We start from the raw sequence: 42,958 nt of genomic DNA, 5'->3' as shown, positions 1-42,958 counted from the left end.
ATACCTTCACCGAAGGCGCCCGCATCGCCGGCCTCGACCGCTCGGGTGTCTCGGCTACGCCGGCTCGCGGATTCGATGCCTACTCCGATGGCGCACGTGCCGGCAAGTTTGACCCGTACACGGATGGCGCGCTGGTTGCCGGCCTGGATAGCACCGGCGTATCGGCTACGCCGGCCCGCAGCTTCGATGCCTACACCGACGGCGCTCGCAGCGGCAAGGTCGACGTCTTCACCGAAGGTGCCAACGCCTGATGCATCCGACAGTAAGAAACGTTACCGCGCGCGGTGCCGGCTGACAGCCGCGCCGCGCGCTTTGCCTTGAAGCGAGAGGGAACAAGTGAGCTAACCGCTAACCGCTAATCGCTAACAGCTAGATTGCATTTCGCCGTCCACCCGCACCGCGAGGCCCAGCGGATTGCCGGCCCGCAGCGCTTGTGGCAGCAAAGCCGCAGGCATGTCCTGGTAGCAGACCGGACGCAGGAAGCGCGCGATTGCCAGCGAGCCAACGGAAGTCGAGCGCCCGTCCGACGTGGACGGATATGGGCCACCGTGCACCATCGCGTGGCTGACTTCCACGCCCGTACCGAAACCGTTCACCAAGATCCGGCCCACGCGCCGCTCCAAGGCAGGCAGGAGGCCGCGTGCAGCGTCGTGATCGGCTTCATCGATGTGGATGGCGGCGGTCAATTGCCCTTCGAGGGATTCCACCACGCGCTGCATGCTGGCCAGGTCCGGGCAACGCACCACCAGCGACGCCGCGCCGAAGATCTCCGCGCGCAGGGCCTCGTGCTCAAGGAACGCTTGCGCGGTAGTGGAAAACAATGCGGCCTGCCCCTGGTATTGCGCGCCCGCCTGCCCACGCGCCACGGTGCTCACCTGCGGATGGCAGCCGATGGCATCCACCCCCGCGCCGTAAGCGCGGTGAATGCCGGGCGTGAGCATGGTTGCAGCCGGGATCTGCGCGATCGCCGCTTCGGCCGCTGCCAGGAAGCGCTCCAGATCCGGGCCGTCCACGGCAAGGATCAAGCCGGGATTGGTGCAGAACTGGCCCGCGCCGAGCGTCAGCGAGGCTGCGAATGCCTTGCCGATGGCATCGGCGCGGTTGCCCAGCGCGTGCGGGAACAGCAGGACCGGGTTGATGCTGCTCATTTCCGCGTAGACGGGAATCGGCTCGCTGCGGGCCGCGGCGATCTGCATCAGCGCGGTGCCGCCGGCGCGCGAGCCGGTGAAGCCGACCGCCTTGATGCGGTGATCGCTGACCAGCCCCTGCGCGATCTCCAGGCCGGCATCGAACAACAGCGAGAACGTGCCCTCGGGCAAGCCCAGCGCCTCCACCGCCTTCTGGATCGCACGGCCGACCAGCTCCGAGGTGCCAGGATGCGCCGGATGCGCCTTGACGATGACCGGGCAGCCGGCGGCGAGCGCCGACGCCGTGTCGCCACCCGCCACCGAGAACGCCAGCGGGAAATTGCTGGCGCCGAACACGGCCACCGGGCCCAGCGCGATGTGGCGCAGGCGCAGGTCCACGCGCGGCAGCGGCCTGCGTTCCGGCTGCGCGGGATCGATGCGCAGGCCGAGGAAGTCGCCCCGCCGCACCACGCCGGCAAACAGCCGCAACTGGCCCACGGTGCGCCCCAGTTCGCCTTCGATGCGGGCGCGCGGCAGGCCGCTCTCGCTGACGCAGCGCGCGATCAGCGCGTCGCCGATCTCCAGGAGATTGGCGGCGATCTTCTCGAGGAACGCGGCGCGTTGCTCGAGCGGCGTTTCGCGATACACATCGAACGCCCGCGCAGCCAGCGCGCAAGCCTGGTCCAGTTGCGCCCGCGTGGCGCCGCCAAAAGCCGGCGCCAGGGTTTCGCCGGATGCGGGATCGACGGCCCGGAGCTCGCCATGGGTGCCGCGCACGGACTGGCGGCCAATGAGCAGTTCGCCTGTGAGGTTCATCTTGGGTCCTTGAAATGAAAAGGCGGCGCGTCAGCGGCGCCGCCAGTCGTTCGATATGGGTTAGGGGTTAGGGGTTAGCGGCTCGCGTCAGCCGTGGCGCGCCTCACTTGCCCCAGCGCAGCACCATCGGATCCAGCCGGCGCGCGATCTGCAGCAAGCCGGCACGCGTGGCCGGGTGCATGGGCTGCAAGGGATGGCGCAGCGCGTCGCAGGCAATCACGCCGCCCTCCTTCATCAGCGCCTTGGCGGTTGCCAGCCAGCCTTGCCGGTTCTCATAGTTGATCAGCGGCAGCCATTGCTGGTAATGCTGCGCGGCCAGCTCCGTGTCGCCGGCCTGGTAGGCATCGACGATCTTGCGGATGCCATCGGGGAAGCCCGCGCCGGTCATCGCGCCGGTGGCGCCGGCATCGAGGTCGGCCATCAGCGTGATGGCTTCCTCGCCATCCCACGGGCCGACGATGGCGTCGCCGCCAAGCGCGATCAGCTCGCGCAGCTTTACCGCGGCTTGCGGCACCTCGATCTTGAAGTACGAGACGTTGGCAATCTCCTTGGCCAAGCGCGCCAGGAACGGCGCCGGCAGCGTGGTGCCGCTGACAGGCGCGTCCTGGATCATGATGGGGATATCGATCGCCGCTGAGATGGTCGCGAAGAAGTCGTAGATGGCGCGCTCGGGCACGCGGATGGTGGCGCCGTGGTACGGCGGCATCACCATCACCATGGCGGCGCCGGCATCCTGCGCGGCACGGCTGCGCTCGGCGCAGATGCGCGAGCTGAAATGCGTGGTGGTGACGATCACCGGAACGCGGCCGGCCACGTGCTCTAGCACCGTGGTCATCAGCAGGTTGCGCTCATCGTCGGTGAGGACGAACTGCTCGGAGAAGTTCGCCAGGATGCAGATGCCGTTGGAGCCGGCGTCGATCATGAAATCGATGCAGCGGCGCTGGCCGTCGAGGTCGAGGCCACCCTGCTCGTCAAAGATGGTGGGCGCCACCGGGAATACGCCACGGTAGGCGGGATGGGTATCTGGCATGGTGTCTCTCTCCTTGTTATGGCTCGGCGACTTGCGGCAGGGAATGAATATACGGCGCGCCATGCCACGCTGTATATTGAATCCTTTCCATCTCGTGATCGCTTTTACGACTCACGACTCACGACACACATGGCCGCTCACATGGCCGTCATCCTTCCGGAACCCGAACGCACATGAAAGCCACGCTGGACGTGCTGATGTCCCGCCTGCGCATGAAGCAGCTGCAATTGCTGATCGCGCTGGACGACCACAAATCGCTGCACCAGGCCGCGTCGGCCATGGCCATGACGCAGTCCGCGGCCAGCAAGGCCTTGCAGGAACTGGAAGGCATGCTCGATGCGCCGCTGTTCGAGCGCTCCAAGACCGGCATGCGGCCGAACCAGTTCGGCCACTGCGTGATCCGCTATGCCCGCCTGCTGGCAACGGACCTGACGTCGCTGTGCCAGGACATGGCCGAGATCCGCTCGGGCCGTGGCGGGCACCTGGCCGTGGGCACCATCATGGGCGCGGTGCCGCAGGTGCTGGTGCCGGCGCTCGATGCCATGCAGGCCGACCAGCCGAACCTGTCCATCGAGATCGTCGAGGACACCAGCCTGCGCATGCTGACGCTGCTCGACGATGGCCGGCTGGACCTTGTCATCGGTCGTGCGCTGGTGAGCGAGCAGCCCGCCAGCTATCACTACGAGCCGCTGGGCGACGAGCCGATCTCCGTGGTGGTTGGCTATGCCCACGCGGCGCCGCGCGGCCGGGAGCTGGGCTTTGCCGACCTTGCCGGCTACCGCTGGATCGTTTATCCCGGCCAGATGCCCATGCATGCTCTGCTGCAGCGGGAGCTGGACATGGCGGGACTGGGCATGCCGCCCAATGCGATTTCCACCTCGTCCACCTTTGTCACGGTGACCATGCTGCAGCGCAGTGCCAGGCTGGTATCGCTGTTGCCGACCAGCGTGGCGGAGCTGTTTGCCCGGCAAAAGCTGCTGCGGATCCTGCCGGTGCGGATGCAATCCCGCCAACAGACCTTCGGCATCGTGACCCGGCGCGGGGGCACGCTGTCCGCCGCGGCCGGACAACTGATCAAGCTGCTGCGTGCCGGGTGCTCGCCAGCCTGAAAGCGCGTTTCAGGCTGGCCGCTGGCCATGCAAGACGCCCCAGGGGGTTCCTCCACGTATTCCCACAGGTAATCACCCATTCAATAAACATCATTAGTCAGATATCACTCCCATCCTTATAGTCTGGCTATCCGCGCATCAGCACATCAGCGCAGGCCCATAACAATGATGGAGACAATGATGAAACGATGGATGTCCGGCGCCCTCGCCGGCTTGCTGGGAATTGGAATTGCCGCCGCCATGACCGGCGCCTGCGCGCAAGACACCCGCCCGGTACGGTTGATGGTGGGTGCCGCGCCCGGCGGCGGCACCGACGTCATGGCCCGCATCGTCTCCGACAAGCTCGCCGCCATCCTCAAGCAACCCGTGGTGGTGGACAACCGGCCCGGCGCGTCCAACACCATCGCCGCCGACATTACCGCCAAGTCCGCGCCCGATGGCAACACGCTGTTGATGGGTGTGGTCACCTCGCAAGCCATCGCGCCGCACCTGCTCAAGCTGCAATTCAATCCGCTCAAGGACCTGGTGCCGGTGGCGCTGGTGTCGTCGGTGCCCAATGTGCTGGTGGTCAACAACCAGGTGACGGCGCGCGACGTCAAGTCGCTGGTGGCGCAGATCCAGGCCAATCCCGACAAGTTCCGCTATAGCTCCTCCGGCGTCGGTAGCACCCAGCACCTGGCCGGCGCGGCGTTTGCGCACCAGATCCATGGCAAGTTGCTGCACGTGCCCTACAAGAGCAGCAGCAGCGCGCTGGTGGACCTGATGGGCGGGCAGGTCGACATGAGCTTCGAGACCATGCCGTCCGTCATCAACCATATCAAGGCCGGCAAGCTGCGCGCGCTGGCGGTCACCGCCGATCAGCGCTCGGCGCTGTTGCCCAACGTGCCCACGCTGGCCGAAGCCGGCGTGCCGGGCATCCAGACCAATGCCTGGTACGGCGTCTACGCCCCTGCCGGCACGCCGCCCGCCACGCTGCAAAAGCTGGGCGCCGCGCTGGCCACCCTGCTCAAGGATCCCGACACCGTGCGCCGCCTGAACGACGTGGGCGCACTGCCAGGCACGCTCAATGCCGCCCAGTTCGATGCCTTCTCGCGCGCCGAATATGCGCGCTACGGCAAGATGATCGCCGAGCTCGGCGTCAAGCTGGACTGAACCAACATCCCCCGATCATTCTGAGACCCCCATGACCCAACGACCCAGAATCGCCATGGTGCTCGGCGACCCCGCCGGCATCGGCCCCGAACTGATCGCCAAGCTGCTCGCGGACCCCGATACCGCGGCGCGCGCCGATATCCTGCTGATTGCCGACCGCGACGAATGGCGTCACGGCATGCAGGTGGCCGGTGTTGACATCGCACTGCGCGAAACCGACTCGCTGGTGTTCGCCGGCAATGACAGCAACAACGCGGCGCGCCTGTTCCACTGGCAGCTCGACGGCAAGCCCGCCTACCAGCGCGGCGTGGCCAGCGCCGAAGGCGGCCGCTACAGCCTCGGCACGCTGGCACTGGCGCTGGAACTGGCCGACGCCGGCAAGGCCGATGCCATCCTGTTCGGCCCGCTCAACAAGAGTTCGCTGCATGCCGCGGGCATGGGGCATAACGACGAGCTGCACTGGTTCGCCGAGAAGCTCGGCTACCACGGCGCCTTCTGCGAGTTCAATGTGCTCGATGGCCTGTGGACCTCCCGCGTGACATCGCACGTGGCGCTCAAGGACGTGCCCGCCATGATCAACCGCGCCAGCGTGGGCGACGCCATCGACCTGATCGACCAGGCCCTGCGCGGCGCCGGCATGGCCCGCCCGCGCATTGCCGTGTGTGGCCTGAACCCGCACAACGGCGACAACGGCGCCTTCGGATGCGAGGAGATCGACATCATCGCGCCGGCCGTGGCCGACGCACAGGCGCGCGGCGTGGCGGCCGATGGCCCCTTCCCCGCCGACACCATCTTCCTCAAGGTGCAGGGCGGCCCGGACGAGCGGCAGTTCGACGCCATCGTCACGATGTATCACGACCAGGGCCAGATCGGCATCAAGCTGATGGGCTTCTCGCGCGGGGTCACCGTGCAGGGCGGCCTGCCCGTGCCGATCACCACGCCGGCCCACGGCACCGCCTTCGATATCACGCAGCAAGGCCGCGCCGACCTCGGCGCCACGCTGCAGGCTTTCCGCATTGCCTGCCAGATGGGCAGCAGCCGCGCAGCCCACAAAGCCCGCTAAGCCCAGTAAGCCCAATAAGCCCGCCACCATTCGCCACTGGCACCCAAACCCACGGAGACTCTCTTGAAAATCACCAACATCCGCACCCGCGTCTTTGAATGGAAGGGCAAGACCGTGCCCCCGCAGGCCCACTTCTGCACCAACGCCACCGACATCCTGTTCGAGCGCGGCGACGCCATGGGCTCCTTCCGCTTCCACGGCTGGCTGGTGGTGGAAGTCGAGACCGACACGGGCCTCGTCGGCATCGGCAACTGCGCGCTGGCGCCGCGCGTGGCCAAGGAAATCATCGACCAGTACCTGGCCCCGATCGTGATCGGCCAGGACCCCTTCGACAATGAATACCTGTGGCAGAAGATGTATCGCCGCACCCACGCCTGGGGCCGCAAGGGTATCGGCATGGCCGCGATCTCGGCGGTGGACATCGCGCTGTGGGACCTGATGGGCAAGGCCGTGGGCAAGCCGGTGTTCAAGCTGCTGGGCGGGCGCACCAAGGAAAAGATCTGGTGCTACGCTTCCAAGCTCTACAACAACGATGACCGCGACGCCTTCCTGGCCGAAGCCCGGAGCTATCTCGACCAAGGCTTCACCGCCATGAAGATGCGCTTTGGCTATGGCCCGAAGGATGGCCCCGCCGGCATGCAGAAGAACATCGAGCAAGTGCGACTGTTGCGCGAGCTGGTGGGCGACAGCGTCGACATCATGCTGGAGTGCTATATGGGCTGGACGCTGGAGTACGCCCGCCGCATGATTCCGCGCCTGGCCGAATTCAACCCGCGCTGGCTGGAAGAACCGGTGATTGCCGACGACATCGAAGGCTACGCCGAACTCAAGAAGATGAGCCCCTTCCCCATCTCCGGCGGCGAGCACGAGTTCACCTCCTAYGGCTTCAAGGACCTGTTGGAGCGCCGCGCGGTGGACGTGATCCAGTACGACACCAACCGGGTTGGCGGCATCACCGCCGCGCAGAAGATCAACGCCATGGCCGAGGCCTGGTCCGTGCCGGTCATCCCGCACGCGGGCCAGATGCACAACTACCACCTCACCATGGCCTCGACCGCATCGCCGATGTCCGAGTTCTTCCCGGTGCACGACGTGGAAGTGGGCAATGAGCTGTTCTACTACATCTTCAAGGGAGAGCCGACGCCGGACAGGGGCTACCTGCAGCTCGACGACAACTTGCCAGGGCTGGGGCTGACGATCAACGAGGAGTATTTCGGGGAGTTCGAGATCATCGGATAAAAGGGGCCGCAACAGCCTGCAATCCTCCTGGCTGTGCCGGCTGCGCTCTCTGAAGGGCGCAGCCGGCCACTTGCGTTTCAGGTCCGGCCTCGGTCCTTCCCCCCTCACCCCTTCACCGCCACCGCCCCCAGCAACGCCCGCACCAGCGCCTGCAGCGGCTCGCTATGCTCCGTGCGCCGCAACCACATCGCGCCCACCGCAGGCAGGTCCCACGTCAGCGTATGCGGCAACACAGCCGCGCTGCCGGTGGCCGCGAGCTCGGCCGCCACCGCGCGCGGCACGATGGTGATGGCGCGTGGCTGGTTGCGCATCAGCGTGGCGATGGTCTTGATCGAATAGGTTTCCACCATTGGCGTGGGCGGCACCGCGCCGGCGGTGGCGAACAGTGTGTTGATGGTGCGCCGGATCGGCGTGTGCGCGGGCGGCAGGATCCAGTCCAGCGCCGCCAGGCGCTGCCAGTCCAGCTTGCCGCGCGCGAGCCGCGCAGCGGCGTCCACAGGCACCACCAGCGCCGGTTCCTCGCGGTAGAGCGGCGTCTGCGCGATGTCGTCGCCCGGCGCGTAGAAGGACCGGGCAATCACGCAATCGAGCTCGTGCGCGCGCAGCGCCGCCACCAGTTCATCCGTGGTGCCCTCGCGCACCAGCACCGCCACGCGCGGCTGCTGCTGCAGGCCGTGCGAGCAGGCCGCGTCCAGCACCACCGGCGCCACATAGGGAATCACGCCGATGCGCAGCCGCCCGTGCAGTCCGGCGCCGATCACCGCCAGCTCCCGCCCCAGCGCCTCCGTATCCGCCATGGCCAGCCGCGCATGCGCCAATACCGCCGCGCCGGTGCCGGTCGGCTCCAGCCCCCGGCGCGAACGCACGAACAGCGGCACCATGAAGATCTCCTCGATCTCCCGCAGCGCCTTGGTCACGGCGGGCTGGGTCAGGTCCATCTCGGCCGCCACGCGCGAGACCGAGCGCTGGCGGTCCAGCGCCAGGAGCAGCGCGAGGTGCTTCAGGCGCAGGCGCGAGACGAGGTTGTGCTGGAGTTTGTCGACTGGTGAGGGCAATGAAAGTCCTGGGCCTGAGCACGTTGCAAGCCTGTGATTTTACTAGGGCACGTTTGAACCACCGGCACCGGCAGCATACGTGCGGTAACGCGCGGACCGCGGTCGTGACGTTGTAGCACAATGCCTGGCGGATCCCGGCTGGATCTCAGCGCCGAAATCGTCACTTCTATGAGAAGACACGATGAACAGGGTCACAGGCCACCTGGCCGTCCTCTTCGCATTGAGCCTGTTTGTCATTCCTGGTGCGCAGGCGTCCGACATCGTCTGTAAAACAGCGCCCCGTGCGGCCCCTGCCGGCTGCCAAGGCCCGGCCGCAAGCCGCCAGGCGTGTGCGCGGCAAACAGACAATCGCCCGCGCGCGGCGCGGCTCATCTGCGATTACGCCCTTCTGTCGATTGGCTATGAGCGCATCTATGCCGAACAGCAGCGGCTGCTCCACACAGGCGCAATTCGCAAAGCGGATATCGTAGCCTGGCGCAAGAAGCGGGACGCTTGCGACTCCGTGCGCTGTCTTGACGGTGTCTTCGCGCAATGGCCGCAGCACGATGCCAGGCCGAAGCCGGCCCGGGACGCCAATCGCGCCAGCAAGCAGCACGAGAAGCTGGAAGCGCATCACAGTCCACGACGCGGCGGAGCGGCAAGGCCAATGCCGCTCAGACAGAATCCGCAGGCACCAGCGCAGCCGGTGGCCACGCCGCACAACGCGCCGCCGGCCACGATCGCTACCACCACGGACACATCGTTCCGCGCTTCGCCGACGGTCGCCGCTGCGCCCCCTCTCGCTAACAAGGCGGTTTCCGGCCCCAAGGGCACTCTTGGCAACCTGGCCTGGTTTGGCGCGTTCGGCATGAGCCTGGCCTACCTGCTCAAGCGTGGACAGGACGGGCGCTTGCGCAAAGTGGTTGCGCAGTGCCGGCGCACGCCGGCACCCATGCTGGTGTTGTACGCATTAATCGTCGTGAATGTCCTGCTTCTGTTCTTCGCGTTGGCGAAGGGCTAGTCCAAGTGTGGCCATGGCCCGCGCAAAGCATAACCAATCTGTTATGCAACGATAATTTATTGGCCAAAAGCGGTTATCCGGTGACCTTATACTCCCAGGCACCAACCCCATTCGGCTTGCGTTGCGCGCTTGGGCGCCAGCGTGTTTCTCCACCTTGCCCGATCCGCCACGGAGTCTCCATGTTCACCACCCGCCCGGAAATCGTCGGTACCTTTGGCGTGGCCTCGTCCACCCACTGGCTGGCCTCGCAAACCGCCATGAGCGTGCTGGAGCGCGGCGGCAATGCATTCGACGCGGCCGTTGCCGGCGGTTTTGTGCTGCAGGTGGTGGAGCCGCACCTGAACGGACCGGGCGGGGAGGTGCCCATCCTGCTGTGGAGCGAGCGCGAACGCGGGGTGCGCTCCATCTGCGGGCAAGGCCCCGCGCCCGCGCTGGCTGACCCTGCCGCGATGCGCGCCATGGGACTGGACCTGGTGCCCGGCATCGGCCTGCTGCCCGCCACGGTGCCCGGCGCCTTCGGCGCGTGGCTGACCATGCTGCGCGACTACGGCACCTGGATGCTGGCCGATGTGCTGGCCCCCGCCATTGGCTATGCGCGCGACGGCTTCCCGCTGGTGCCGCGCATCTCGCAAGCCATCCTGGCGGTGCGCGAACTGTTCCAGAACGAATGGCACAGTTCGGCGGCCGTCTGGCTGCCTGATGGCCGCGTGCCCCGCCCGGGCAGCCTGCATACGGTGCCTGGCGTGGCACGCACCTATACGCGCATCGTCGAGATGGCCGAAGCCGCCGGCGGCACGCGCGAGCAGCAGATCGACGCCGCGCTGGATTGCTGGTACCGAGGCTTCGTCGCCAGGGAAATCGACAGCTTCTGCCGTACCCAGGCGGTGCGCGACACCACCGGCGAGCGGCACAAAGGACTGCTGCGCCATGAAGACATGGCGCACTGGGCGCCCACCGTGGAAGCGCCCGCCACGCTGGAATTTGGCCGCTATACGGTGGCCAAGTGCGGCATCTGGAGCCAGGGCCCGGCATTCCTGCAGCAGCTCGGCATGCTGCGCCACGCTGATCTCGCGGCCCACGCGCCGACCTCGCCCGAGTTCGTGCACCGCATTGCCGAGGCGGCCAAGCTGGCCATGGCCGACCGCCTGGCATGGTACGGCGACCCCGGCTTTGGCGATACGCCGCTGGCTGGCCTGCTCGATCCCGGCTACCTCGCCGCACGCGCTCGCCAGATCGGCGAACGCGCCTCGCTCGACATCCTGCCGGGCACGGTCGGTGGCCGCGCGCCCCGCCTGCCCGACCTCGGCGCGGCGGAGCGCACGCTGCGCCACGCCGACGTGCGCTTCGGCGTGGGCGAGCCCACCTTTGCGGCCATGCCGCCGGTAGCGGAATGGGCCGAGCGCGAGATCTTCGTCGGCGACACCTGCCACATCGACGTGATCGACCGCGACGGCAACATGGTCGCGGCCACGCCATCGGGCGGCTGGCTGTCGTCCAGCCCGGTGATTCCCGCGCTGGGCTTCGCGCTCAATACCCGCCTGCAAATGACCTGGCTGGAGCCGGGCCTGCCCAACACGCTAGCGCCGGGCAAGCGCCCGTGCACCACGCTGTCGCCCTCGCTCGCGCTGCGCGACGGCGAGCCCTATATGGTCTTCGGCACCCCCGGCGGCGACCAGCAGGACCAATGGTCCGTCGCCTTCTTCCTGCGCCACGCCGTGCACGGCATGAACCTGCAGGAAGCCATCGATGCGCCTGCCTGGCATGTCGATCATTTCCCCGGCTCGTTCTGGCCGCGCAAGGTGGTGCTCAACCGGCTCAGCGTGGAGTCCCGGCTGCCCGAGGACACCATCGCGGCGCTGCGCGCGCGCGGCCATGAGGTCAAGGTGGGCGAGCCGTGGTCGGAGGGGCGGATGTCCGCCTGCACGCGGGAGCGCGATGCGCAGGGGCGGCTGGTGCTGCGCGCCGGCGCCAATGCGCGTGGCATGCAGGGATATGCGGTGGGCCGCTGACGGAGCATTGGCTCACGGGTCCACAGGCTCACTGGTCCCGACTCGCAGGATCGAATCAAACCGGATCGCACCGTGCGGTTCGCATAGCCATCGGAGAAGGAAAGAGATGAAAGCCGTTTTGAAGCGCTGCTTGCTGGGCCTTGCCACGTTCTCGCTGTTTGCCGCCGCCTCGGGCGCCGGCGCCGCCGATCCCTTCCCGCAAAAACCGATCACGCTGATCGTGCCGTGGGCCGCCGGCGGCTCCACCGACATCCTTGCCCGCGTGCTGTCCGAGCACCTGACCCGCTCTCTTGGCCAGCCGGTGATCGTCGACAACAAGCCCGGCGCATCCGGCAATATCGGCTCTGCCATGGTGGCGCGCGCCAAGCCCGACGGCTACACGCTGCTGGTCGGCTCCATGAGCACGCACGCGATGAACCCTGCGCTGATGCCCAACATGCCCTTTCGCGGCGTGGAAGACTTCACCCCGCTGGGCCTGCTGGCCTACGTGACCAACACCATGGTGGTCAACCCGTCGGTGCCCGCGCACAACGTCAAGGAGCTGATCGCCTACGCGCGCGCCAACCCCGGCAAGCTGGCCTATGCCAGCGCCGGCCCTGGGTCCACCAACCACCTGAGTGCGGTGCTGTTCGAAAAGATGGCCGGCGTGCAGATGCTGCATGTGCCCTACAAGGGGGGGGCGCCCGCCGTGGTCGACACCGTGGCCGGACAAACGCAATTGCTGTTCTCCGCCGGCACGCAAACCCTGCCTCACGTCAAGGCCAACAAGCTGCGCCTGCTCGCCGTGACCGAAGCCAAGCGCTCGCCGCTGCTGCCCAACGTGCCCACCGTGGCCGAGACCGTGCCCGGCTATGAGCTGTCCGTGTGGTACGGCGCCTTCGGCCCGGCCGGCATGCCGCCGGCGCTGGTGGCACGCCTGAACCAGGAGATCAATCGCATCATGTCGCTGCCGGACGTGAAAGAAAAGATGAACGCCATCGGCGTGGAAACCGCCACCTCCACGCCCCAGCAATTCGGCACCATCCTGCGCCGCGACGCGGACCGCTATGGCAAGTTGATTCGGGACCTGGGCATCAAGGGGGAGTGAAGCCGTGACCGATATCGTGACCTTGCCTGTGGCGTTGCTAGCCTCGCTATGCGACACCCTGGCGCGCGCAGCCGAGCCCGCCACCGCCTTCGATGCGATCGGCAGCACCACCGCCGCGCTGCTGGGCCCGGGGCTGCTCACCATCAACGCCTACCGGCGTGCCAGCTCCGAAGTGGTGCGGCTATGGTCCTCCGACACCACCGCTTACCCCGTGGGCGGCCGCAAGTACAAGGCTGATACGGCGTGGACACGCTGGGTGCTGCACCAGGGCGAGGTCTTCGTGGGCGAGGGGGACGCGGCCCTTGAGGCCGTGTTCGACGATATTTCGACGATTCGCGAGCTTGCGCTTTCGGCAGTGGTCAATGTACCGGTGTGCGAGCGCGGACTCTGCGTGGGGACGTTCAACTTTCTTGCGGCGCGCAGCGCGTGGACGCAGAGCGAGGTGGCCGTGTTGCGCTTGCTCGCGCAGATGGTGGCGCCGGCGGTGATGGCGGCTAGCGCTGCGGGGGAAGCAGAGCGCTGAGACGGGACGCCCGGCATCCGCCGTGCCGGCCGGCGAAGCGTCTACTGTCGGCATTGCGGATGCTTTGCACTTTGCAAGGACCTGGCGGAGATCCCTGCAGAGCCCCAGAAGCCGGATCATGCTCCATTCAGTTAGCTGCGACCAGCTTCTGATAGGCAAGGAACAACTCGTCCGCGGTAGCAAAGCCATCGATCCGCAGCCATGGGTTGCCCGGCGCCGCACGCAGGAATACCACGGGACTGTGGTTCATCTTGTCCTCGTGATAGACGTTGAACGCGCGCTGCGTGGCAACGCTCGCGGCAACAGCGCCGGTGTAGTGCTGCCATTCGGGACCCGCGCCGAACTTCGTCGCATATTCACGCAGGCGCGACGGCGTGTCCTGCTCCGGGTCGATCGAGATCGACACCATGTGCACCTTGTCCCTGTTCGGGCCAAGCTCGCCCTGCAATTGCGAAAGCGTCTGGCTGATCACCGGGCAGACGGATGTGCAGGTGGTGTAGATGAACGTGAGGACTACCGGGCGGCCATCGTCCAGTTCGCTCTTCAGGGAAACGGTCCGCCCATCGTCGCGCACCAGGTTCACGGAGGGCAGCGCGTAGGTCACCGTCGAAGTGCGCGTATCCCGCATCATGTGGTGATGCGCGTGCGGATCGGCGTCATCGTGCGCGATGGCGCAAGGCACCATCGCTGCAAGCATGCCGCCAGCTGCGATCGCCGACATCAATACCCTGGCCCATCGTGCCTTGACCGTTCTCCTTCTACTCGCTCTCATGACAATCTCCTTGAGCAGTGATCGGCACACCTCGGCAACGGATCGCCCGGCGTCGGCTTTATCTCCGGCGGCACACGCCTGCCCGCCCCTGAATTATGGGGACCGGCCGCGCAGCGCGGTATGGGGCGGGCCCCTACTGCGGCGGTAGGGCAATCCATCCGGCCCACCCGGCACAGCGCGCAGCCGAACCTGGCAGCGCCCGCCTTCTGCGCGCATGAAAGGCCGCGGGATGCCCGCCTACGGCACGGTCCACTCTCCATCGGCGGCCAGCCGCATGCGCTCGGGCTCCGCAAACCGGACGATGTAACCCCCTTTGGAGGCAAAACGCTGACCAGGCCCGAGGGTCAGGCGTGGGTAGTAGCCGGTGATGATCCGGCGCTCGATCATGTCGTCGAGGCGCTCCACCAGGTAGTCGGGTGTGAAGGTATCGGCCATGTGGCTCAGCGTCTCCGCCAACAAGCCACAGGCAAGAAAGGTGTCCGCCTGCGTCTGCTCGGCAACGACCGGGATACGCCGGATCGCGAACCAGCCGAGCGCGTAGTCGACCCTCACGCGCCGCCGCTCCGGCAGATCGACGGGATAGGCAAGGCGCGTAACGCCGCGCCAGCCCGCGGGCAAGGGCGTGCGATCGAGCCCGCCCATCAGGCCCGACATGAACACATCGGCATGCGGCGGCGGTACGCTCCCGAGCGCGGCGACATCGTCCGGGCGCAGCCACAGCATCAGCGCGTCCGCGCCCGCTGCACCGCGCAGCGCTGCGGCCACGCTCTCGCTACTGGCGAGAGCGTGGCTTGACACGGGGACGCCGTGCCGCTTCAGTGCCGCGGCAAGGGCCCTGGCGCCCGCCTCCCCGCTGTCACCGGCACGATAGAACTGCCGCACCGGCTTTGTCGCCTTGCCACCTCCCCCATCCAGGATCCGCTTCGCGATCAATTCCGCTTCCAGCAACACGCCGCTGGAGAAGTACAGGGAATAGAAGTCGGCATCGCCATTGACCGGCACCTCCACATTCGGGAACAGGCATGGCACCGCCTCCTGCTCGCAGAATGCGTGTACCGGCGCCCAGTTCCTGCCACCGAGCCCTGACACCACGGCGAAGACCGGTTGCGCCGCCATATGCCGCCTGAGCTGATCCTGCCAGGTCGCTTCCGGGCCGGTCAGTTCCCAGACATGCAGTTGCCAGCGGCGATTGACCATGAACATCATCTTGCGCGATGCACGCAGCGCGGGAGTCGGCCCGAGCGGAAAGGTATTCTTGTCGGCGAAGTAGTGCTCGAGCACATCCAGCATGCCGCGTCGTTTCACGGGATCGGCGTCCGGCGTGACGATGGTGGCAAAGTGGAGCACGGTATCCGTGACCCCGGACGGCCTGCGCTGGTCCAGCCGCTTCAGGTACGCGATCAGTACGGCCATGTCGGCGTCGTTCAGCGCGAACTGCGGCATCAGGTAGTTCAGCGGCCGGCCTTCGGAGTCGAGGCCTTCGCGGATGGCCCTGGCGATGGTCTCGTCGGTGTACGGATCGCGATCGGCCCGCATGCCTTCGACGAAAGGCAGGTAGAGGTCGTCGAGGCTCTTGGCGCGCGGGTGGAAGAGATACCGCCCGGTGATCGGCGGTACGGTGCCAAAGCCTTCCTTGGCGCCAAGGCCGCTACGCCGGTGGCAATTGACGCAAGCCGCGGCGGCCCCCTGCATGCGCATGCCGCCGTCGCGGACCGCCTCGAGCGGCGCGCCAGAAGGCAGCACACCGCGCAGGAAGATCGGTGCGCCAGCATCCGCCGCCGGAGCGCCGCCTGCCTGCCCGCCGAACGCCGTCGCCGCGGCGGCCAGGGCGCACGCAACGAGCGTCCGCAGGGCGGATCTCCGCCCTCGTACGCTGGCGAGCAGCCCCCGGACCATGACTATGGCGCCCGCCGGACCATGCTGTCCGATCCAGGCTGCGCCTCGGCATCAATCGAAAGCGGCTTGTCCTGCCTCGGTGTGCCTGGCTTGGCGAACATCCAGTCTCCCAGCGCCGGGTTGAACGAGACTTCGTCGATCACGAGCCTGTCCTTTGCCTGGGCCGTCGCCACCCCGCTTTCGATGGTGCAGGGTATCTGCAATCCGTCGATCGTCCTGTAGTCGCGGTAGAAGACCGTCACCGTGTGCGACTGGCCGAGCACGTTGCGGGACTCCCGGTCGTACCGGATTTCCAGGAACGTCTTCGCGTCGATCCACAGCAGGCGGCTGCCGCCCGAGGGCAGCCGGATGCGAAGGCGGTATGCCTTGCGCCCTTCGACCTCATCGACACCCTCGCTCTTCACGGCAATGCCCTTGGCCTCGTAGTCCATCAGCGGTCCATCGATGACCTGCTCGTCCTGAGCGAACTTCAGCTCCTCCGTCGTGTAGGGCTGCAGATTCGGCTTGCCGGCCTGGGTCGGGTGGACTTTCCAGCCATGACTGCCATCGAAGACGCGCACGGCCATCTGATTGAGCGCCGTGATCTCGAAGCGCGTCTTGTTCGGACGCTTCATCGCCAGCATGAAGCGCGCAGGCGCGCTCGCGCTCTCCACATGCCCGACCCAGACCATGGTCTGGATCTTGCGCCAGGCATCCAGCCCTCCCTTGGCGGCGGCGTTCTTCTCCACAATCTGGGCTACGCTCAGATCCGGCGCCGTCAATGGCTCCGCCGCCGTCACCAGCGCCGAGGCAAGAACGGCGAGCACCCCAAGGGCGATCCGTCTTATCATCATGGCCCCTCCCCCTTACTTGCCGGGTAGCCTGGCCGACGCCAGCGGCGGCTTCGCAAACATGGCATCGTCCACCGGCTGATTCAGCGCCACACGCTCGATGGTCATCTTGCGGGTTTTCTGGACGCCTTCAACGGCGGTTTCCATGACATGCGGAATCTTCAGCCCGCCCTCCGCCTTGTAATCCCGGTAGTAGATGGCGACGTTATGCATTCTGCCGTCCAGCTTCCGTGGCTCGCCTTCCATCTTCAGTTCAAGGAAACTCGTTGCATCCACCCACAGGCGCCGTTCCACGTGGTCTTTCATGGTCAGCTTGAGCCTGTAGGCCTGGTGCCCCTCCACGGACTCCATGCCCTGCACTTCGACCTTGGTGCCTTTCCTGGCATAGTCGACCAGCGGGCCGTCCAGCTCCGCCGACGTCGCGGCCACCTTGGCTTCAGCGGCCGTGTACGGCTCGACCTCGTCGCGCCCCAGGAAGGGCCTGACCTTCCACCCCTGCACCCCGTCGTAGACCTGCAGGGCCGTCTGGTCCTGGAAGCGGATCTCGAACCGGCTCTTGTGCGGCCGCTTCATGGTCGCCACGTACGGCAGCTTCACGTCCTTCTTCCCGCCAACATCGAGCTGGCCCGACAGGGTCAGGCTGTTGACCGCCCGCCAGGCTTCAAGCCCGCCACGGGCAGCCACATTCCGGTCGGCGATCTGGGCGGCCGTCAGCCGGCTCCCTGGCGCGCTTTCCGTCGCCGCGCCGGCGGATCCCGCCAGCRACACCAGGCCCAATGCCAGGAAGAGAATTCGGTTCATGAGCACACCCCCCAATCCATGCCTAAAAGATCGCGCCCGCGCGCGTTCATTCAACCACCAGGCCGTCGATATGAAAGGAACCGATCATCACGTTGACGCGGTCCCCGGTTTTAATCAGGTTGCCTTTGTTGGAAAACACCATCCAGTATTCCTGGCCAACCGTCAGCGGGCCCGACTGACGAAGCTGGCCGATCTTGTCCATGACCRGTATCTGGAGAAGCGCCTGGCTCCTTCTCCCGAACAGGTAGGGCGTTGCATTCTTGTCGCTCAGGATCTTGGCGATCCACGGGTCGGTAACGCGGTAGCTGAAGCGAATCAGGTTGCCCGACGCGGTCCGGCGCACGTGCAGATCCTCGACACCGCCGTAGAGATCGTAGTAGGCCTTCGCATGCTTTGGCAGCTTCACCGGCGTATAGGGCGAGGTCCTGGCGGACGGCGAAGGCGCATGTGTCAGCGCCGCCGAAGGCGCCTCCAGCGGGAAGGCCGAGTCCGCCAAGGCCCTACCCGCCCAGACGCCACCGGCGAGCAACATCGCGATCGTCATCAAGTTTCTGGCATGGCTGGACATCTTCTTATGTCACCCCTGGCGCTCACCTGTTGCTCACCTGTTGCTCACCTGTTGCTCACCTGTTGCTCGCCTGTTCCTGGCTCCTCGATGCCGGAGGGGGCGCCCAGAGCCGCTCCCCTCCCCGCTTTCCACCTCGCGCTCCTCCCCCTTCTCCTAACGTATTGCCACGCCAGTCAAGGCCGAGCTCTGCGTACCAGCGCTATCGGTAATGCTGAGCGTCCCCTTCTGAGCCGAGTTCACCGCGTCGCGGAAGCTAGGCCTGAACCGCACGGCGATGGCGCAGGTGCCGTTCGGAGCCAGGCTGGTGATCCTGCTACCCGCGTTCGGGTTGACGGTGCCGCAGGTCGTCTGCTGTGCAACGATGACGAAGTTCGCGCTATCCACCGTGATCGCCGGGTTCGCAATGCCTGTCAACGGTACGCCTCCCGTATTCTTCAGCGTAAAGACATGAACCGGCCCTGCCTCGCCCCGCTCGACGCTGCCGAAGTCCTGGGTCGGCGGCGTCAGGCTCGCGCCGGAAGCGGCGCTTGCCACGAACTCGACCGCGCCGATATCGAACTTCGTGCCGTGCGGCCGGGCGGTACCGAAGAAGTCGTGATTCGGGGCACCCGCGTCGGTGGCGGCGTCGATTGCCGGCGAACCCGACGCGATCGCGTAGTTGCCAAGCGGCACGTTGTAGCCCGGGCTGCCAGACGAGATGCTGGCGTTGAACAGGGAGAGCGGTCCGTAGGACATATTGATCCACTGGTTGCCTTCATCCGGGGTCGCCGTCGGCATCAGGCCGAAGAGCGGGTTGGGCAAGACTGTATCCGAGATGCCCGGCGGCACGGCGAATCCGACCCCTCCACCTTCCGGCGGCACCCGCGAGCCATTGCAGTACTGGCTGACAACAGCGGGGTTGGAACCCAGGTTGCTTGCCCCCTGGTAGTCGGCGGCGTCAGTCAGGATCGAGAATTGCGGACTGAGCGTCAGGCCCGACTCATGCTTGCTCGGTCCGGAGTCGCCAAAGGCGCCGATGTCCCAGTAGATAGCCTTGGGATCGCAATAGCCCGTCGTCTTCCCGGCCTGGTTTAGCGTCGGATTCAGCGTCACCACGTTCTGCAAGCCAGGGATCGACGGATTGAGGCCGCCCACCGTGATATAGAACGAACGGTTCTGCCAGAACAAATTGTTGGCCATCACCGGGTTCGAGAACGTCGTGCAGGCAGAGGTTCCAACCGGGCAGGTTACCCCTGCATTGCTGAACGCTGCGATGAAGTTCGGCGTGTGCCGCGCCGTCTCGAGACCAGCCGGCTGGTAGGTCGACGTGGTGATCGGATCGCAAGTTGTTTCCGCGCCCACCGTGGTGCACTTCGTCGGCGGAGGTACATTGGACTGAGCGGCTGCGGGCGTGTTGAAGAGTACGCCTGCCGACGCCGTCGCGTCGTTGGAAACGATGGTGTTGTTGATGAAGTTGACGCCCACCGCATCCTGGATCGACACGCCGCCCCCTGCCCACCCCGCGACGTTGTTCGCGATGATGTTGTTGGTGACGGAAACCCGGTACCACTTCGACGCATCATTGGGACTGCGCTGTACATCGGTGCCGTTGATGCCCTGCAGCCGCAGACCACCGCCTTTACCGCTCTCCGCCGTGTTGCCGATCAGGAGATTGCCGTCGATCGTGAGGCCCGGGCCTGCGCCGTCGGACAGCTGCGGTGCGCAATCGACGTCGACGGTCTGGTTCTCGCAGAAGGTGCCATCCGGCGGTACGCCCTGGGCGATGATGCCGCCCCCGTAGGTAGGTAGCGTCGGGTTGTTGCTCTGGTTGAAGAGCACAAGATTGTGCGAGATGTCGCCGTTATAGCTGAAGCCGAAGTGGGCCACGCCGCCGCCGTCACCACTACTCATGTTGCCGCACACCCAGTTGTAGTTGAAGTGGTAGTTGTCGGCTCCCGAGCAGAAGGTCACGCCGCCGGCCGCCGATGGCGTGGTCGAATTGATTTCATCACCGTAGGAAGCGTTGGAGGTGACCGCGTTGTGATGCACATTCACGTTCATGTTGAAGCCGAACGGAATCTGCGTCACGCCGTCCGCACCGATGGTTCCGTCCGGTACCTCGACCTGGCCGATCGTGATGCCGCCCGTGAGCGTGCCGGCATTGCCGAAGACGCGGTTATTGGAGATCTCCATATTGTGGTTCCAGCCGTGCAGGAAGATGCCACCGCCGCCTTGCGAGCTGTTGGTGAAGGTGATGCCATCGATGCGCGACGGGTTGCAGAGGAAATTGCCGGGATTATTAGCGCAATCCCCGGCGCTGGCCGTCAGCGGCGTGCAGATGCCGTTGGCGATGCAGTTGGCGTCGGGCTGCCCGTTGACGTCCTGCACGCCCTTGGCCAGCACCGTAATCGCCGCACCTTCGTACGCCCCCATCAGCGTGGGCTCGATCAGCAGCTCTCCCAGGTTGCCGTTGAGCGTGTTGTCCCACCCGACGGTCGGCTCGAAGGGTATGGGGTCGATCTTCCGCTGCATGGTTGACGGGCAACTGTAGGTGTTGGTGGGATCGAAGGGATTCGACGACGAGATCACCCCACCGTTGCGCGACATGCCAAACAGGCARCTGACCTGCGCCCGCCACGGGTCCATCTTGCCAGACGGGTGCGTATTCGCGTTGACAGTCACCGAGGCAGCGCCAACGCCCTGCAGCCGGACCGGCTTCCACATCAGCAGCATCTCCTGGTAGACGCCCGGGCCGACGATGATCAGGTCGCCGGGGACGGCCTTGTCGATCGCCGTCTGGATGGCGTTGCCGGTGGCATTTTCGCCGGCGACGTAGGTCGGCGCCTTGCCGCCGATGCTGACGCTGACGGTGTCGACAGACTTCTTGCCATTGCCCGCGATGATCACCAGTTCGCCGTGGTCCGATGACAGCGCAGGCACCGTGACCGTGATCGACTGGTCGGTCCATGCCGTGATCTGCGCAGGCGTGCCGCCGATGGTTACGCTCGAAGGCACAGTGCAGGCGCCTCCGACGCTGGTACACCAGCTCCCGAAACCATAGTGGCGCGTGATGAGCTTCTGATTGTAAGGGACCTTGCTCGCCCCTGGTCCACTGTAGGCATGGTTGGTCACCTGCTGGTCGCCCAAGGCACTAATGGTCAAAGTGTGGCCCGCAGCGCTGACCCACGGACCGGCACCGCCGTTGCTGGTATCGCCTACGACCTTCGAGATCGCAGGCGTGGCATCCGGATACGCGCAGTCAGGCTGGTTGTATCCATCCGCGAATGCCTGCACCGGCACCACCGGCGTGTCCATGTACTGGGTCTGTCCCGGCATGAAGGGAATCTCATAGCAGAACTGGCTGTACGCGGGGTTGTACAGGGGGTCCTTGATAGTCTGCCCGGGGTGCGCGGGATCCGGCATATCCGGGTCGTTCATGCACGCGACCATCATGGTCGGCGCATAGCCGGTCGGATTCGGCGGATTGACTTCCCAGGTCGAATAGTTCAGGCCATTGAAGATGCCCCACTGGTCGGAGTACACACGGGCCACTTCGTTGCCGCCGAAATCCTTCATCGACACCGGCACGTTGGGTACGGCGAACTTCTCGCCGAATTGCGGCGAATACGGGTCGAATTCCGAAGAGAAGTCGTCCAGCATGAAGCCCGTGAAGTGCGCGGCGACGTGGGTTGAGCTGAATACCCAGAACTTCGCCAGCACCGTCATCTGATCGGTAAGCGTGACCTCCTTGCGGTCGCACAGGTGCCGCGACGCACCGGCGAACGGCGCCACTTCCTGCGAGCCCGGGAACAGGCTGATATAGTCGGGAACGATGCGCAGCGCACCGACGCAGGGCCAGAAGGTCTCGACGCTCCCGGTGTCGCCCTCATGCCTGGGCGTGGATCCCAGATCCGTGGTCGGGTTCTGCGGATTGTTCGCGTTATAGGTGGCATTCACGGCCGCCTGGTCGGGCAGGATGAAGATACTGCCCAGGCCAGCGAACTGCTGGGTCACCGGCGCGATGTAGTTATCGCCAATGAGGATGTTCTTGTCTTCCTCTTTCACCAGTTCGTAGCCCGGGGGCACAACCACCTCGACCACATACTTGCCGGGGGGCAGCATGGGCGTTCCGGCCTCAAAGACTCCGCCACCCGCGGGATTCGGCACGCAGATGGTGCAGTTGGTACCCATCGGCCTTCCGGTTTGCGGATTCCTGCTTTTCACGCTGGGGAATTGGTACATCCCATCGTAGGGCGCGGGCTGCAGCTGATTGAACATGTGCATGCCGTCATAGCACTTGAACTGGGAGTTTGCCGGCAAGGCAGTGTGCTTCGGATCGAGCCACTGGGTACTGTTGCGCAATGTGAAGAAGTACGGGTCCGTGGTTTCCTGGCCCGGACAGTTCATATTGGGCACGCCGTCGCGGCGGAAGCCCTGCGCCCAATCGTCCCAGCTGCTGGTCGTGGTGGTATCCACCAAGGTCAGGCTGGGCGTTCCATCCCGGGCAGTGCCCTCCTGATACAAGTTGACAGTCACGTTCGGCACGTTGGGCGTCCAGCTCGTGTGGATCAGCAGCGCGGGATCATCAAACGGACGCGTAGACGCGTAGATCACTTCACCCTTGATGCCACCGTTCTCATTGTCGGCGAACGGCGTCTTGCCAAACTCGATGAACGAACTCTGGCCCGAGAAGCCTTGCCAGCCAAGGGTGGTCACCGACGGCGGATCGATCCGGCCGGTCGACGGGTTGGCGGCGCTGTGGCCGGGGTGCAGGATCGAATAGCCGGTGCAATCGGCGTTGTCGCAGTACACCGCGCCGGGGACCCGTAGCTTGTCAGGCAGATGTGCAGTCGCGGATTCCGTTGTGTTGGCAAAATTCGCCGCAATGTTCGACTTACCGCCACCAGGCGTGCCATCCGGCGGACCGCCGGCGTCATAGACCACGTGCACACCCGTCTGCTTGAAACGGGTCGTATCGGCTTCCACCACATACCAGTTGAACAGCGGGAAGATCTCGTTGAACGCGGCGTAGCCGTTGAGGTCGGTATTGTTGAAATTGGAGTAGCTGCCATCGCGGAAGCGGATGTTGGTCGGAACCAGCGTGAGGCCAGGCTCGCCGTCTTGCGAAACGCCATCACGATTCAGATCGACGAACGTTCTCGTATAGAGATTCGTGTGCCATTGCAGGACCGCAAGATCTCCGACGTTGACGCTCCTCGCGTTGGGTCCAAGCTGTACCGCCGTGGCGAGGCCATCGACGATCTGGTCGTTCCACTGGTCGAACACCGTCAGCCTGAATGTGCCATCGGGAATGCCGGAAAAGCTGAACTCGCCCTTGTCGTTGCACTTGGTGAAGGCAATATCCTCGCCGTCCGGATCCCCCAGGCTCACATAGCATTGCGTGAAAGCCAGGGAGTCGCGCGAGCCACTACCGTAGAGATGCTGGTTGGGCGGCCGGCTGTAGTGCAGGTTGGTGATTCTGCCGTTGACCGCATTGGCGCACGAGGCTCCAGAACGGTCGCATAGGCCGGACTTCGCGGCATTGGTCCTGCGATCATTGATGATCTTCGCGTTGGCGAAGCCGACGGAGACGTGGAAGCCGGCCGGGCCAAACTCCTGGAAGTACGCCGGGCCGCCTACCTTGATGAAGGCATCATGGGCTTTCTGTCCGTCGAGCGTATTCGTCTGGAGCCACTCCTCGCCCTTGGCAATTCTGTCGGCTGCCGGCGTGGCCACCACGCCGTATCTGCCGGGCATCAGGTTGGCGATGATGGCCTGGCCGACCAGCGGGGAAAGTGTCTTGCCGTCGGACTCATATTTCGGACAGGTGGGAATCATGCCGACCAGTCCGTCTTTCGCCGACTTCGGCGTTGGCGAGATCGGGCACGCATTCAGGTGCGTGAGCGGATCAATCATCCCTTGCAGAGAGTTGGACAGGGGCATGTTGAACATGTCATACGTCATTTGCCCGGTGGCATCGCCTGTACCGCCCGCATCGTCGAAGAGCTTGATCTCGAAGCCTCCCAGTCCCGGTTCCCGGGACGTCCCGAAGCCCTCGGTGCCGCCGCTGACGTCGACTTCGCCGTTGAGCGGTGCGTCATCCTCGAACACGAACACCGAGACCTTCGCCGTCGCCAGCGGCGTTTGTTGCAGCGGTATGTTGACCGTCTTCTGTGCAGGCGCGATCGGCGCGCCGCCCATGCCGTGGCCACAGGTTCCCGTTCCGGGGGCGAAATCCGCGACCGACGGGCAGTCCTTGGCAATACTGAAAGGCCTCTGCGGTCCATTGGGATTGGCCGGATCGACCGGCTGGGGTCCCCCCGCACCCGCGGAGAAGGTGTTGCCGGCATCACCGGGCAAAATCGAAATGTAGTAGTGCTTGGCCGGGTCGAGCGCCACCTGGCTCGGGTCGACCGGGGCCTGCTGCGCGGAGTCCGTGCGGCAGACGCCATTGCCAACATCGCACACGGCTGGCATGTGCGAATTGCTCGCCGGGTCGAAGACAGTCTGCCCCGCCTCGCAGGCGACTTTCCCGACACAGCCCGCGGCAATGACAGGCATATAGCTGGTATGGAAACTGGTCCCCAGACTCGGCACAGGCAGCGCCGGGCAATTGGCCGGCCGCGTGGCGGAGTTCACCTGGCATGCGGGGTCGATCTGGAAGGTGCGGTCTTCCTCGATGATCCAGCGGTAGTCGGTGATCTTGACCGGCGTTGCCCCCGGTCGCACGCTCGGCGCGTCAAATACGTTTACGACCAGGCCACTGCCGCCCTTGAACGTCACCGTCACCGTGGCGGCATTGCTCGGCGTCTTCTGCGAATTCACCGCCTTGTACTTGAAGGTCACGCTAGCCGTCGTCGCGGCGCCCGGCGCAGCCGTGGGTATTGCCGTGAACGAGCCGTCCGCGTTCAGCGTGACCGTGCCGCCTGTGGCGCTACCGGCGACCAGCGCGGCAGTCAGCGGAAGCTGCGAAGGATCGCTATCGTTCGCCAGCACGCCGGGCGCGCCGATCTGCAACCGCGATGCGATATTGCTGGCGAAGCTATCGCCGCCGGCTGTGGGCGCCCCCCCCTTGCAACTACCGGTACAGGCGCCCAGCGTCACCTTCGCCGTCAGTGCGGCGTTTCCGTTAGCCTGGTACGTGAAGCTGTCGGACGCGGTGCCAGCATTGGGCACGTAGGTAAACGTACCATCAGGATTCAAGGTGACCGTGCCGCCCGTGGGTGCTGTCAGCAGCTTGACGCCATAGACGCCCACGTCGTTGGCGACCACGCCCTTGGCGGGGTCCGCCACCGTCAGGCTACTGCCCGAAACCAGGAAGTAGGAGTCGGGGTTGGCCTTCGCAGTCACCCCGCTGGAGGGCAAAGTGGCGCCATTGGCACCGACATATGCCATCATGCCGCCGTCGCGCTGATTGTTGGTGGATAGACTCAACTGACGATCAAACACCGCCAGGGCTGCTGGCGCGGTCGCCGGAGCGACAGCCACGGGGGCATTGATCAGTACATCATAAGTCTTGCCTGCCGCCAGGAATACTTCATTCTGCACTCGCCGGTTCCCCGGGAGGAGATTGCCATCCTCCGCTACCAGTGACAGCCCCGAAACCACCTTGGGCGTACCCGAGCTGTTGTCGGTGGTCAGGGCCCCTACGATGGACGGTACATGCATGCGCAGACCAGCGTTGACGAAGCGCACCAGGACACTGCCGGTGGCGTTGGCAGGGTTCGTCGAGAACAGCGAACCGGCGATCTTGGTTCTGTCGAAAGCGACGCCATTGACAAGGTAGTAGCGCGGATCGTAGTTGACGGCCGGCGGATAGCACGCGGCCGCGCCGTCGCTGCAGATCACGCCAGTCAAGGTCAACGCCGCAACGATCTGCGCCCCGGTGCCCGTGGCACTCGTTACCGTGACGGCGGGAACGGCGTAATAGCCCGTACCGGCACTGTCAACCGTGATACCCGTGATAGCGCCGCCGCCATCCACGCTTGCGACATGAGCCGTCGCCGCTACCGAAGCGCCGCCACCGGAGAACGCGACGAGATCGCCAACCTTGTAGCCGGTACCGGCGATGGGGTTGCCGGCGGAGTCGAGTGCCACCGAGATGGAGCTGACCGAGTCCCTGAGGACGCGCGAGGAGGTTTCGCTGAAATTCGCCGACGACACAGCCGTGGCCACTGCGGCATTCTGCGTGGCATCGATTTCACTGAGCAGCAGCGGAGCGTCCGCGTTGTAGGTGACGCCCGGATAGGCGGTGCCCAGCGCGGGCACTACGGGAGCAGTGGTAACCACCAGCACGCCGTAAAGACCCATCGGACCCTGGATGGAGGGGTGGGTTCCCGATTCAATCAGGTAGGTACCGGGCTTGAGATTGTTCCAGGTCAGCGCCGTTGGGCTTGCGCCCGTGGTCGTCGCCACTTCGGTTGCCAGGGACTGCACACGCGGCCCCTGCGCGGGCGGATTGAAGGTGGCGCCATTGCTATCCCCGGCAATCGGCCAGGTAACGGCCTGCACCGCATGGTTCGGGCTGGGCATCATGGTCCGCGCGGTGCCCAGACCGCCGCCCAATTGCCCCACGATCACCAGCGACGTCGGTATGCCCGAGGTGGCGCCTGGAGGCACCGGCAGGTGATTGGTAAGATTGATCGTCAGATTGCCGGGAGGGACGGTAATCACCACGGGCGTCCAGCTCGTCCCGGCATTCGGGTTCAAGCCTTTGCAGGTGGCGGGCGCGGCGACGCCGGTGCAGCTGTAGCCCCACATCGGCACGATCTGTCCGTCGGGAAGCGTGGTGCTGGTGGCGCTCGCCGTCAGGTTGACGCTCTGCGCGAAGGACACGCAGCTCGCCATGGAGAGGATCGATGCAGCGAGGCCTGTCTTGACCAAGTCGAAGAGGCTCGCCTTGAACTGGTTGGATCTCATCGCGTTTCCCCTGACCTCTAGTTGGCTTCGTTGATCGTGAAGGCTTGCGGATCGACGAGCATCATCATCATCATCCCGCCCGGGAAGATATTGTTCGTGGTGATCTCACGCTCATTGTGCGAGTGCCACATGAAGGCAAAACCAGCCTCGCTCGTGGGCGGGTTCGCGATCGTGCCTGATGGTGGCGTGGTACCCGTGGGCCCGACAGCGCGGGTTGTCGCATCCGGCCCCAGGTAGGGACTGCCGCCGTACCAGGTGCCGTTCGTCAGGATGTTCGCATCGGGCAGCGTCACGGGACCGCCGCTGCCTACCTGCCCGAACGGGTGGGTTTCGAGAGGCTTGTTATGATCCTGGCACCATTCGTAGTAGTTCGGCGCCAGCGGGTCGCTCGTGTAGTACCCATTGGCATCCGGAACGCAGACCACGGGCTTGTTGAGGTATGCGGGGAACGCCTGGTCCGTGTACACGGCACCATCGCTGTGGCCATATACGTCCCAGTTCAATCCCTTGCCGGTCCAGTAGAAGATGCCATCCATCGCCATGCCCGGCGTGGTCGTCGTGGTAAAGAGCAGCGGCCCCGCAGGCGTGGCATTGTCGGTCTGGCTCAGCAGGAGGTTGCCATCGCGCGCCAGCACCCGCACATGATTGCCGTGTTCGTGGAAGGGATGCTGCCAGCGGCCGGTGCCGATGATTCTCAGCAGCACAAGCTCGCCGGGATGCATGTGCGGATTGCCGTTGTACGGCTGGTGCGGATATTGCACCGCGTAGTTCGGGTCCATGTCATCGGGCATGGAGCGCCCGTTGATCATGAAGTAAGCCGGATGGTAGGGCTCGGTCTCGACAGTCATGCAGCCATTGGGGCGCGTGCATGCCTTCCCTGCCGTGGTGCCGACCTGCTGCTCCGCTTGGGCATGGATGCGCGGATCCATCTCGGAGAACTGGAACAGGTACTCGCGGTCATAGCATGCGGCACTGTTGGTGTAGGCCGCGGCGGCGTTTCGGTAGTCAGTCTGACCGTCAGGGAGCGTGCTGCCGACGGCACGGCAGCCAGCAGGGACGGTGGTCGGCAGGACGATGATCGCACCATACAGCCCCATTTCTATCTGCAGGTCGCTCTGCGTGCCGCTGTAGTAGCCATGGGTACCCTCCGTCGTCGCGACGAAGGTATAGGTGACCGAGCCGCCGTGCGCGGCCTCCCTCGTGAGCAGCCCTGGCACTCCGTTCGACGTGGTGACCTGGAACCCGGGAAAGAGAATCGAAGTGTTGCCCGCGGCGGCCGGCAGGTTATTCCTGAGCGTCACCGTCACGGTGTCGCCCTTCCTGACGATCAGCGTCGGCCCCGGTATCTGCATGCTCGGGCAAGCCGCGCCGGGGATAGCCGCCGGCGAAAAACCGGCCGGCGCGGTGCCGCCAGTCCGGCAGCCGTACCCCCAAGAATAGACGCTCGATCCATCGGGCTGGCTGATGCGGGCCGCCTCGGCAGTCAGATCGAAACTCGTCCCGGTAATGCCCGGCGCGGCGGCTTGCGCCGGCATGCAGAGCAGCGCGGCGAGGATAACCGCCGCGAGCCCTGCGAGGCCTGCGATCCACGTGTTTCTGGTGATGTGGCCCACGGCTCTTCTCCCACTAGTTGGTGCAGACCTTGGTAGCCGGGTCCACTGCAGCGCAGATGTGGACCTCGGTCATCAAGCCACCGAAGTTCTCGGCGTCATTCGAAAGGTGATCCAGGTTCGGCGTGTACAGGTAGTACGTCGATCCCACGGGGTAGCGATTCTTGTCGCTTGCGTCCAGGATCACATCCACCGACTCGCCGCCGCCCAGGGTGATCGAATTCGTGTAGTAGGTCATGTCGTTGCCGGACATGTCGCGCAACAGCCGCGCGTTGACGCCGACCACGTGCATCGGGATGCCGAGCGAGGCCAGCGTCTGGAACTCGCTGACATCGAGATCCGAGATCCTGAGCAGGGCCTTGCCGCCAAGCGGGATGTTGATCAGCGTCGGCAGCGGCTGCGAGAAATGCGAGGTGCCATCGGCTACCTGCGTACTCATCRCCCCGGGCGTGACCGTGTCCGGATAGCTTCGTCCGTTCAGCAGAAAGTACTTGTCCTTCATGTCGGTAAAGGGTTCCGGGTTGAAGGTCATGCCGACGAAGTGGAAGTTCGGATCGAATCCATGGATCTGGATCGGATACTCGACGTCATAGGCGGTCGAGCCGTCACCATCGTTATAGGCATATAGCGTCGGCGAGTTGCTCTTGTTGACCTGGTGAACAGCGCCGTTGTTCACGCGCGGAAGAGGCGTCGAGCACAGGATATCGGTTCCGCACCTGGTACGCGGATCGCTCTGCTGGGCCTGCAGCGCAGCGTACAGCGACGCTCCGCTCGGGACGCGGTTCTGACGAGGCCGGACATAGATCTGGCCCACCATGCCCATCTGGAGGTGTTCCGGGGGGGTGATGTGGCAATGCCAGAAGTACGTACCGGCATCCGGAGCCAGGTAGTAATACGTGAAGCTGCCGCCGATATTGATGGCAACGGAAGCATCGGGCACACCATCGTAGAACGACGAGGCGTTCGGATAGCCGTGGAAGTGCACCGTATGCTGCTCGAACAGGTCGGGACGCATGATCATGCCGACGTTCGTCAGTGTGAGGAAGAACTCGTCGTCCTCGTCGATCGCCATGGTGGGGGCCGGTATGTTGCCGTTCATCACGCCGACATCCATGATGGGCCGTGGATCGACGTGCCCGGTGAGTGCGTTGCCGGCATTCGGATCCGGGACGAGGCCGACCGCGCCATTGACAGACGGCCAGGCAGAATTGAACACCGAAGCCGGCTCCGTGCCGGGCAGGCCCTGCTTGATATCCGCGAGACCCGACAGAGGACCGAACGAGAACATATAGGTCTGTGTCCCGTCGCCCATCGTCGAGTAGCCGTCGCCGCCCGAGATCTGCTGACACTTGATGCCATCGCTGACCACGCCCGCTGCCGACTTCGGGTGAAGCGCCGTATCGTCCGGGCATTGCACCCGGAAGGACTGGGCAAGCGCGGGCATCGCGAAGAGAAGCAACAACAGCGCCGACACGCCGCCGCGATATATGCGAGTACCGAACATATGACCTCCTTCCTGCGGGCCTATCAGCGCGATTCCCGTAGGACATCAAGTTCCACGCCTGCGCCAGCCACACCCGTCGCTGCCGCTCACCTCACTGCCATGCCATCGCGCCACCGGCGCCAGAAGAAGCGGATACCCGAGGGTCCGCGAACTCCCTTGCCCCGGTCCCGGCGCGATGAACGGGGAAGCCCGATGCCCCCACGCCCGCCTCGCTCCAGAACCCCTTCGGCGCTTCTCTCTTCACGCTTGTATTGTGGTGAACCCCGATGCAGGTTTGCATGGGTCAACACCCTACTGATGCGGTAGGGCAATCCATCGAGGGCGCCGAGCTCCGGCGGCATCATCTGGACCGCCCATTGAGACTGAACGGGGGCGTGTTCGGGGACAGGTTGCCAACGCCGGCGCGCCGGGCTGGCGTGTCGGCCGGCGCGGTCGGGTTTTGCGTAGTCGGAAGATCCAGGCTGGCGCGGCTTCGGCGCCCCGGAGGCAGGTAATAGAATTGCCACTCGGTGTAGGTTTTCGCATTGGCGAAATCCGTGTAGAGCCTGGGGAAGTTCGCGTGCTTGATGGCCGGTGCCGTGGAACGGCTATAGACACCGTAGATGCGGTCGCCGTCGTGGAGGAACAGCCAGTCGTTCTTGCCAGTGACCGGGTCCGGATACGCTCGCCGCAGATGGTGTAGCGGCACCGGGAAGCGCTTGTCTTCCAGCAGATCGTCGACCGATGCCGGCAGCGTCCGGCCCGCCTGATAGTAGCGCTGGATGGCCAGCCGGTACTGGTTGCCGACGAACAGCAACTCCTCTTCCTGCAGCCGCTGCCGCTGCAACGACCAGACATCGAGCGCGCCCATCAATGCCACTGAAACAAGGATCAGGGCAATCAGCAATGCCAGCATCACCAAGCCATGGGCGCCATTGCCCTGGCGATGACGCATCGGACGACGCTGCCGGCGGGCGCAGGTCATTTCGCGGGGCCGGGGGCCGCGGCAGCAACCGGAACAGCGGCCGCTTCGCTGGCCGGCGCAACGTCATAGACCCCCGTCTTGTCCGCATCCGGCGAGGCAATCACTGTCCATGCGGTACCGCCCATGACGGGATCTTCGGGAACACTACGCAGATAGTGCTTTTGCACCAGCTCGTCCAGGTTCTCCGGATACTGGCCGTTGTCGCCGTAGTATTTATCGATCGCGTCCCGCATCACGGCCAGGTTCTGCCGCTGCACCTGCTCCTTGCCCCGATCGATGCTGTGCAGGTAGCGCGGCAGCGCGATCGTTAGCAGCAAACCGATGATCGCCATCACGACCACCAGTTCGATCAAGGTAAACCCATGGAGCCATTGGCCGCGAGCGGGCTTCATCATGCGCCTCACCATTCTTTGTAGGGAATGCCGTCGAGACCCAGGCGTTCCGCCCTGGAAGACACGTCAAACACGTCATTGCCGCCTTGCGGATTGCTCTCCACGCTGCCATAGGCTCGCAGGTTCCACGTTTCCTCCGCCGGCGTGGTGGCGTCGCCGGTGAAGAACGGATCGCGCGGCACGCTGCGCAGGAACATCAGCAACCCCGCCTTCGGGTCCTTGGCATTCTTGACCCCGGTTACCAGCACGGTCAGCGTCGGCGGATAGCCCGACGCCCCCACCTCCTTCTCGATCAACCCAAAGTCACTGGCGTCCTTGTAGGCGTCCAGGGCGGTACGGATCTGCCGCAGCGCCAGCCTCAGCTCCTGCTCCTTTTCGCGCTGCACCATCAACTCCGAGAATGGCACGATCGCCAGCGCGACGATACCCACCAGCGCCAGCGTCACCACCAGCTCTATCAGGGTGAAGCCGCGGCCATACAGGCGCCAGCGGCCGCGGCAAGGCGTTGTCCGGGTCGCGGGCGTCATAGGTCAGTGCGCTCCCGGGATCGGATAGAGGGGGTTCTCGGTCGCCATCTCGTTCGACGGCATCTTCACGATGGGCGCGGGCGGCTGTGCGGGCGCCACCGGGGGTGGCGGCACCGGCGGCACCACAGCCGCAGCGGCTGCGTCCTGCGCTGCTGCGCTCGCATCGGCCGGGGCGGAAGCGGCGGCGGCTGGCGCCGGCGGCGCGGCCTGGATGGCCGGGAACCGCGCCGCGAACGGATCGGGCGGCGGAGTCGTCCGAGGCGCCGCGGGTGGCAGGCCCAGCGAGCCTCTCGGAGGCACCACGAGGGGTGCGGGCGGCACCGCGCTGCCGGCCGCCGCAGCCTTTGCATTGCCTCCAACCGCGGCCCCGTCGATACTCGCCGGCGCGACGGGTGCTACGGGAACTGGCGGGGAGACGGTCCCGCCCCCAACCCGGCCCGGCTTGAAAGGCGTGCCGGGCGCGGCAACCGGAGCTTCAGCGCTGGTGGCATCGAGACGCAACTGCTCGGTGCGCACATTGGTATCCGTCCCGGACCAGATTTCACGCGTATCGGCATCCGCGACGCGTTGAGGACGGATGATGTGCGGGGTGATCTGCAAAACGATTTCCGTCTTGACGTGGTCGCCGTTGTGATCCGAAAACAAGCGCCCGAGCACCGGCAACTGGCCCAGGCCAGGCACCTTCTCCGCCGTGGTGCGATCGGCATCCGAAATCAGGCCGCCGAGGACCTGTGTCTCGCCGTCCCTGAGTCGCAGACTGGTCGATGCGCTGCGTGTGCCGATCTGGTAAGCCAGCGAGCTGAGGCCGGTCTGTGCGTTGCTGCTCGATATTGTCTTCGTGATGTTGCTGACCTCGAGACTGATCTTGATGCCGACGTCGTCGTCGCGGTAGACCTGCGGCTCCACCTCAAGCTTGATACCGACATCCAGGTACTGGATATTTTGCGCATAGGAAGGGCCACTGGTGCTCGGGGTGCTCGAACTCGATATCACCGGCACCTTGTCGCCAATCAGGATCTTTGCTTTTTCCTTGTTACGGGTGCGGATGCGAGGACTCGCAAGCAGGTTCGCATCGGTATCCGTCAGCTTGAAGTTGGCCGTTGCCGACAGCCCGCTGACCACCAGCTGGTTGATCGGCAGCGTGTGCAGGGCGCCCCATGTGGACGCCGTATTTGGCGTGGCCATCGTGAAGCTGTTCGGCCATGCGATTCCCAGGTCCGTCAGCCGTTCATGCGAGACTTCCAGGACTTGCACCTCCAGCATGACCTCGGGTTCGGGAAGATCCTGTGCGGCGATCAGCTGTTCCGCGAGCCGAATGGTGTCGGGCGTTCCGCGAATCGACAGGGTATTGGCATGTTCGTCAATCACGATCTCCTTGATCTTCAACAAGCTCTTCAACAAGGCCTGCACCTGTTTGGCGTCGATGTTCGACAACTGGAAGGTGCGGACCTTCAGCTCCTGGTACTCCAGTTGCTTGTTTGGCGTGGCTGGATAGATGAAGAGCGTGTTCGCATTCAGGACCTTCTTGTCCAGTTGGTTTTGCAACAAGATCAGATTGACCGCGTCCTCGATCGCGGCGTTGGTCACGAAGATCGTCGTCTTGAGGTCGGTGCGCACATCACGGTCAAAGATGACATTCAGGCCCGACGTGCGCGATAGTGCTTCAAAGACCATCCGCACGTTCGCGTCGCGAAACTGCAGCGTCACCGGCGTACGCATGATCGACGCGGCCGCGCTCTTCTCCTCGCGCGCGGCCCGCAGCTGCCGCCGCTTGTCTTCGATCAGCCTCTTCATCTGCTGTGCCTGGACGTTGGTCGGATTCTCCGCGAGCACGTCGCGCACACGTTCCGCCGCGCTGTCATACGATCCGCGTTCAAGCATCCGCTGAACCTCCGCCAGGATGACAAGATCGCGCATATCGATCTGTAGCGCCGCGCCCAGCTTCCGCCCTCGCTCGCTGGTGGGATCGATCCTGCTCGCCTCATCGAGCTTCAGCACGGCTTCATGAAACTGGTAGCTGGCTCGCAGCCGATCCACTTCATCCAGAATTGCGTTCATCTGGCCGTTGCGTTCGTGCATGTAGTTCAGCTGTACCTGCGCATCGGTGGGCTGGCGAATGCTCGCGTTACGCAACGCGCCTGGCTCCACCGCGCAGCCACCGAGCACCATCGCGATCAGCGCCGCACTGAATCGACGCGCGTGGTAGCTGGCATAAGACGCGCGAGGAGCCGTGCAACCTGACGCGGCTATTGACCTGAGGGACGCGTCGCAGCGCTCTACTCTGCAGGCGGCGTCCGATCTGCACCGGGATTTCATTTACTTTCCTTCGCCCTGGGTGGACATGAACTGTTTCACGTTAAGCGGCAGATAGGTAAAGGTCGCACCTGTTGCCGTGATCGCCTCGAGGCGGTATTGCCCGTCAATCACATCCCCCAACGATACGATCAACAAGTGGTCGCCGCTGCTCAGGAACACTTGCTCCTTCGATACGTCCGCACCCAGCGCGCCCACATAGGCAAACGGCAACGGCGGCGCCGTGGGTGCCGGGGGAGGCGGGGCCGCAGCGGGCGGTGCCGGTGGCGCAGGCGGGGGAAGCCAGGACGAAACGCTGAATGGATCGTGGCCCGTATCTGGCGACAGCGGCGCACGCAACGCCGCAAGCTGTTCGCGCGGCGCGACCTCGGCAACCAGGCGCGCCGCGGGCTCGCTCGCCGCAGCTTGCGTGCGCCGCGGTGCCTCAGCTATCGAAGCCGGAGGGGCGGCGGGCATGACGCCTGACCTGCTCGGCAGGCTGCGTCCATAAGCAGCCCTGATGGCAGAGGCCACGGCCGGCACGCGGAGCTCCGGCGCTTGGTCCCAACCAATCAATGCGGCGGTCGCCAGAACCATGCCGGCAATCAGTATTCTCCGGACCAATGCGCTGTTCATGGCCGGCTCGTCCGATAGATCAGATCGAAGCGGATACGGGCATCGAGAACATTGCCGTCCACCGCTGGCCGTTCGACATGGATCTCCTGCAGCGCGGCGTTTGGCACGCTGTTGAGAACGGATGCAACAAAACGGCGAATCGTGCCGTACTGATCCTTGACTGGCAGCACGACCTGGTAGTGCGTAAATCCTGCCCCAGGCTCCGTAACGATCTGGTACTGTGCCGATCCCAGGGTCAGATGGCTCTCGCGCGCCTGGGAGAAGATCACGGCGATGTCGTTCCCGCTCTCGGCGAAGGTCGTGAACAAAGCCGGCAGCTTACCCAGGGAATTCACTTCGGCCGGGACCCGGCCAGCGTCGCCAGGATATCGTGCTTTCGCGGCACGGGCCTGCCGTGCGCTGTCAAGCAAGCCTCTGGTCTGCGCCTGCACGGTGGGAACCGCGGCCCATGTCGCGGCGGCCACACCTAGCGCCAGCGCGCCAAGCAGGCCTGGCACGCCAAATGCGCGCCGCATCTCGAAATGCAGCGTCAACAGCAGATCGGCAAGCCGGCGGGTCGTCATGGCTTTCTCCACACTGCGACGATCTGGAAGCGCACCGGCGTCCCGGGCACGTTGGTCTCGATCAGGTGACCGCTCAACACCGCCTCGTGCAGGAGCTCGCTGCCCTGCAGATACTTCAGGTAGGCGATCATCCCGTCGGCATCCTTGGCTTCCGCCGTGATGCGGATCTGGCTCTGCGCGGGACTTTGATCAATACCGATCAGCGCAACATCGCGGGCAGGATAATCTTCCACGATGGACAGCAGGCTCTGCCATGGCACGGTAAGCTCGCGCAGGATCGCCTCGCCCTGCTTTTCGGCCAATCTGGCGGCAGGCGTGGGCGCGGTCTTGGGCGGGTGCTGACTGGCGTTCTCTTCGCGCGCTGCTATGCCGAACTGGGTTCGGGCACGATCATTGTCCTGATAGGCGAGCCACAGAGCCCTGGCGCTGAGCAGCAGCATCAATCCCGCCAGAACCAGCAGCACGACGCCGCCTGGAGCCAATGTTGCCGGGCGCCGGCTGAAGTCGATCTTGAGCAGCGGCATCATAGCGCGAACCCCATCAAGCGCAGCGGGGCTGCTGCACTCGACACGATCCCCTGCGGGCGGCGCACGGTGGCGAACCGCCGCTCGAATGCAGAGGGATCAAGGTCGATCCCGCCTAGATAGATCGTGCAGTCCTCTCGCCGCGTATTGGAGAACCGCTCGAAGACTTGTTCGGTAATGGCCGCAAGCCGCGATGTATCGGCGACATCGTCGGCAAACAGACGGTGCGCGCCATAGGCGACCCAGCGGTTGTGGTCCATCAGCACGGCGTGCAGTACGGTTTCGGCCACCACCACCAGCATCGAAGCGCTGCCGCCGACGCTGTGGCGGGCCCGATTCATCGCCTGAGGCAGCCCGAGCATCAGGCTTTGCACTTCCACGCTTGCCGCCGCGCTGACATCGCGGATGCCATCGTGCAGCGATCTCGACAACGCGCTGGCAAACACGGCCCTGCCGCCCCGCTGCACCACGGTGCGGATCATGATGGCATCGCCATCGAGCCCGAACGTCTCCGCGAAATAGCTCCGGGCGATATCTTCTACCTCCCGCGCGCGCATGGTGCGGAAGTCGCCCCGCAGGATCCCGTGATTGGCCCAGAAATCATCCAGCACGATGAACGCACGGCGCTTCGATTTCGTCGCACGTTCAGGAACACCGGGGGCTTGCGCCAATGCCTGACGCAGGACGTCGAGCGCTCCTTGCTCGGAGAAGTGCTGTGCCTCGACCATCGCGATGCTGGCGTGCTCGATGACCGGCGGCATGGACGGCGGCGCGCTGACAGCCTTTGCCCCGCGGCGCGCGCGCTGCGCCAGGCGCAGCAGATACTGCAGCCTCGTGGGGCGCACCCCGACCGCGGCGGCACAGGTGCCCAGCCCGATTGCGAGGACCTCATTCGACGATCGTGACACGATTGATCTCCTCGAGGGTCGTTTCGCCCTTCGCCATCAGCCGGACCGCCGCAGTGCGCAGGGTCTCCATCCCGTGGCGCAGCGCCGCGCTCTTGATGCGGCCAAGCGGCGCCCGCTCCGACAGCAGTTCGCGCAATTCGTCGTTCATCCGCAGCGCCTCCGCAATGGCGCGTCGCCCACGATAGCCCGAGCCACGACAGGCGGCGCAGCCAAGCCCCCTGCGGAAGCGAAAGCCCGCTGCCATCTCAGGATCGATCCCGGCACGTGCCAGCGCGTCCGCGTCTCCCGCCTCCTCGATCGCGCAATCGGCGCAGCACTGGCGAACCAGGCGTTGCGCCACCACGCCGTTCAACGCGGACACAAAGCTATAGGGATCGACGTCCATATTGGTGAAGCGGCCGATCACATCGAACACGTTGTTCGCGTGCACGGTCGTAAAGACCTGATGCCCCGTGAGCGCCGCCTGCACGGCGATCTGCGCGGTCTCGGGATCGCGGATTTCGCCGACCATGATCTTGTCGGGATCGTGTCGCAGGATCGAACGCAGCCCCCGGGCGAACGTCAGCCCCTTCGCTTCGTTCACCGGAATCTGGAGGATGTCGCCCAACTGATACTCAACCGGGTCTTCAATCGTCACGATCTTGTCGAGGCCGTCGTTGATTTCGGTCAGGATTGCGTAAAGGGTGGTAGTCTTGCCACTGCCCGTGGGCCCGGTCACTAGCAGCATGCCGTACGGCATCGAAGCGACCGAGCGCATGAAGCGCATATCGGCCTCCTGGAAGCCGAGCGCCTCGAGCGTCAAGCCACCCGACGCCTGCGATAGCTGGTAGCGATCGAGAATGCGAAGAACGGCATCCTCGCCGAACAGGTTCGGCATGATCGACACGCGAAAATCGATGTCCCGCCCCGCATATTGGGCCTTGAAGCGACCATCCTGCGGCACCCGCCGCTCGGCGATATCGAGCTCCGAGATCACCTTGACGCGCGACAGCACCTGGTCGGCAACGCCTCGCCCTTCCGCGCGGCCGACCACCGTCAGCACACCGTCCACACGGCACTTGATCACCAGGCCGTTCGCCCGGCATTCAAGGTGAATATCGCTGGCCTTCATTTTCAATGCGTCGTAGATCGTCGAATTGAGCAGGCGCACGACCGCGCTGTCGTCGCTGCTGATGCCCTGTAGCGTCAGGGCCAGTGCGGACGGATCATTGGTGCGCTGTATCGGATCATCGAAAGCCAGCGTGTCCAGGGCGCGCACATCCTTTTCACGCGCGGCCAGGTAGGCGGTCAGATCGCCGACACTGGCCAGCGACCAGCTGTACTGCACGGTAGGGCGCGCGCGCATGCGTTGATCGACACAGCTGCGGGTTCGCGTGTCCAGCGGGTCGGCGATCACGAATAGCAGGCCCGCGCCCTGCCGGAAGCCCACGCACAGCCTGGTAGCCGCCTCGACAAAGGGAAGGACTTCAAACTCCGGCTCAAGCTGATGGAGCTCACGGATACTGATCGGGACCATCCTGAACTCGGCCGCCAGCTGCGCAAGAACCTCGTCGGCACTCATGGGCTGTTGTGCGAACAGTGCCTCAAGGGCGCGTATCCCGGAGCCGTGGCGCTCGCCGAGCTCGCGCAGGGCGGCCCGGAACTGAACGCTCCCTCTTTCCATATTCGCGCCGTTCGGATCCATGACGTACCTATTGGAGGCTGGAGGCTATTTCAAAAATCGGCAAATACATCAGGACGACAATGCCGCCGATGACGACGCCGATGAAGATCATCATCATTGGCTCGATCAATCGCGAGATCACGTCGATGGCCCGTGACACCTTTGCCTCCTGGAATCCGGCGATCTTGTCGAGCACGGGGCCCAGGCCGCCGGTCTTTTCGGCGACGGTCAGCAATCGATAGGTAATCGCGCTTGCCAGCCCGCAATCCTGGAATGCGTCGGACATCTTTCCGCCGTTGCGGATGGTATTCATCGCCGTGGCGAGCGCCACGCGGTCGCCACGGCCGATCAGGCCACGAGCAAGGTCGAGTGCCTGGACCACCGGAATGCCGCCATCGACCAGCATCGCCGAGGTTCTGAAGAACTGAGACTGGCGATAGATACGGAAATGCATGCCGATGCCGGGCAACGCAAGAATGCGATCGGCAATCCAGTCGCGCACGCCCTGCCGGCGCAGTGCAACGATCGATCCCAGCAGCAACACCGCGAAGCCTGTGACCAGCGAAGACCCGTGCGCGTGGACCAAGCCGCCCCAGGCCATCAGCCATCGCGACAGCAGCGGAAGCTCGCGGCCGCTGTTCTCGAGCAGGTTCGCGAAACGCGGGACGACAAAAGCCAGCAGGAAAAAAACCACGGCCAGGCCAACGGCCATCAGGACGGATGGATAGATGGCCGCGGAAACCACCCGGGCACGCAATTCTCGCAACGTGGCGCTATTGCGCGAATAGCGCTTCAGGCTTTCGGCAAGGCCGCCAGTTTGTTCGCTGGCCTTTACACAGGCTATCAGCACGGTCGGGAAGACATCATCCGCATGCTCGAGCGCGGCGGACAATGCGTGGCCTTCGTCCAGTTGCCTTAGCAGTTGCCGGTAGGTTTTTGCCGAGGCATCGCGGCGCTCATTGCTGCCCAGCGTGCGTAAAGCGTCGATCACGCCAACACCGGCGTCCAGCAAGGCGGCCAGTTCTCTTGCAAACAACTCGACGTCGAACTTCGTTACCTGCAGCGTCATCCAGCGGCCAGGCCCGCGCCTGGCGCCGGCGGCTTGCCGGATCGATACCACGCGCAGCCCGCGCGCGCGCGCCGTTGCGGCCGCACTGGCCGGCGAGTCGCTGTCGATGTGGATTGACTGCACCTCGCCGCAGGTATCAAAGACGCGCATCAGGTACTTCACCTCGTTCTCCCTGTCCGGCCATCCAACCAGCGGGCTACCTCTTCGCAAGCAGGGCACGCTTACCAGGACGTGACATCCGCGTTCTCGCCATCGCCTCCAACTTGCCCATCCTTTCCGAAGGAGACCAGATCGTAGTCACCATGCTCGCCTGGCGAGCGGTATTGATAGGGCCTGCCCCATGGATCCAGCGGCACGGCCTTCTCCAGGTAGGGCCCGCTCCAGCGCGGCTCGTTCTGTGGCTTTGCCACCAGGGCTTCGAGCCGCTCTTCCGTGGTCGGGTAGGACCCCACATCCAGGCGATACTGGTCTAGCGCCTTGCCCAAGGAACTGATCTGCGCCTTGGCGATGCTGATGTTTGACTTACCGAGTTGGGCGAAGTACTTTGGTGCAACGAGGCCTGCCAGCAAGCCGATGATGACCAGGACGACCAGCAGCTCCAGCAGCGTGAAGCCCTTGGTTCGACCCCAATCCTTCCCGATGCACCGCCCGCCACATGGCCGGGATATACACCCGTGCACGCGCCTGCATATGCGCGTGCAAAGCGAAATCAGTTGCGTATCGATGCGCATGGAAAACCCCTTGCCCTCGGGACGATCGCCTCGGCCCAACCGCGGCCTTTTTCTCATTCTTGGCTAGCGAGCGATGGGAAAGAAGTGGGGATACCCGCCGAACGGCATGGGTAGAGACCCTCCACTTGGGTACAGCAATGAGCCGTATTGGCATTTGGCTTCCCGGGTACATACAATAAGACACACCTGAAGGGAATGCCCTTAGGCGGCCGTCTTTCCGTGTTGCTGGACATCGCCATTGCGCAAGGAGGTGACTGGCGCTTTCCGTCCATCTCGCGCGGACCGCGGCCGCATCAGCACTTTAGGAGTTCCGATGAGCGCAAGCACTCCCCACGGAGGAGAGCATCTGAAACTGCGTGACGTCACCGATGCAATGCGCAAGATGATGGCCGCGATCGATTCGAGCAACAGGGTCCTGCGCGCGATAACAGATGTTCGCGGTACCGCTCTGGCCATTCTCGCGCCGGGCGGACGTTTTTTGTCGGCAAACAGCAGCGCCGCGGCGATGTTTGGCTATTCGATTGCGGACTTGATAGGCAAATCGCTTGCCGAACTGGTTCGGGAGAGCGATCAGAAACGCGTTAGCGAGGGATTCTCCGGCAGTGCATCGAGTGCGTTTCACTCCTTTGGTGCGGTCTTGCGCGGACGGGGCGGCCGGGACACCGATATCTTGTTGCACAAGCAACCCATTGCGGATAGCGAAGGCAATTTCAGTGCGTTCCTGGTTGTCTTCGAGGAGCCCGTCATTTTGCAGGATGGCAGCATCGAGGCGCTGAGTCGTCCTGAATCGGACCTTCGTCGGCTCTACACGCACCTGATGATCGGGCAGGAAAAAGAGCGCAAGCGGGTATCCTCCGAGCTCCACGATGGCCTCGGGCAGGCACTGACACTGATCAAGCTGATGGTTGAAGACTCACTGCAGCGCATCGAGCGCGGCAACGTCGAGGAGGCCGTCGCGTTACTGGATACCACGGTGCTGCGTATCCGTGAAACCATTGGCGAGGTGCGCCAGATCTGCAACGAACTACGCCCCAGGCTGCTTGATGATCTGGGCTTGGTCCCCGCGCTGGCATCCCTGTGCAGGCAGATAGAGCGCGGCAGCGGGAAGGTTGTCGTCATCTTCGATTGCCGGGCCAGGGAAGACGAGATTCCGGACAGTCTCAAAGCCGATATGTTCCGGGTGGCGCAAGAGGCAATGAACAACGTCGTGAAGCACGCGGTGGCAACCGAGATCAGGGTGACATTGCAACGCGACGCCAACGACATCCTGCTAACGATACAAGACAACGGCATCGGCTTCGAGCAGCTTCCCCTTTCGGCCGACGACGCGTCCTTCTCGGGGCTCGGTCTGATCGGGATGCAGGAGCGGGTCGAATCGAATGGCGGGAGTTTCTCGCTCCAGTCAAGCGAGAGCAGAGGAACCCTCGTCTCGGCAACGTGGAGAACCTGATCCGCCGTGGGACAACGGCGACGTGCCTGCATCGGTTCGTGGTCCGGACATGTGCCTCATTGCCGTGCGAACTGTGCGAACTGTGCAAGCTGTGCGGGCGGCCATACGCATGCCGCCCACGCCAACCAACCTACTTTTGAGCGTCGCGACGAGGACAACCAAGGCGATCCTCGTTTCCGGCGGTGCTGCCGGACTGGCCATCCCGAACGTCATCGGCGCTGCTCGCGTTGTCGTTGGGCGCATCATGTGCATGCGTCAGCGGCGGCTCTGCATCGTGATTCGGATCATAATATCGCTTGGCCAGGGAAGTGATCAGGCCCATGTTGATGGCGATCAGAACCAGCCCGGTCAGATTTGTGATCCCTAACTTATGCATCAGGCTGGCACGATACTTCTCGATGGTCTTTGGGCTGAGGTTCAGGTATTGCCCAGCCTGCTTGTTGGATCGGCCTTCCGCGACCAGCTTCAGAACGCTGCGTTCCCTGGCCGTAAGCACATCCCACGCATTCTTATTCGAAGCCAAATGGTCGTTTCCGCTAACAAACGATTCCACCAGGTTTCCATACATTTCCGAACTCAGATGCTTCTTGCCCTGCATGACAGCATGCATCGCAAACACCAGGTCTTCGAAGGAAGAATCTTTCAAGACGTAGCCATCCACACCGGCACGCAGCGCCTCCCGGACGTACTCGTCGCTTTGGTGGACAGTGAGAGCAATGATCCGAACGGCTGGCGTTCGGCGTCGGATGGAGGAGATCGCATCGATTCCGTTCATGCCGGGCATCGATAAATCCATCAGGATCAGGTCCGGATTCAATGAGATAGCAAGATGACACGCCTCTCTGCCGTCTTTCGCCTCACCGACGACATTGAACTCGCCGATGCCGGATACCATCGAGCGTAGGCCGCTTCGTAGAAGGTGATGATCTTCGACGATCAGAACATTATATTTTATATTCACGTCCCCCTCCCTTTACCACCCTATTTTCTTCTGTTATTCATTGGCGCTGTTCAGATTAAACGTTGATGACCTGCTTGCCGAGAGCTGACGCGATGACATCGTCGGCGGAAACGCCTTCCTTGTTCCAGCTCATCAGCCGTTGCCAAGCCAGGTAGTTCGGCAAGTACTTGGTGGCCACGCCCCTGAGTT

The 42,958-nt window shown here is 64.5% G+C and carries 32 protein-coding genes and 2 pseudogenes; 10 read left to right on the top strand and 24 right to left on the bottom strand.

All coding sequences use genetic code 11. The annotated features are described in order from the left end of the window. A pseudogene (locus AB4061_RS35030) lies at positions 1 to 251 on the top strand (copper resistance protein CopQ); the annotation flags it as partial. A gap of 111 nt (positions 252 to 362) precedes the next feature. Here AB4061_RS35030 and AB4061_RS35025 read toward each other — a convergent pair. Both AB4061_RS35025 and AB4061_RS35020 read right to left on the bottom strand, forming a co-directional pair. Beyond that, positions 363 to 1,943, bottom strand: coding sequence for an aldehyde dehydrogenase (NADP(+)) (locus AB4061_RS35025; RefSeq protein ID WP_441640738.1), 1,581 nt, complete (start codon positions 1,941 to 1,943; stop codon positions 363 to 365). A gap of 103 nt (positions 1,944 to 2,046) precedes the next feature. Continuing rightward, entirely contained in the window at positions 2,047 to 2,973 is a 927-nt protein-coding gene (locus tag AB4061_RS35020; protein WP_441640737.1) for a dihydrodipicolinate synthase family protein, read from the bottom strand. A gap of 173 nt (positions 2,974 to 3,146) precedes the next feature. On the opposite strand from AB4061_RS35020, the gene AB4061_RS35015 reads away from it, so the two are divergent. The 4 genes from AB4061_RS35015 to AB4061_RS35000 all read left to right on the top strand — a co-directional run bounded on the left by AB4061_RS35015 (position 3,147) and on the right by AB4061_RS35000 (position 7,536). Beyond that, positions 3,147 to 4,082, top strand: a complete 936-nt coding sequence (locus AB4061_RS35015) for a LysR family transcriptional regulator (protein WP_441640736.1) — start codon at positions 3,147 to 3,149, stop codon at positions 4,080 to 4,082. Positions 4,083 to 4,262: 180 nt separating this feature from the next. Beyond that, positions 4,263 to 5,234, top strand: a complete 972-nt coding sequence (locus AB4061_RS35010) for a Bug family tripartite tricarboxylate transporter substrate binding protein (RefSeq protein WP_441640735.1) — start codon at positions 4,263 to 4,265, stop codon at positions 5,232 to 5,234. A 31-nt stretch (positions 5,235 to 5,265) separates the two neighbouring features. Next, complete coding sequence (locus AB4061_RS35005) at positions 5,266 to 6,297, top strand: 4-hydroxythreonine-4-phosphate dehydrogenase PdxA (protein WP_441640734.1); 1,032 nt, start codon at positions 5,266 to 5,268, stop codon at positions 6,295 to 6,297. 63 nt (positions 6,298 to 6,360) lie between these two features. Continuing rightward, a complete protein-coding gene (locus tag AB4061_RS35000; protein WP_441640733.1) occupies positions 6,361 to 7,536 on the top strand; it encodes an L-rhamnonate dehydratase in 1,176 nt (391 codons plus the stop codon). Between the two features lie 104 nt (positions 7,537 to 7,640). Here the strand turns inward: AB4061_RS35000 and AB4061_RS34995 are convergent, their stop codons facing one another. Beyond that, entirely contained in the window at positions 7,641 to 8,591 is a 951-nt protein-coding gene (locus AB4061_RS34995) for a LysR family transcriptional regulator (RefSeq protein ID WP_441640732.1), read from the bottom strand. Between the two features lie 181 nt (positions 8,592 to 8,772). On the opposite strand from AB4061_RS34995, the gene AB4061_RS34990 reads away from it, so the two are divergent. From AB4061_RS34990 to AB4061_RS34975, 4 genes are all read left to right on the top strand, one after another. Then, complete coding sequence (locus tag AB4061_RS34990; protein WP_441640731.1) at positions 8,773 to 9,591, top strand: hypothetical protein; 819 nt, start codon at positions 8,773 to 8,775, stop codon at positions 9,589 to 9,591. Positions 9,592 to 9,770: 179 nt separating this feature from the next. Next, positions 9,771 to 11,600, top strand: a complete 1,830-nt coding sequence (locus tag AB4061_RS34985) for a gamma-glutamyltransferase family protein (RefSeq protein WP_441640730.1) — start codon at positions 9,771 to 9,773, stop codon at positions 11,598 to 11,600. A gap of 106 nt (positions 11,601 to 11,706) precedes the next feature. Beyond that, positions 11,707 to 12,687, top strand: a complete 981-nt coding sequence (locus AB4061_RS34980) for a Bug family tripartite tricarboxylate transporter substrate binding protein (protein ID WP_441640729.1) — start codon at positions 11,707 to 11,709, stop codon at positions 12,685 to 12,687. A gap of 4 nt (positions 12,688 to 12,691) precedes the next feature. After that, positions 12,692 to 13,210, top strand: a complete 519-nt coding sequence (locus AB4061_RS34975) for a GAF domain-containing protein (protein WP_441640728.1) — start codon at positions 12,692 to 12,694, stop codon at positions 13,208 to 13,210. 127 nt (positions 13,211 to 13,337) lie between these two features. On the opposite strand, the gene AB4061_RS34970 is transcribed toward AB4061_RS34975, so the two are convergent. The 19 genes from AB4061_RS34970 to gspG all read right to left on the bottom strand — a co-directional run bounded on the left by AB4061_RS34970 (position 13,338) and on the right by gspG (position 40,358). Then, entirely contained in the window at positions 13,338 to 13,907 is a 570-nt protein-coding gene (locus tag AB4061_RS34970; protein ID WP_441640743.1) for an SCO family protein, read from the bottom strand. Between the two features lie 312 nt (positions 13,908 to 14,219). Further along, a complete protein-coding gene (locus AB4061_RS34965) occupies positions 14,220 to 15,878 on the bottom strand; it encodes a c-type cytochrome (RefSeq protein ID WP_441640727.1) in 1,659 nt (552 codons plus the stop codon). A gap of 2 nt (positions 15,879 to 15,880) precedes the next feature. After that, positions 15,881 to 16,705, bottom strand: coding sequence for a hypothetical protein (locus AB4061_RS34960; RefSeq protein ID WP_441640742.1), 825 nt, complete (start codon positions 16,703 to 16,705; stop codon positions 15,881 to 15,883). An 18-nt stretch (positions 16,706 to 16,723) separates the two neighbouring features. After that, positions 16,724 to 17,509 (bottom strand): outer membrane lipoprotein-sorting protein, encoded by a 786-nt coding sequence (locus AB4061_RS34955; RefSeq protein WP_441640726.1) that lies wholly within the window; start codon positions 17,507 to 17,509, stop codon positions 16,724 to 16,726. 46 nt (positions 17,510 to 17,555) lie between these two features. Further along, positions 17,556 to 18,053 carry a hypothetical protein gene (locus AB4061_RS34950; protein WP_441640725.1) on the bottom strand — a complete coding sequence of 166 codons (498 nt, stop codon included), beginning with the start codon at positions 18,051 to 18,053 and terminating at the stop codon, positions 17,556 to 17,558. A gap of 177 nt (positions 18,054 to 18,230) precedes the next feature. Continuing rightward, on the bottom strand, positions 18,231 to 26,975 hold the full coding sequence (locus AB4061_RS34945) for an Ig-like domain-containing protein (RefSeq protein WP_441640724.1): 8,745 nt from the start codon (positions 26,973 to 26,975) through the stop codon (positions 18,231 to 18,233). Between the two features lie 17 nt (positions 26,976 to 26,992). After that, the gene (locus tag AB4061_RS34940; RefSeq protein WP_441640723.1) at positions 26,993 to 28,588 is read right to left on the bottom strand and encodes a multicopper oxidase domain-containing protein; all 1,596 of its coding nucleotides are present in this window, start codon (positions 28,586 to 28,588) and stop codon (positions 26,993 to 26,995) included. A gap of 13 nt (positions 28,589 to 28,601) precedes the next feature. Next, positions 28,602 to 30,089 carry a multicopper oxidase domain-containing protein gene (locus AB4061_RS34935; protein ID WP_441640722.1) on the bottom strand — a complete coding sequence of 496 codons (1,488 nt, stop codon included), beginning with the start codon at positions 30,087 to 30,089 and terminating at the stop codon, positions 28,602 to 28,604. Between the two features lie 340 nt (positions 30,090 to 30,429). Beyond that, positions 30,430 to 30,984, bottom strand: coding sequence for a type II secretion system protein (locus AB4061_RS34930; protein WP_441640741.1), 555 nt, complete (start codon positions 30,982 to 30,984; stop codon positions 30,430 to 30,432). Positions 30,985 to 31,049: 65 nt separating this feature from the next. Further along, entirely contained in the window at positions 31,050 to 31,445 is a 396-nt protein-coding gene (locus AB4061_RS34925) for a type IV pilin protein (RefSeq protein ID WP_441640740.1), read from the bottom strand. A gap of 8 nt (positions 31,446 to 31,453) precedes the next feature. Further along, positions 31,454 to 31,972: a type II secretion system protein gene (locus AB4061_RS34920; protein ID WP_441640721.1), complete on the bottom strand. Its 519-nt coding sequence runs from the start codon at positions 31,970 to 31,972 to the stop codon at positions 31,454 to 31,456. A 3-nt stretch (positions 31,973 to 31,975) separates the two neighbouring features. After that, a complete protein-coding gene (locus AB4061_RS34915; protein WP_441640720.1) occupies positions 31,976 to 34,288 on the bottom strand; it encodes a secretin N-terminal domain-containing protein in 2,313 nt (770 codons plus the stop codon). Beyond that, positions 34,289 to 34,900, bottom strand: coding sequence for a hypothetical protein (locus AB4061_RS34910; protein WP_441640719.1), 612 nt, complete (start codon positions 34,898 to 34,900; stop codon positions 34,289 to 34,291). Beyond that, positions 34,897 to 35,463 carry a hypothetical protein gene (locus AB4061_RS34905; RefSeq protein WP_441640739.1) on the bottom strand — a complete coding sequence of 189 codons (567 nt, stop codon included), beginning with the start codon at positions 35,461 to 35,463 and terminating at the stop codon, positions 34,897 to 34,899. Before AB4061_RS34905 ends, AB4061_RS34910 begins: the two co-directional genes overlap by 4 nt. Beyond that, the gene (locus tag AB4061_RS34900; protein ID WP_441640718.1) at positions 35,460 to 35,990 is read right to left on the bottom strand and encodes a hypothetical protein; all 531 of its coding nucleotides are present in this window, start codon (positions 35,988 to 35,990) and stop codon (positions 35,460 to 35,462) included. The genes AB4061_RS34905 and AB4061_RS34900 overlap by 4 nt, the downstream gene beginning before the upstream one ends. Continuing rightward, complete coding sequence (locus AB4061_RS34895; RefSeq protein WP_441640717.1) at positions 35,987 to 36,895, bottom strand: hypothetical protein; 909 nt, start codon at positions 36,893 to 36,895, stop codon at positions 35,987 to 35,989. The genes AB4061_RS34900 and AB4061_RS34895 overlap by 4 nt, the downstream gene beginning before the upstream one ends. After that, a complete protein-coding gene (locus tag AB4061_RS34890) occupies positions 36,876 to 38,579 on the bottom strand; it encodes a GspE/PulE family protein (RefSeq protein WP_441640716.1) in 1,704 nt (567 codons plus the stop codon). Before AB4061_RS34890 ends, AB4061_RS34895 begins: the two co-directional genes overlap by 20 nt. A 7-nt stretch (positions 38,580 to 38,586) precedes the next feature. After that, positions 38,587 to 39,789 (bottom strand): type II secretion system F family protein, encoded by a 1,203-nt coding sequence (locus AB4061_RS34885; RefSeq protein WP_441640715.1) that lies wholly within the window; start codon positions 39,787 to 39,789, stop codon positions 38,587 to 38,589. Between the two features lie 59 nt (positions 39,790 to 39,848). Beyond that, complete coding sequence (gspG, locus tag AB4061_RS34880) at positions 39,849 to 40,358, bottom strand: type II secretion system major pseudopilin GspG (RefSeq protein ID WP_441640714.1); 510 nt, start codon at positions 40,356 to 40,358, stop codon at positions 39,849 to 39,851. Positions 40,359 to 40,671: 313 nt separating this feature from the next. Here gspG and AB4061_RS34875 point away from each other — a divergent pair, with 313 nt between their 5' ends. Beyond that, positions 40,672 to 41,808, top strand: a complete 1,137-nt coding sequence (locus tag AB4061_RS34875) for an ATP-binding protein (RefSeq protein WP_441640713.1) — start codon at positions 40,672 to 40,674, stop codon at positions 41,806 to 41,808. A 130-nt stretch (positions 41,809 to 41,938) separates the two neighbouring features. On the opposite strand, the gene AB4061_RS34870 is transcribed toward AB4061_RS34875, so the two are convergent. Further along, positions 41,939 to 42,769, bottom strand: coding sequence for a response regulator (locus AB4061_RS34870; protein ID WP_441640712.1), 831 nt, complete (start codon positions 42,767 to 42,769; stop codon positions 41,939 to 41,941). Between the two features lie 55 nt (positions 42,770 to 42,824). Continuing rightward, positions 42,825 to 42,958: pseudogene (locus tag AB4061_RS34865) on the bottom strand (IS1595-like element ISCARN29 family transposase); the annotation flags it as partial.

The sequence above is a fragment of the Cupriavidus sp. YAF13 genome, assembly GCF_052113425.1.
Lineage (GTDB): Bacteria > Pseudomonadota > Gammaproteobacteria > Burkholderiales > Burkholderiaceae > Cupriavidus.
This window is presented reverse-complemented; position numbering and strand designations above follow the sequence as displayed.

What these genes read in the sequence shown, in the direction of transcription:
- AB4061_RS34985 (WP_441640730.1), top strand. Translation starts at nt 9,771, where the DNA reads ATGTTCACCACCCGCCCGGAAATCGTCGGTACCTTTGGCGTGGCCTCG.
- AB4061_RS34910 (WP_441640719.1), bottom strand. Translation starts at nt 34,900, where the DNA reads ATGAACAGCGCATTGGTCCGGAGAATACTGATTGCCGGCATGGTTCTG.
- AB4061_RS34890 (WP_441640716.1), bottom strand. Translation starts at nt 38,579, where the DNA reads ATGGATCCGAACGGCGCGAATATGGAAAGAGGGAGCGTTCAGTTCCGG.
- AB4061_RS34905 (WP_441640739.1), bottom strand. Translation starts at nt 35,463, where the DNA reads ATGACGACCCGCCGGCTTGCCGATCTGCTGTTGACGCTGCATTTCGAG.
- AB4061_RS35015 (WP_441640736.1), top strand. Translation starts at nt 3,147, where the DNA reads ATGAAAGCCACGCTGGACGTGCTGATGTCCCGCCTGCGCATGAAGCAG.
- AB4061_RS34970 (WP_441640743.1), bottom strand. Translation starts at nt 13,907, where the DNA reads ATGCTTGCAGCGATGGTGCCTTGCGCCATCGCGCACGATGACGCCGAT.
- AB4061_RS35025 (WP_441640738.1), bottom strand. Translation starts at nt 1,943, where the DNA reads ATGAACCTCACAGGCGAACTGCTCATTGGCCGCCAGTCCGTGCGCGGC.
- AB4061_RS34990 (WP_441640731.1), top strand. Translation starts at nt 8,773, where the DNA reads ATGAACAGGGTCACAGGCCACCTGGCCGTCCTCTTCGCATTGAGCCTG.
- AB4061_RS35005 (WP_441640734.1), top strand. Translation starts at nt 5,266, where the DNA reads ATGACCCAACGACCCAGAATCGCCATGGTGCTCGGCGACCCCGCCGGC.
- AB4061_RS34875 (WP_441640713.1), top strand. Translation starts at nt 40,672, where the DNA reads ATGAGCGCAAGCACTCCCCACGGAGGAGAGCATCTGAAACTGCGTGAC.
- AB4061_RS34930 (WP_441640741.1), bottom strand. Translation starts at nt 30,984, where the DNA reads ATGCTGGCATTGCTGATTGCCCTGATCCTTGTTTCAGTGGCATTGATG.
- AB4061_RS34900 (WP_441640718.1), bottom strand. Translation starts at nt 35,990, where the DNA reads ATGATGCCGCTGCTCAAGATCGACTTCAGCCGGCGCCCGGCAACATTG.
- AB4061_RS34980 (WP_441640729.1), top strand. Translation starts at nt 11,707, where the DNA reads ATGAAAGCCGTTTTGAAGCGCTGCTTGCTGGGCCTTGCCACGTTCTCG.
- AB4061_RS34920 (WP_441640721.1), bottom strand. Translation starts at nt 31,972, where the DNA reads ATGACGCCCGCGACCCGGACAACGCCTTGCCGCGGCCGCTGGCGCCTG.
- AB4061_RS34965 (WP_441640727.1), bottom strand. Translation starts at nt 15,878, where the DNA reads ATGGTCCGGGGGCTGCTCGCCAGCGTACGAGGGCGGAGATCCGCCCTG.
- AB4061_RS34915 (WP_441640720.1), bottom strand. Translation starts at nt 34,288, where the DNA reads ATGAAATCCCGGTGCAGATCGGACGCCGCCTGCAGAGTAGAGCGCTGC.
- AB4061_RS35020 (WP_441640737.1), bottom strand. Translation starts at nt 2,973, where the DNA reads ATGCCAGATACCCATCCCGCCTACCGTGGCGTATTCCCGGTGGCGCCC.
- AB4061_RS35010 (WP_441640735.1), top strand. Translation starts at nt 4,263, where the DNA reads ATGAAACGATGGATGTCCGGCGCCCTCGCCGGCTTGCTGGGAATTGGA.
- AB4061_RS34925 (WP_441640740.1), bottom strand. Translation starts at nt 31,445, where the DNA reads ATGAAGCCCGCTCGCGGCCAATGGCTCCATGGGTTTACCTTGATCGAA.
- gspG (WP_441640714.1), bottom strand. Translation starts at nt 40,358, where the DNA reads ATGCGCATCGATACGCAACTGATTTCGCTTTGCACGCGCATATGCAGG.